The sequence below is a fragment of the Brevundimonas sp. genome, assembly GCF_030682035.1.
GTDB lineage: Bacteria > Pseudomonadota > Alphaproteobacteria > Caulobacterales > Caulobacteraceae > Brevundimonas.
This window is the reverse complement of sequence record NZ_JAUXQZ010000037.1, coordinates 112669-169218: the sequence shown is the minus strand read 5'-3', so window position 1 is coordinate 169218 and position 56550 is coordinate 112669. Positions and strand designations below refer to the sequence as shown.

General features: G+C 66.9%; 54 protein-coding genes and 2 tRNA genes (2 of these 56 cut by a window edge). 18 read left to right on the top strand and 38 right to left on the bottom strand.

The genetic code is table 11. From position 1 onward, the window contains the following. The 3 genes in view from Q8K49_RS10905 to Q8K49_RS10895 are tightly spaced (at most 23 nt apart) and all read right to left on the bottom strand, a layout consistent with a single transcriptional unit that may run on beyond the window. Positions 1-391, bottom strand: the 5' portion of a protein-coding gene (locus Q8K49_RS10905; protein WP_370867773.1) for an NADH-quinone oxidoreductase subunit C. Its footprint begins 224 nt before the window's first position; the window shows 391 of its 615 coding nt (coding positions 1-391); the start codon lies at positions 389-391; the stop codon falls past the left edge of the window. A gap of 23 nt (positions 392-414) precedes the next feature. Beyond that, positions 415-1086: an NADH-quinone oxidoreductase subunit B family protein gene (locus Q8K49_RS10900; protein WP_370867771.1), complete on the bottom strand. Its 672-nt coding sequence runs from the start codon at positions 1084-1086 to the stop codon at positions 415-417. Continuing rightward, positions 1056-1433, bottom strand: coding sequence for an NADH-quinone oxidoreductase subunit A (locus Q8K49_RS10895; protein ID WP_305306022.1), 378 nt, complete (start codon positions 1431-1433; stop codon positions 1056-1058). The genes Q8K49_RS10900 and Q8K49_RS10895 overlap by 31 nt, the downstream gene beginning before the upstream one ends. A gap of 263 nt (positions 1434-1696) precedes the next feature. On the opposite strand from Q8K49_RS10895, the gene Q8K49_RS10890 reads away from it, so the two are divergent. Continuing rightward, positions 1697-1773 (top strand) — tRNA-Asp (locus tag Q8K49_RS10890). 63 nt (positions 1774-1836) lie between these two features. Here Q8K49_RS10890 and Q8K49_RS10885 read toward each other — a convergent pair. Then, a complete protein-coding gene (locus Q8K49_RS10885) occupies positions 1837-2655 on the bottom strand; it encodes a polysaccharide deacetylase family protein (protein ID WP_305306020.1) in 819 nt (272 codons plus the stop codon). Positions 2656-2741: 86 nt separating this feature from the next. Further along, the gene (locus Q8K49_RS10880; protein ID WP_305306018.1) at positions 2742-3035 is read right to left on the bottom strand and encodes a hypothetical protein; all 294 of its coding nucleotides are present in this window, start codon (positions 3033-3035) and stop codon (positions 2742-2744) included. A 302-nt stretch (positions 3036-3337) separates the two neighbouring features. Between Q8K49_RS10880 and Q8K49_RS10875 the strand changes: the two genes are divergently transcribed. From Q8K49_RS10875 to Q8K49_RS10860, 4 genes are all read left to right on the top strand, one after another. Further along, complete coding sequence (locus Q8K49_RS10875; RefSeq protein ID WP_305306016.1) at positions 3338-4942, top strand: DEAD/DEAH box helicase; 1605 nt, start codon at positions 3338-3340, stop codon at positions 4940-4942. A 112-nt stretch (positions 4943-5054) separates the two neighbouring features. Beyond that, positions 5055-6110: a GGDEF domain-containing protein gene (locus Q8K49_RS10870; protein WP_305306014.1), complete on the top strand. Its 1056-nt coding sequence runs from the start codon at positions 5055-5057 to the stop codon at positions 6108-6110. Positions 6111-6149: 39 nt separating this feature from the next. Next, entirely contained in the window at positions 6150-6938 is a 789-nt protein-coding gene (locus Q8K49_RS10865) for a 1-acyl-sn-glycerol-3-phosphate acyltransferase (protein WP_305306012.1), read from the top strand. Beyond that, positions 6935-7165 (top strand): hypothetical protein, encoded by a 231-nt coding sequence (locus tag Q8K49_RS10860; protein WP_305306010.1) that lies wholly within the window; start codon positions 6935-6937, stop codon positions 7163-7165. Before Q8K49_RS10865 ends, Q8K49_RS10860 begins: the two co-directional genes overlap by 4 nt. A 28-nt stretch (positions 7166-7193) precedes the next feature. Here Q8K49_RS10860 and Q8K49_RS10855 read toward each other — a convergent pair whose 3' ends face one another. From Q8K49_RS10855 to Q8K49_RS10795, 13 genes are all read right to left on the bottom strand, one after another. Next, positions 7194-7562 carry a TfoX/Sxy family protein gene (locus tag Q8K49_RS10855; RefSeq protein WP_305306008.1) on the bottom strand — a complete coding sequence of 123 codons (369 nt, stop codon included), beginning with the start codon at positions 7560-7562 and terminating at the stop codon, positions 7194-7196. A gap of 3 nt (positions 7563-7565) precedes the next feature. Next, complete coding sequence (locus Q8K49_RS10850) at positions 7566-8372, bottom strand: MetQ/NlpA family ABC transporter substrate-binding protein (RefSeq protein ID WP_305306006.1); 807 nt, start codon at positions 8370-8372, stop codon at positions 7566-7568. A 22-nt stretch (positions 8373-8394) separates the two neighbouring features. Continuing rightward, on the bottom strand, positions 8395-9060 hold the full coding sequence (locus tag Q8K49_RS10845; protein ID WP_305306004.1) for a methionine ABC transporter permease: 666 nt from the start codon (positions 9058-9060) through the stop codon (positions 8395-8397). Beyond that, the gene (locus tag Q8K49_RS10840; protein ID WP_305306002.1) at positions 9060-10049 is read right to left on the bottom strand and encodes a methionine ABC transporter ATP-binding protein; all 990 of its coding nucleotides are present in this window, start codon (positions 10047-10049) and stop codon (positions 9060-9062) included. Before Q8K49_RS10840 ends, Q8K49_RS10845 begins: the two co-directional genes overlap by 1 nt. Beyond that, entirely contained in the window at positions 10049-10441 is a 393-nt protein-coding gene (locus Q8K49_RS10835) for an iron-sulfur cluster assembly accessory protein (protein ID WP_305306000.1), read from the bottom strand. The genes Q8K49_RS10840 and Q8K49_RS10835 overlap by 1 nt, the downstream gene beginning before the upstream one ends. A gap of 11 nt (positions 10442-10452) precedes the next feature. Continuing rightward, positions 10453-10827: an SUF system Fe-S cluster assembly protein gene (locus Q8K49_RS10830; protein WP_305306048.1), complete on the bottom strand. Its 375-nt coding sequence runs from the start codon at positions 10825-10827 to the stop codon at positions 10453-10455. Positions 10828-10844: 17 nt separating this feature from the next. Then, a complete protein-coding gene (locus Q8K49_RS10825; RefSeq protein WP_305305998.1) occupies positions 10845-12050 on the bottom strand; it encodes an aminotransferase class V-fold PLP-dependent enzyme in 1206 nt (401 codons plus the stop codon). 182 nt (positions 12051-12232) lie between these two features. Continuing rightward, on the bottom strand, positions 12233-13255 hold the full coding sequence (gene sufD, locus Q8K49_RS10820; RefSeq protein ID WP_305305996.1) for a Fe-S cluster assembly protein SufD: 1023 nt from the start codon (positions 13253-13255) through the stop codon (positions 12233-12235). A gap of 196 nt (positions 13256-13451) precedes the next feature. Continuing rightward, on the bottom strand, positions 13452-14201 hold the full coding sequence (gene sufC / locus Q8K49_RS10815; protein WP_305305994.1) for a Fe-S cluster assembly ATPase SufC: 750 nt from the start codon (positions 14199-14201) through the stop codon (positions 13452-13454). Next, the gene (locus tag Q8K49_RS10810) at positions 14201-14938 is read right to left on the bottom strand and encodes a GIY-YIG nuclease family protein (RefSeq protein WP_305305992.1); all 738 of its coding nucleotides are present in this window, start codon (positions 14936-14938) and stop codon (positions 14201-14203) included. Before Q8K49_RS10810 ends, sufC begins: the two co-directional genes overlap by 1 nt. Further along, positions 14935-16401 (bottom strand): Fe-S cluster assembly protein SufB, encoded by a 1467-nt coding sequence (gene sufB, locus Q8K49_RS10805; RefSeq protein ID WP_305305990.1) that lies wholly within the window; start codon positions 16399-16401, stop codon positions 14935-14937. The genes Q8K49_RS10810 and sufB overlap by 4 nt, the downstream gene beginning before the upstream one ends. After that, on the bottom strand, positions 16401-17540 hold the full coding sequence (locus tag Q8K49_RS10800) for a cysteine desulfurase family protein (protein ID WP_305305988.1): 1140 nt from the start codon (positions 17538-17540) through the stop codon (positions 16401-16403). The genes sufB and Q8K49_RS10800 overlap by 1 nt, the downstream gene beginning before the upstream one ends. Continuing rightward, positions 17537-18010, bottom strand: a complete 474-nt coding sequence (locus tag Q8K49_RS10795; RefSeq protein ID WP_305305986.1) for an Rrf2 family transcriptional regulator — start codon at positions 18008-18010, stop codon at positions 17537-17539. Before Q8K49_RS10795 ends, Q8K49_RS10800 begins: the two co-directional genes overlap by 4 nt. A gap of 158 nt (positions 18011-18168) precedes the next feature. Between Q8K49_RS10795 and Q8K49_RS10790 the strand changes: the two genes are divergently transcribed. The 3 genes from Q8K49_RS10790 to Q8K49_RS10780 are packed head-to-tail and all read left to right on the top strand — an operon-like array spanning position 18169 to position 19562. Further along, positions 18169-18819 (top strand): alpha/beta hydrolase, encoded by a 651-nt coding sequence (locus tag Q8K49_RS10790; RefSeq protein ID WP_305305984.1) that lies wholly within the window; start codon positions 18169-18171, stop codon positions 18817-18819. Positions 18820-18873: 54 nt separating this feature from the next. Continuing rightward, complete coding sequence (locus tag Q8K49_RS10785; RefSeq protein WP_305305982.1) at positions 18874-19122, top strand: type II toxin-antitoxin system Phd/YefM family antitoxin; 249 nt, start codon at positions 18874-18876, stop codon at positions 19120-19122. Then, the gene (locus Q8K49_RS10780; RefSeq protein ID WP_305305980.1) at positions 19122-19562 is read left to right on the top strand and encodes a type II toxin-antitoxin system VapC family toxin; all 441 of its coding nucleotides are present in this window, start codon (positions 19122-19124) and stop codon (positions 19560-19562) included. The genes Q8K49_RS10785 and Q8K49_RS10780 overlap by 1 nt, the downstream gene beginning before the upstream one ends. Here Q8K49_RS10780 and Q8K49_RS10775 read toward each other — a convergent pair. Both Q8K49_RS10775 and Q8K49_RS10770 read right to left on the bottom strand, forming a co-directional pair. Beyond that, on the bottom strand, positions 19559-20761 hold the full coding sequence (locus Q8K49_RS10775; protein ID WP_305305979.1) for a DUF1343 domain-containing protein: 1203 nt from the start codon (positions 20759-20761) through the stop codon (positions 19559-19561). The two genes, Q8K49_RS10780 and Q8K49_RS10775, sit on opposite strands and share 4 nt — an antisense overlap. Next, on the bottom strand, positions 20758-21288 hold the full coding sequence (locus Q8K49_RS10770; RefSeq protein ID WP_305305977.1) for a DOMON-like domain-containing protein: 531 nt from the start codon (positions 21286-21288) through the stop codon (positions 20758-20760). The genes Q8K49_RS10775 and Q8K49_RS10770 overlap by 4 nt, the downstream gene beginning before the upstream one ends. Before the next feature lie 46 nt (positions 21289-21334). Between Q8K49_RS10770 and tyrS the strand changes: the two genes are divergently transcribed. The 4 genes from tyrS to Q8K49_RS10750 all read left to right on the top strand — a co-directional run bounded on the left by tyrS (position 21335) and on the right by Q8K49_RS10750 (position 24961). Further along, positions 21335-22591 (top strand): tyrosine--tRNA ligase, encoded by a 1257-nt coding sequence (gene tyrS / locus Q8K49_RS10765; RefSeq protein WP_370867770.1) that lies wholly within the window; start codon positions 21335-21337, stop codon positions 22589-22591. An 8-nt stretch (positions 22592-22599) separates the two neighbouring features. Further along, the gene (locus tag Q8K49_RS10760; RefSeq protein ID WP_305305973.1) at positions 22600-23067 is read left to right on the top strand and encodes a peroxiredoxin; all 468 of its coding nucleotides are present in this window, start codon (positions 22600-22602) and stop codon (positions 23065-23067) included. A 204-nt stretch (positions 23068-23271) separates the two neighbouring features. After that, entirely contained in the window at positions 23272-24456 is a 1185-nt protein-coding gene (locus Q8K49_RS10755; RefSeq protein ID WP_305305972.1) for a peptidoglycan DD-metalloendopeptidase family protein, read from the top strand. Next, on the top strand, positions 24407-24961 hold the full coding sequence (locus tag Q8K49_RS10750) for a polymer-forming cytoskeletal protein (RefSeq protein ID WP_305305970.1): 555 nt from the start codon (positions 24407-24409) through the stop codon (positions 24959-24961). The genes Q8K49_RS10755 and Q8K49_RS10750 overlap by 50 nt, the downstream gene beginning before the upstream one ends. A gap of 156 nt (positions 24962-25117) precedes the next feature. Here the strand turns inward: Q8K49_RS10750 and prfB are convergent. The 6 genes from prfB to Q8K49_RS10720 form a co-directional block, all read right to left on the bottom strand. After that, a protein-coding gene (gene prfB, locus Q8K49_RS10745; protein ID WP_305305969.1) for a peptide chain release factor 2 occupies positions 25118-26240 on the bottom strand; the annotation gives its coding sequence in 2 pieces (ribosomal slippage) (positions 25118-26170 and positions 26172-26240; 1122 coding nt in all). A 143-nt stretch (positions 26241-26383) separates the two neighbouring features. Continuing rightward, the gene (locus Q8K49_RS10740; protein ID WP_305306046.1) at positions 26384-28774 is read right to left on the bottom strand and encodes a penicillin-binding protein 1A; all 2391 of its coding nucleotides are present in this window, start codon (positions 28772-28774) and stop codon (positions 26384-26386) included. A 62-nt stretch (positions 28775-28836) separates the two neighbouring features. After that, positions 28837-29592 (bottom strand): DUF3820 family protein, encoded by a 756-nt coding sequence (locus Q8K49_RS10735; RefSeq protein ID WP_305305967.1) that lies wholly within the window; start codon positions 29590-29592, stop codon positions 28837-28839. Between the two features lie 161 nt (positions 29593-29753). After that, a complete protein-coding gene (locus Q8K49_RS10730) occupies positions 29754-30920 on the bottom strand; it encodes a reverse transcriptase family protein (protein ID WP_305305965.1) in 1167 nt (388 codons plus the stop codon). Positions 30921-31096: 176 nt separating this feature from the next. After that, a complete protein-coding gene (locus Q8K49_RS10725; protein ID WP_305305963.1) occupies positions 31097-32353 on the bottom strand; it encodes a hypothetical protein in 1257 nt (418 codons plus the stop codon). A 536-nt stretch (positions 32354-32889) separates the two neighbouring features. Further along, positions 32890-34128, bottom strand: coding sequence for an N-acetylmuramoyl-L-alanine amidase (locus Q8K49_RS10720; protein ID WP_305305961.1), 1239 nt, complete (start codon positions 34126-34128; stop codon positions 32890-32892). A gap of 439 nt (positions 34129-34567) precedes the next feature. On the opposite strand from Q8K49_RS10720, the gene Q8K49_RS10715 reads away from it, so the two are divergent. The 3 genes from Q8K49_RS10715 (at position 34568) to Q8K49_RS10705 (ending at position 39513) form a co-directional block, all read left to right on the top strand. Then, entirely contained in the window at positions 34568-37231 is a 2664-nt protein-coding gene (locus Q8K49_RS10715; RefSeq protein ID WP_305305960.1) for a ribonuclease E/G, read from the top strand. Between the two features lie 61 nt (positions 37232-37292). Beyond that, positions 37293-38702 carry a M48 family metalloprotease gene (locus Q8K49_RS10710; RefSeq protein WP_305305957.1) on the top strand — a complete coding sequence of 470 codons (1410 nt, stop codon included), beginning with the start codon at positions 37293-37295 and terminating at the stop codon, positions 38700-38702. A 19-nt stretch (positions 38703-38721) separates the two neighbouring features. Continuing rightward, a complete protein-coding gene (locus tag Q8K49_RS10705) occupies positions 38722-39513 on the top strand; it encodes a thioredoxin domain-containing protein (protein ID WP_305305955.1) in 792 nt (263 codons plus the stop codon). A gap of 18 nt (positions 39514-39531) precedes the next feature. Here Q8K49_RS10705 and Q8K49_RS10700 read toward each other — a convergent pair whose 3' ends face one another. The 8 genes from Q8K49_RS10700 to glmU all read right to left on the bottom strand — a co-directional run bounded on the left by Q8K49_RS10700 (position 39532) and on the right by glmU (position 49041). Next, complete coding sequence (locus Q8K49_RS10700) at positions 39532-40302, bottom strand: chorismate mutase (protein WP_305305953.1); 771 nt, start codon at positions 40300-40302, stop codon at positions 39532-39534. A 228-nt stretch (positions 40303-40530) separates the two neighbouring features. Then, complete coding sequence (locus tag Q8K49_RS10695) at positions 40531-41127, bottom strand: prephenate dehydratase domain-containing protein (protein WP_305305952.1); 597 nt, start codon at positions 41125-41127, stop codon at positions 40531-40533. Between the two features lies 1 nt (position 41128). Continuing rightward, positions 41129-42502 (bottom strand): class II 3-deoxy-7-phosphoheptulonate synthase, encoded by a 1374-nt coding sequence (locus tag Q8K49_RS10690; RefSeq protein WP_305305950.1) that lies wholly within the window; start codon positions 42500-42502, stop codon positions 41129-41131. A 55-nt stretch (positions 42503-42557) separates the two neighbouring features. Next, the gene (gene gor / locus Q8K49_RS10685; protein ID WP_305305948.1) at positions 42558-43952 is read right to left on the bottom strand and encodes a glutathione-disulfide reductase; all 1395 of its coding nucleotides are present in this window, start codon (positions 43950-43952) and stop codon (positions 42558-42560) included. A 147-nt stretch (positions 43953-44099) separates the two neighbouring features. Further along, positions 44100-45443: a surface lipoprotein assembly modifier gene (locus tag Q8K49_RS10680; protein ID WP_305305947.1), complete on the bottom strand. Its 1344-nt coding sequence runs from the start codon at positions 45441-45443 to the stop codon at positions 44100-44102. Between the two features lie 238 nt (positions 45444-45681). Continuing rightward, the gene (locus Q8K49_RS10675) at positions 45682-46485 is read right to left on the bottom strand and encodes a transferrin-binding protein-like solute binding protein (RefSeq protein WP_305305945.1); all 804 of its coding nucleotides are present in this window, start codon (positions 46483-46485) and stop codon (positions 45682-45684) included. 255 nt (positions 46486-46740) lie between these two features. Beyond that, positions 46741-47472, bottom strand: coding sequence for a ribose-5-phosphate isomerase RpiA (rpiA, locus tag Q8K49_RS10670; protein WP_305305944.1), 732 nt, complete (start codon positions 47470-47472; stop codon positions 46741-46743). Positions 47473-47673: 201 nt separating this feature from the next. Continuing rightward, the gene (glmU, locus tag Q8K49_RS10665; RefSeq protein ID WP_305305942.1) at positions 47674-49041 is read right to left on the bottom strand and encodes a bifunctional UDP-N-acetylglucosamine diphosphorylase/glucosamine-1-phosphate N-acetyltransferase GlmU; all 1368 of its coding nucleotides are present in this window, start codon (positions 49039-49041) and stop codon (positions 47674-47676) included. A gap of 66 nt (positions 49042-49107) precedes the next feature. Between glmU and Q8K49_RS10660 the strand changes: the two genes are divergently transcribed. Both Q8K49_RS10660 and Q8K49_RS10655 read left to right on the top strand, forming a co-directional pair. Next, on the top strand, positions 49108-49824 hold the full coding sequence (locus Q8K49_RS10660) for an HAD-IA family hydrolase (RefSeq protein ID WP_305305940.1): 717 nt from the start codon (positions 49108-49110) through the stop codon (positions 49822-49824). Between the two features lie 52 nt (positions 49825-49876). Next, positions 49877-49951: transfer RNA gene (locus Q8K49_RS10655), tRNA-Val, on the top strand. Positions 49952-50639: 688 nt separating this feature from the next. On the opposite strand, the gene Q8K49_RS10650 is transcribed toward Q8K49_RS10655, so the two are convergent. From Q8K49_RS10650 to Q8K49_RS10635, 4 genes are all read right to left on the bottom strand, one after another. Further along, positions 50640-52448, bottom strand: coding sequence for a diguanylate cyclase (locus Q8K49_RS10650; protein WP_305305938.1), 1809 nt, complete (start codon positions 52446-52448; stop codon positions 50640-50642). 353 nt (positions 52449-52801) lie between these two features. Continuing rightward, the gene (locus Q8K49_RS10645) at positions 52802-54823 is read right to left on the bottom strand and encodes a caspase family protein (protein ID WP_305305936.1); all 2022 of its coding nucleotides are present in this window, start codon (positions 54821-54823) and stop codon (positions 52802-52804) included. Positions 54824-54949: 126 nt separating this feature from the next. Then, complete coding sequence (locus Q8K49_RS10640) at positions 54950-55366, bottom strand: pilus assembly protein TadG-related protein (RefSeq protein WP_305305934.1); 417 nt, start codon at positions 55364-55366, stop codon at positions 54950-54952. A 161-nt stretch (positions 55367-55527) separates the two neighbouring features. Continuing rightward, positions 55528-55878: a hypothetical protein gene (locus Q8K49_RS10635; protein WP_305305932.1), complete on the bottom strand. Its 351-nt coding sequence runs from the start codon at positions 55876-55878 to the stop codon at positions 55528-55530. A 195-nt stretch (positions 55879-56073) separates the two neighbouring features. Here Q8K49_RS10635 and Q8K49_RS10630 point away from each other — a divergent pair, with 195 nt between their 5' ends. Beyond that, positions 56074-56550: the 5' end (the start) of a DEAD/DEAH box helicase gene (locus Q8K49_RS10630; RefSeq protein WP_305305930.1), read on the top strand. The gene runs 1728 nt beyond the window's last position; the window shows 477 of its 2205 coding nt (coding positions 1-477); its start codon is at positions 56074-56076; its stop codon lies off the right edge, out of view.

Here is a 56550-nt window from a genome sequence, read left to right as displayed (position 1 = left end):
CGGTCAGCAACCGGCGCAGGTCCGGATGCCCCTCGAACAGCATGCCGTACATGTCGAACGCCTCGCGCTCGAACCAGTCGGCGCACGGGAAGACGCCCACGGCGCTGGGCACCGGCTGGACCTCGTCGGTGGTCAGTTTGACCCGCACGCGCGTGTTCCGCGTCATGGACAGCAGGTGATAGACGACCTCGAACCGCTCCTCACGGTCCGGAAAGTCGACGCCGCAGAGGTCCAGCAGCTGCTGGAACCCGAACCGGTCCTTCAGCGCCGTCAGCACCTCGAGGATGCTCGCGCGATCCGTAATCAGCGTCAGCTCGCCGAACGCCACCTGGGCCTCGACGCCCAGCGCGCCCACCATCTCGGCGCCCAGCGGCGTCAGCGCGGTTTCCAGCTCCGCGATGCGTGCGAGCGCGTTCATCGGTCGATCGTCCCGGTGCGGCGGATCTTCTTCTGCAGCTGCAACAGGCCGTACAGCAGCGCCTCCGCGGTGGGCGGGCAACCCGGCACATAGACATCCACCGGCACAACGCGATCGCAACCGCGAACGACGCTGTAACTGTAGTGGTAATATCCGCCGCCATTGGCGCAGCTGCCCATGGACAGCACATAGCGCGGGTCCGGCATCTGGTCGTAGACCTTGCGCAGGGCCGGAGCCATCTTGTTGGTCAGGGTGCCGGCCACGATCATCAGATCCGACTGGCGCGGGCTGGCGCGCGGGGCCATGCCGAACCGCTCCATGTCGAAGCGCGGCATCGACGCCTGCATCATCTCGACGGCGCAGCAGGCGAGCCCGAACGTCATCCACATCAGCGAGCCGGTGCGGGCCCAGTTGATGACGTCGTCCAGCGAAGTGGTGATGAAGCCGCGCTCGCCCAGCTCGGCGTTCACGGCTTCGAAGAATTTGTCGTGGATGGCCGGGTCGTAGCCCTCGACCGACGACCGGGCGCCGGTGTTGAACATGGTGGTGCTCATCGGCGTGGCCAGACGCGAGGACGCCGGCCCCACCGGCGATGCGCCCTGGTTGCCGACGCCGATCAGCGGCGTGTTGTTGGTCGTCACTCCCATTCGAGCGCGCCCTTCTTCCATTCGTAGATGAAGCCGACAGTCAGCACCCCGAGGAAGACCATCATCGACCAGAAGGCGAACACCATGCCCGAGCGCGACAGGTCGAACATCGACACCGCCCAGGGGAACAGGAAAGCCACCTCCAGATCGAAGATGATGAACAGGATCGACACCAGATAGAAGCGGACGTCGAACTTCATGCGCGCGTCGTCGAACGCGTTGAAGCCGCACTCATAGGCCGACAGCTTCTCCGAGTCCGGGTTCTTCGGGGCCAGCACCCAGGCCGCCAGCATGAAGCCGACGCCGAGCGCCGCCGCGATCCCGAGAAAGATCACGATCGGCAGATATTCGAGCAGGAATGCGTTCATCCGGAAGGGACCTTGTCCGCCGTCAAAGGGAGGGGCGGATTCGGCGCTTTCTAGCCTTGGAACCGCGCCCGTTCAAACCCATGTGACGAAAGGTTTTTCTTGCGAACGTTTCGCAGCTTTGCGGCCCCTTCGACGCCGGCCTTCACAGGCCTCCGACGCGGCCGAAAAACTGTCCCGGGCCGTCGCTCGTCGCTTGACAGTGCGAGCCCCCCCCGCCTAAACGACGCCCCTCGCCGCGAAGCACTGCTCCGCGTCGGGAATACGCGGGTGTAGCTCAGTTGGTTAGAGTGCCGGCCTGTCACGCCGGAGGTCGCGGGTTCGAGTCCCGTCACTCGCGCCATTCCCTTTGATCTCGAAATCAGGGAATGGCGCGGCCCCCCGCCGGTGCGAACCGGTCTCCCCGTCACCGCAGCGTCAGCACCGCATCCTCGGCCGCCAACGCCTGTTCGCGCCCGTCCGGCCCCGCCGTGATCTGCACGAAGCTGAAGCCGCGCGCGGTCAGTTCGTCCAGCAGGTCGGGCAGGGCCCGGATCATCTGCGGCCGGGTTTCGTGCAGGATCAGCACCCCGCCCCGGTTGCTCTCCATCGCGTTCAGGGTGACCCGCGTGATCGATTCGGAGGAATAGCCGCGCCAGTCGTCGGTGCCGGCCTCGGCCGAGACGACGATGATCCCGCGCTGGTTCAGCCAGTCCGCCATATACGCCCCCTCGCCCAGACCCGGAAAGCGGAACATCGGCTCGATCCGGGCGCGTTCCTCGGGCGTGGCGTCGGCCAGGGCGGCCTCGAGGGCGGCGTAGCTCTTGCGCACTTCGCTGACCTGGGCTTCGCGCGCCCAGTAGCGGAGATAGGTCGGGTGCGACCAGCTGTGGCTGGCGACATTGTGACCCCGGCGCACGACCTCGCGCACCTGTTCGGGATGCGCCCGCACATACTGGCCGACGAAGAAGAAGGTCGCCTTGATGCCGCGCTCATCGAGGATGTCCAGCACCCGGCTGTTGTAGATCGGGCTGGGGCCGTCATCGAAGGTCAGGGCGATCGCCTTGGGCGGCAGCGGCGTCCGGACATGCTGGATCGAGCCATAGCGCCCCGGCGGCATCGCCAGGATCGCCTGACCCGCCTGCACAGTCGCTACCGCGATATGGGGCGCCTCGCTGCCCTCGGCAGGCGCCCGGGGCAGCCAGACGGCGAAGGCGGCCGTCAGGGCGATCAGGAACAGACGCACACACCCTCCCCCGAGGTTTCAGACCCGCACGCTAGCGCCCTGGCGCGACCCGGCGAGCGCGCGCAACCCGCGGGGGATAATGGAAGCTAAGGGTTCCGGCCCGCGACCAGAACGTTCTGAACCCGACGGCCCAAGGGATCGCGCGACTGCCAGGTCTGGCCGATCTGGGCCTCGACCATCTCGGTGCAGAAGCGCGGAACCAGCATATAGGGCCGCATATTGGTCAGACAGACCCGCTCGCCGGTGACCGTCCAGCGCGCCGCCAGGCGACGACCGTCGGAGAACTGGGCCAGATAGGTGCCGTCAGGATTGAACCAGTGCTTGACCCAGCCGCCATCCGGATAGCGCGACACGACTGTATTGCCGAATACGGAATTCATTTCGGCCCAAACGGGGCCCGCAGCCAGACATGCGACAGCCAGTGTCGCGACGGCAAGCGTTCGCAGCATACAAAGCCCCATATCAACCCTTCCCAGCGCAGATTATTAACAATCGGTTAGGGAATGCCAAGCCCCGACGCCGGGCACACGAATAGTTGACTCTGGCGTGGGGGCTTCTATATGCGGCGCACGTTCGGGACAGGACTGGCGATTCGCGCCGCCCGCTCGCCCATAGCAGGGCGGTTCCGCGACATCGCACGACGGCCCGATGCGCGGGACGTCCTTATCCAGTCCAAGGACACATGACCGAATTCTCCCAGCTTGGCCTCTCGGCCACGACTCTCAAGGCCGTCGCCGACACCGGCTACACCACCGCCACCCCGATTCAGGCCTCGGCCATTCCCGTCGCCCTCGCGGGTCGCGACGTGCTCGGCATCGCCCAGACCGGCACCGGCAAGACCGCCGCCTTCACCCTGCCGATGATCGACCGGCTGTCGTCGGGACGCGCCAAGGCCCGCATGCCGCGCGCCCTCGTCCTGGCCCCCACCCGCGAACTGGCCGATCAGGTCGCATCATCGTTCGAGAAATACGCCAAGGGCACCAAGCTGAGCTGGGCCCTGCTGATCGGCGGCGTCTCCATGGGCGACCAGGTGACCCTGCTGAACAAGGGCGTCGATGTCCTGATCGCCACGCCCGGACGCCTGCTGGACCTGTTCGAGCGGGGCAAGGTGATGCTGAACGGCGTCGAGATCATGGTCATCGACGAAGCCGACCGCATGCTCGACATGGGCTTCATCCCCGACATCGAGCGCATCTTCAAACTGACGCCGCCGCGCCGCCAGACGCTGTTTTTCTCGGCCACCATGCCGCCCGAGATCACCCGGCTGACGACCCAGTTCCTCAAGGATCCGACCCGGCTGGAGGCCTCGCGTCCCGCCATGACGGCCGAGACCATCACCCAGTATCTGGTCCGCATTCCCTCCAGCGATCCCAAGGCCAAGCGCGCCGCCCTGCGCGCCCTGATCGGCCGCGCCGACGTGCGCAACGGCATCGTCTTCTGCAACCGCAAAACCGAAGTCGATGTCGTCGCCAAGTCGCTGAAACAGCACGGCTTCGACGCCGCGCCGATCCATGGCGACCTCGACCAGTCGCTGCGCATGAAGACCCTCGCCGCCTTCCGCTCGGGCGAGTTGAAGCTGCTGGTCGCCTCCGACGTCGCGGCGCGCGGCCTCGACATCCCCGACGTCAGCCACGTCTTCAACTACGACGTCTCGCACCACGCCGACGATTATGTGCACCGCATCGGCCGCACCGGTCGCGCAGGCAAGACGGGCCAGACCTTCATGATCGTGACTCCTGCGGACGACCGGTCGCTCGACAAGGTTCTGAAGCTGATCAAGATGGATCCCATTGAGCTGACCCTGGATGGCGTCGACTTCTCGCCCGGCAAGGACCAGCCGCGCCGCGACTCGGGTCGTTCCGAGCGCGCTCCGGTTCGCAGCCGTGGCCGGGGTCCGCGGGAAACGCCGCAGAACGCCGCTGTCGAACCGGTCGCGGCTGTCGAGCCGGCGCCCGCGCCCGAACCGGTCGCGAAAGCCGAGGTCGCCGTCGAGCCGCTCGCCCTTGATGTCGCGGCGTCGGACGCGGCCAAGCCGCGCCGGACCCGCAGCCGCCGCAGCGCCAAGCCCACCTTGGCGACGCCGATCGAGGCGGCACCTCCGGTCCCTGCCCCCGTCGAAACGCCCTCCGCCCCGTCCCAGGACCGCCCGGTGCAGGAGACCCACCTGCGCCAGTCGGACCGTCGCGGCGACAGCGCGAACCCTGAGCCGCAGCGCTCGAACGGCCGCCCGTTCGGCGAAGGCGATATTCCTGCCTTCTTGCGCCGGCCAGCCTCCCTCAAAAGCTGACTGAGCTCAAAAATCGACGGTCAGCGAACCGGATTTAACCCGACGTTACCGAACCACGCATAGCGTCGCGGGCGGTAGGTGGTCGCTCAGGGCGGCCCGTCGAGGAATTCGTATGGCGGCTCAGCTCGAAACCACTCTTCGGGGACCTGAAGCCTACGGCTTGGCGCGCCGGGTCATCGAGGCGATGGAATCAGCCGGCGTCTGGCCGACTCCGCTGAATTTCGAGATCTGGGTCCACTATCTGGGCGACCCGGAAGGGCCGTTGGGCCGGGAAATCAAACGTATCCTGGCGGCGTCCGAGCCGTTTACCGAGGCGACGGCTGACATGCTGGCCGCCGAATACCTGCCGCGCGGGCGTTTGACCGAAGAGATTCGCGACGCCGGTCGCGAGCTGGATCGGGAACTTTCCAGCGTGTCCGAAGCCATCTCTAAGGCCCACGAATCGCAGGCCGCCTACGGCCAGACCCTGGACAAGGCCGCGACAAGCATCGAGGCCGCCGGCGACGGAGCCGGCCTCCAGACCATCGTTTCCGGCCTCACCTCGGCCACCCGCAAGGTCCAGCGGGAGAATGAGACGCTGGAGAAGCGGCTGGATGACTCGACGCGGGAGGTCGCTCGTCTGCGCGAAAACCTCGAACAGGTGCGCCGCGACGCCATGACTGACGCCCTGACCAATCTGGCCAATCGCAAGGCGTTCGACGAACACCTCGAATCTGCCTGCGCCCAGGCCGAGACCGGGGGCGGAGCCCTGACCCTTGCCGTGCTCGATATCGACCACTTCAAGCGGTTCAACGACACCTGGGGGCACCAGACCGGCGACCAGGTCCTTCGCTATGTCGCCAGCGTCATGGGGCGGGTGGCCAAGGCGCCCCGCATCGCCGCCCGCTACGGCGGCGAGGAGTTCGCCATGATCTTCCCGCACGAGAGCAGGGCCCAGGTGGAGACCGCGCTGGAGGCTATCCGCAAGGAGATCGCCTCCCGCTCGCTGCGCCGCCGCTCGACCGACGATGAACTGGGGGCGGTGACCTTGTCCGCCGGCTTTGCCCAGCGCCGGCCGGGCGAAACCGCTTCCGCCCTGCTGGATCGCGCCGACGCAGCGCTCTACGCCTCCAAACACGCCGGCCGGAACCGCGTCACCAGCGCCGACCGTCTCGACCAGGCCGCCTGAAGCCCTTCCGCCCGGGCCGTTTCGCGGCATAGTGGACCGATGCGCAGCTTCGCCTTCAACGTCGCCTATTGGCTCCTGTCGATTGTCTATGCCTCGGCCGCCGCCTTCGCGGCCCTGACCCCCGGTCGCGGCGCGACCAGCTGGATCATCCGCCGCTATGTGAAGCGGATGGTGCAGGCCATGCGGCTGTTGGCCGGCATCAGCCTGCAGGTGCGGGGCCGCGAACGCCTGCCGGCCGGCGCCTTCATCATCGCCTCGAAACACCAGAGCTGGGGCGACGGCTTCGCCACCTACGACCAGTTCGACGACCTGGCCTTCGTCACCGGCGACCATCTGGAGAAATTTCCGCTGCTCGGCACGGTGCTGCGCAAGCTGGGCGCCATCGTCGTCAACAACTGCGGCGGCCGCGAAGCTCGCGATTCGCTGAAACAGAGCGGCGCGACGGCCCACGCCGCGGGCCGCAAGATCCTGATCTATCCCGAGGGCAATCTCGCGAAGGTCGGCGAGAAATTCCGCTACCGCTCGGGCGTCTGGCACATGTACCGCGACTTCGACATGCGGGTCGTACCCTTGGCCACCAACCTCGGCCTGTTCTGGCCGCAGGAGGCATTCCGCAAGAATCCGGGCGTGGCGACGCTGGAATTCCTCGATCCCCTTCCGACGGGGTTGGGCAAGGAGGAGTTTCTGGCCCGGCTGGAAGCCGCCGTCGAAGGCAAAACCGCGGAACTGATCGCCGAGGCGACAGGCCGCCCGGCTGCGCCGGCGGTGCGGATGCTGGCGCCCGATGAAGTGGCGCGGGCGGCGAAACTGGCGGCGGCAACGGCGTGACCAAGACGTTCCGCGACAGGACCTACACCGTTGATCTCGGCTCGGACGTGAACCCGCGCGACGGTATGGTCCTTGAGCTTCGGGACGCGCAGGACGGGATGGTCGCCGAGGTCTATTTCGACGATCCGACGGGCGACTTCACCGTCACCACCGGTTCTACTGGCGTGCCGCTGGAGGTCATCGAGTGGCTGATAGCCGAAGCGAAGACTCAACTGCCTCCCAAGTGATCGGCGGTCCGAGCGAAGGCCGTTTCCGTCAGAGCTTAGCTTTCGACTTGCGCGGCTTCTTCGCCGCGACCTTGCGCAGGGCGGCTTCGACCGATTTTCGGGCCCAGTCCGCGGCTTCGTCCGGATCGTCCAGCGCGCTCTCCGGCAGCGACCAGTAGGCCATCGCCATCACCGCCCCGCCCTTTGTCGGATAGGTGAACTGCCGCGCCCCCGCGTCCGCGAGCAGCGGCGCGTTGCCTTCGTCCGCCTTCAGCCAGATGACGCCGTCATCCAGCAGGGCGAAGATCAGCCCGTTCGCATAGACGGCGGCCCCGCCGAACATCCGCCTTATCTCAAGCGGGCCCAAAGCGGAGAAATGCTCCCGCACCCATTCGCCGAAATCAGGATCATAGGCCATGGGTCAAGCCGCCGGGATCACCGCGCCATCGTATTTCTGCGCGATGAAATCCTTGACCGCCTGGCTGCGCAGCATGGCCGCCAGCGCCACAATGCGCGGATCGGTTCGGTTGTCCGGCCGCGCCACCAGATAGTTCACATAGGGACTGTCGGCCCCTTCCAGGGTCAGGGCGTCGGTGCGCGGCTTCAGGCCGGCGTCGAGGGCGTAGTTGGTGTTGATCACCGCCATGTCGACCTGATCCAGCACTCGCGGCAGGGTCGCGGACTCCAACTCGCGGAAGCGCAGGTTCTTCGGGTTTTCCACAATGTCACGCAGCGTCTGCAGCGGATTGACCGGATCCCTGAGCCGCACCAGCCCGGCCTTCTGTAGCAGGATAAGCGACCGGCCGATCGAGGAGGCGTCATTGGGCACCGCCACCTGCGCCCCGTCAGGCAGTTCAGCCAGCGTACGGAAGCGGCGCGAATAGGCCCCCAGCGGCTCCACATGCACCCCGGCCACTGTGATCAGGTCCGAGCCGCGCGAGGCGTTGAACTCGTCCAGGTAGGGCTTGGTCTGGAAATAGTTGGCGTCCAGCCGACCCTCGGCCAGCTGGGTGTTGGGCTGAACATAGTCATTGAACACCTTGATCTCGATCTGGATTCCTTCCGCCGCCAGTAACGGTTTGATGTGTTCCAGGATTTCGGCGTGCGGCACTGCGGTCGCCCCGACCATCAACGGCCCCGTGGTTCCGGCGGACTTGTCCGCTCCTTGCCCGCAGGCGGCGAGCGCCGTCGCGGCGGCGGCAAGGATCAGGAGCGAGCGGCGGTTCATGGCGGGCCTTTCGAGGGAGCGATCAGCGGTGGGAAACGGCGGCGACCAGCCGGTCGCCGAGCATCTGGAGAAGCTGCACCAGCAGGAGCAGCAGCACGACGGTGACGACCATGACATCGGTTTGAAAGCGCTGATAGCCGAAGCGGATGGCCAGGTCTCCCAAGCCCCCCGCACCGACCACCCCCGCCATGGCGGTATAGCTGACCAGGGCGATGGCGGTGACGGTCGCGCCGGCGAGGATGCCCGGCATGGCCTCGGGCAGCAGGGCGCGGGTCACGATCTGGAAAGTCGAGCCGCCCATGGCCTGGGTCGCCTCGACCACCCCCTTGTCGACCTCACGCAGCGCCGTCTCGACCAGCCGCGCATAGAAGGGCGCCGCGCCGAAGACCAGCGGCGGAATGGCTCCAGCCACGCCCAGCGACGTCCCGACCAGCAGCACCGTCACCGGCAGCATGACGATCAGCAGGATGATGAAGGGCACTGATCGCAGGATGTTGACGATCAGGGACAACACCGCATTCACGACCGGATTGGCCGCCAGTCGCCCCCTGCCGGACAGATACAACAGCACGCCGAGCGGAATGCCGAACGCAACCGTCAGCGCCATCGACCCGCTGAGCATCAACAGGGTGTCCCGCGACGCCCGCGCGATCTCAGGCCAATCCACGTTTGCGAAGAAGGCGTCCATCACGCGGCCTCCACCGTGACACCGCGCGCGGTCAACTGGGCCACGGCCGCTTCGGCGTCCCCGCCTGTGAAGGCCACGACCAGCTGGCCATAGGGCTCGCCGCGGATGCGGCTGATCCGCCCCGACAGGATCGAATAATCCACCCCCACCGAGCGCGCGACGCGGCTCAGTTCGGGCTCATAGGTCGAACCGCCGCGGAACGTCAGCTTCGCAAGCCGCCCGCCGGGCGGAACGGTCGTGGCGTCAAAACCTTCCTCGCCCTCAGCCAGCATGGCGCGGGTCGCGGCATGCAGCGGATGCAGGAAGACATCGGCGGTCGCCCCCTCCTCCACCACTCGCCCGTCCTTGAGCACCGCCACCCGATCGCAGACGCGGCGCACCACCTCCATCTGGTGGGTGATCAGCACGATGGTCAGTTTCAGGTCGCGGTTCAGCTGGTCCAGTAGCGACAGGATCTCATCCGTCGTCTCGGGATCCAGCGCGCTGGTCGCCTCGTCGCACAGCAGGACGCCGGGCTCGCAGGCCAGCGCCCGGGCGATGCCCACCCGCTGCTTCTGCCCGCCCGACAGCTGGGCTGGATGTTTCCGGCCATGCTCCGACAGCCCGAGTTGCTCCAGCAGCTCCGCCACCCGCCGATCGACATCCGCCGTCGGTCGGCCCTCCAGCCGCAGCGGGAAGGCCACGTTCTCGGCCACCGTCTTCGCGTTCAGCAGGTTGAAATGCTGGAAGATCATGCCGATCCGACGGCGCGCGGCGCGCAGCTCGGCCGGCGGCAGGGCCGTCATCTCGCGCCCGTCGACGGTCACCGTCCCCGCGTCAGGCCGTTCCAGCAGATTGATGGTCCGGATGAGGGTCGACTTGCCGGCCCCCGAACGTCCGACCACGCCGAACACCTGGCCCGCCTCGACCGTCAGATCGACTGCGTCCAGCGCCACGCGCTCGCCCGCCGCGCTGTGAAAGCGCCTTGTGACACCCTCCAGCCGGATCATCAGTCGATCTCGAACGCCTTGGCCGGAATGATGGTGACGCTCTCGCCGCAGCCGCAGGCGTCGGTCTGGTTCGGATTCCGGAACACGAATTTCGACGCCAGCTTCGTCGTCTCGTAGTCGATCTCGGACCCGATCAGGAACAGGATCGACTTGGGGTCGACGACAATCGTCGCGCCCTTGTCGGTCACCACCTCGTCCAGCGGCCCGATCTGGTCAGCGAAGGCGAAGGTGTATTCCTGCCCCGCGCAGCCGGCATTCTTCAGGCCGACGCGCAGCGCCTTGTGCCCGCCGGCCTCGGTCAATGCGCGCACCCGTTCAGCCGCCGCGTCGGTCAGGGTGACGATGGCGGGGCGCGGGCGGCGGGTGCGGGGCGTGGTGTGAAGCTCGGTCATGGGACGGTCCATCAGAACATGTTCAGGGCCAGCTTGGCCTCGTCGCTCATCTTCGACGCGTCCCACGGCGGATCGAAGGTCAGTTCCGCCCGGGCTGACTTGACACCCTCGACCTTCCGCACTGCGTCCTCGACCCAGCCGGGCATCTCGCCCGCCACCGGGCAGCCGGGGGCCGTCAGGGTCATCTCGATGGCCACATCGCGGTCGTCCGACAGGTCGACCTTGTAGATCAGCCCCAGCTCATAGATGTCGACCGGGATTTCCGGGTCGAACACCGACTTGAGCGCCACGATGATGTCGTCCGTCATCCGGTCGATCTCGCCCTGGGCCAGGGCGCTCTTCTGCGGCGCGTCCCAGGCTTCGGCGAAGGCCGCGCTGTCAGTCATCGGGGTCGTCGGGTCGCTCATGCGAAGAACTCACGGGCCTTGATCAGGGCGTCGGCGAAGGCGTCGGCGTCCTCGAGGGTGTTATATAGGGCGAAGCTGGCGCGGGCGCTCGACGTCAGGCCAAATCGTTTCGCCAGCGGCTCGGCGCAATGCAGGCCGGCGCGCACGGCGACGCCGTAGCGGTCCATCACCTGGGCGATATCGTGGGCATGGGCGCCCTCGACGGTGAAGGTCAGGATGGCGCCCTTCCCTTCGGCTTCGCCGACGACCTTCAGCCAGTTGACGCCCTCCAGCCGCTCGCGGGCATGGGCGTAGACCGCGCACTCATGCGCCGCGACCGCCCCATGGTCGAACCGCGTCAGCCATTTGATCGCCGCGCCCAGGCCGATGGCCTCGAGGATCGGCGGCGTCCCCGCCTCGAACCGGTGCGGCGGCTTGGCATAGGTGACCCTGTCCATCGCGACCGTCTCGATCATCTCGCCGCCGCCCTGATACGGCGGCAGGGCATCCAGCGACTCGGCGGTCCCATAGAGCGCGCCGATCCCGGTCGGGCCGTACAGCTTGTGGCCGGTGAAGACATAGAAGTCGCAGCCGATGGCCTGGACGTCCGGCGCCGCGTGCACCGCACCCTGACAGCCGTCGATCAGCACCCGCGCCCCGACCGCGTGGGCCATCCCGGTGATCGCCTGCACCGGATTGATGGTCCCCAGCACGTTCGACATGTGGGTGACCGCGACGACCTTTGTTCTCGGCCCCAGCAGGTCGGTATAGGCCGCCATATCCAGCGAGCCGTCGTCCAGCACCGGAATCCACCTCAGCACCGCCCCGCACCGCTCGCGCAGCATATGCCAGGGCACGATGTTGGAGTGGTGCTCCATCTGGCTGACGATGATCTCGTCGCCCGGCCGGATCGACTGGCCGATCCCGGCCGCGACCAGGTTGATGGCCTCGGTCCCCCCCTTGGTCCAGACGATGTTGGTCGCCGCCTCGGCGTTCAGGAACCGCGCCACGCCCTCGCGCGCCGCCTCGAAGGCCTCGGTCGTCTCATTGGCCAAGGTGTGAAGGCCGCGATGGACGTTGGCATAGCTGCCTTCCATCGCCGCCGTCATGGCGTCGATAACAGCCCGCGGCTTCTGCGCCGATGCGGCGGAGTCCAGATAGACCAGCGGCCTGCCGTTCACCGACCGCGACAGGATCGGGAACTGGGCCCGGGCGGCGTACACATCAAAGCCCTCCCCCTCGACGGGGGAGGGTTGGGTGGGGGTGTTCGCACCGACGGCGGCGGGTCCGGAACCTGGGGCGCAATCGACGACGCCTCCCGCGCCCGCTGCGGAGAAACTGGCGCACGCACCCCCATCCCCGGCCCTTCCCCCGTCGAGGGGGAAGGGTGAAGAAGGAGCCACCGTCACAGCCTCGCCTCCAACCACGCGCGAACCACCTCTCTCGCGCCCTCGTGCCCAATCCGGTCGACGACCTCGATCAGAAAGGCCTGGGTCAGCAACGCCCGGGCCTCGTCGGCCGGCAACCCCCGCTGCTGCATATAGAACAGCGCCGCCTCGTCCAGATTGCCGACCGTATTGCCGTGCGCGCACTGCACGTCGTCAGCGTAAATTTCCAGCTCCGGCTTGGCGTCCACCTCGGCCCGCTCGCCGAGGATCAGGGCGTGGTGACCCATGCGCGCATCCGTCCCGTCGGCCCCGCGCTCGACGACGATCTTGCCCTGGAAGACGCCGCGCGCGGTGTCGCGGACGACGCCCTTGGTCAGTTGCGAGGTGACGCCGTTGAGGCCGTTGTGGTGAACGACGCTGGTCAGGTCGGAATGCCGCGCGCCGTCCAGCAGATACAGGCCGTCGATCCGCACCTCGGCGCCTTGCCCCGGATGGGCCAGCCGCGTCTCATGCCGTTGCAGTTTCGCCCCCGTGGTCAGCACCGTCTGGGCGAAAGACGCGCCCTCGCCCATGCTCACCTCGGCGGTCGAGATGGACAGGGCGTCCGCCGCGTCGTCCTCGATCACCACCCGGATCAGCCGCGCCCCGGCGCCGAGGCTGATCTCCAGCGCGACATTGGACACATAGCCCGCCGCCCGGCCCTCATAGGTTTCCAGCAGCAGCAGCGACGCCCCCGCCTTGACCTCGACCGCCACGCTGGCCTGATGCCCCGCACCGTCCGCCGTCGAGACGAACCGCAGCCGCGCGATATGGTCGCCCGGCCCCTCGGCGACCAATCCGGGGAAGCCGTCACAGCGGCCGTTGACCACCGCCAGCTCGTTCCCGCCCAGCACCGCAAACGGCCCGCCCGGCGCGACCTCGCCCGCCGGCGACGCCGGCGGCGTCTCGCGCAGGAAGCGGCGCAGATCGGTGTATTTCCACGCCTCGACCCGGCGAGTCGGGAAGGAGGACGGGTCGCGGAGGTCGATCCGGGCGCTCATGCCGGCCGTCCCGCGACTCCCTTCCCCCTCGACGGGGGAAGGGTTGGGGATGGGGGTGGAGGCAGGCTTTCGGCGGACCTGACGCGAGAGGCGCGGACCGGGCCCTTCGCGCCCATCCGGGTCTCAGCGGCGCGAGCACCCCCACCCAACCCTCTCCCCTCGAGGGGGAGGGCTTTGTTGATTGCCATCACCCTTCTCACGCAGCCTCCGGCAGGTATTTGTCATACCCTTCCGCCTCCAGCTGATGCGCCAGTTCCGGCCCGCCGGACGCCACGATCCGGCCGCCGGCCAGCACATGCACCCGGTCAGGTTTGATGTAGTCCAGCAGGCGCTGGTAGTGGGTGATCACCAGCATGGCGCGGTCGGGCGAGCGCAGGGCGTTGACCCCCTCGGACACGATGCGCAGGGCGTCGATGTCGAGGCCGGAATCCGTCTCGTCGAGGATCAGCAGCGACGGCTCCAGCAGGGCCATCTGCAGGATCTCCATCCGCTTCTTCTCGCCGCCCGAGAAGCCGACGTTCAGCGGCCGCTTGAGCATGTCGAAGTCCATCTTGAGCGCGGCTGAGGCCGCCCGGACCAGCTTCAGGAAGGCCGGCGCCGAGACCTCCTCCTCGCCTCGCGCGCGCTTCTGGGCGTTCAACGCCGTGCGCACGAAGGTCAGGGCCGGGACGCCGGGAATCTCGATCGGATACTGGAACGACAGGAAGACGCCCTTCGCCGCCCGCTCGGCGGGCTCCAGACCCAGCAGGTCCTCGCCCTTCCACGACACGCCGCCTTGCGTCGCCTCATAGCCGGGCCGCCCGGCCACGGCGTAGCCCAGCGTCGACTTGCCGGCCCCGTTCGGCCCCATGATGGCGTGCACCTCGCCCGCCGGAACGTCGAGCGTCAGGCCGTTGAGGATCGGCGTGTCGCCGACGGCGACGTGGAGGTTGGAGATGGAGAGCATTACTGGAATTTTCTTCGCTTGAAGGCTGCGACATCGCTGATGGTGAGCTTGAACCACTCACCCCGAAGTCGCAGGTCTTTGAACCGGTTGTGCCAATAGGCTTCGATGCCGACTGGATCGTCCGTGGTTATGAAGTGAATGATCTCGCCATCTTCGGGCAGCAGAGTTTTGATTTCTCGCGCTCTACGAAGCCCGTCATTACTGCGACCGATCTTATAGTGCGGGCCGAACTTGATGAGGTAGACGCTACCGTCTCCTGCCGACGGGACCTTGGCCTTCGCCACGGCGACCGGGCGGTCCGCCAGCATGGCCAAGACGTCTGCAAATTCAGCTCGATCACGTGCGTATTCGGCTAACCTGTCGAGCATGCCAGCACGTCCGGTAAACCGATTGTCCAACGTACTGTGAGACGGGAAGCCGTCGGTCTTTCCCGCATGGAATCGCAGTTCATTGCTCGAAAGGACACGGCCTGCCTGTTGAAATGCAACTGCCAGCGCGTTCAGAACATGATCGTCATCCAACCGCGACTGGAGTCCATTCGGCGCCAACCCTGCCTCGGTTAGGGCATCGCCCCATTTGGCCCAGAGGACACCAACTATCCTGCTTTTGGTAATGCCGGTTTCGCGCGCGAAAGACTGAATCCCCGGCGTCTCGCCATCACGAGCAGCGATCCGCTTGATCTCTTCGAGGACCAACCCTCGCAAAGCGTCACGCGTGATGGTTTGCGTATCGCTCACCCCACGCTCCCTTCCAGACTGATCGCCACCAGCTTCTGCGCCTCCACGGCGAACTCCATCGGCAGGGTCTGCATCACGTCGCGCACAAAGCCGTTGACCAGCAGAGCCACCGCCTCCTCCTGCGACAGGCCGCGCTGCTGGGCGTAGAACAGCTGGTCGTCCGACAGGCGCGTCGTCGTCGCCTCATGCTCCAGCTGGGCCGAACCGTTGCGGGCCTCGATATAGGGCACGGTGTGCGAGCCGCAGTCCTTGCCGATCAACAGGCTGTCGCACTGGGTGAAGTTGCGCACCCCGGTCGCCTTGGGATGCACCGAGACCAGCCCGCGATAGGTCGAGTCCGACTTTCCGGCCGACACCGCCTTGGCGATGATCCGGCTCTTCGAATTCTTGCCCAGATGGATCATCTTGGTGCCGGTGTCGGCCTGCTGATGTCCGTTGGTGATGGCGATGGAATAGAATTCGCCCGAGCTGTCCTCGCCCTTGAGGATGCAGGACGGATATTTCCACGTCACGGCCGAGCCGGTCTCGACCTGGGTCCAGCTGACCTTCGACCGGTCGCCCCGGCAGTCGGCGCGCTTGGTGACGAAATTATAGATCCCGCCCTTGCCCTCGGCGTCGCCGGGGTACCAGTTCTGCACCGTCGAATATTTGATCTCGGCGTCGTCCAGCGCCACCAGTTCGACCACCGCCGCATGCAGCTGGTTCTCGTCGCGCATCGGGGCGGTGCAGCCCTCCAGATAGGAGCAGTAGCTGCCCTTGTCGGCGATGATCAGGGTGCGTTCGAACTGGCCGGTCTGGCTCGCATTGATGCGGAAATAGGTCGACAGCTCCATCGGGCAGCGCACGCCCGGCGGGATGTAGACGAACGATCCGTCCGAAAAGACCGCGCTGTTCAGCGCCGCGAAATAATTGTCCGAGACCGGCACCACCGAGCCCAGATATTTGCGCACCAGCTCGGGATGTTCGCGCAAGGCCTCGGAAATCGGCATGAAGATCACCCCGGCCTTGGCCAGTTCCGCCTTGAATGTGGTGACCACGGACACGCTGTCGAACACCGCGTCGACGGCGTAGCGCGGGGCGCCCTCGACCCCCGCCAGCACCTCCTGCTCCTTCAGCGGGATGCCCAGCTTGGCGTAGATGGCCAGAATTTCCGGATCGACCTCGTCCAGCGACTTCAGCCCCGCCTTCTCCTTTGGGGCGGCGTAGTAGAACAGGCTCTGGTAGTCGATCGGCGTGTATTTCACCGACGACCAGGTCGGCTCCTCCATCGCCAGCCAGCGCTCATAGGCGGCCAGACGCCAGTCCAGCATCCACTCGGGTTCGCCCTTCTTCTGCGAGATGAAGCGCACGATGTCGGCATTCAGCCCGCGCGGCGCGTATTCCGTCTCGATGTCCGAGGTGAAGCCGTGTTCGTACTTCTCCAGGGCGGCGACGGCGTCGATGGTTTTCTGGACGGCAGCCATCAGGCGTTTTCCCTGACCCGCCCGGCCGCCCGCGCGCGATGCTTTTCGTAGGAAGCGACCCAGGCGTCGGCGAACCGGACCCAATCCGCCTCGACCGTGCCCCAGCCGCCCGAGACGCGCACGCCGCCCGGGGCCAGATGATCCAGTCCCATGGCGCTGATCGCCTTGGACGGCTTGGTCTTGCCCGAAGAACAGGCGCTGCCGGCCGAGACCATGACGCCCTGCAGGTCCATGGTGATCAGCTGCTGCGGGCTGTCCCAGCCCTCGACGGCCATGAAGAGGGTGTTGGGCAGGCGTTCGACCGCGCCGCCGATGATGGTCGCGCCCGCCGCCGTGACCTGCGCCTCGGCCGCATCGCGCCATGCCTTGTGCGCCATTGCTGTCGGCAGGTCCCGCATGGCGCAGTCCGCCGCCACGCCAAAGCCGGCGATGCCGGGCACATTCTCCGTGCCGGCGCGCAGCCCCCGCTCCTGCCCCGCCCCGTGCAGGGTGCGGATGATCGGAACACCCTCTTTCGAGATCAGCGCCCCCACGCCCTGCGGCCCGCCCAACTTGTGCGCCGACAGGGTCAGTGTGTCCGCGTCCAGCGTCCGCATGTCGACCGTGATCTTGCCCGCCGACTGGATGGCGTCGACGTGCAGCCAGCCGCCCGCCGCCCGCGTCAGCGCCGCCGCCTCGGCGATCGGCTGGATCACGCCGCTCTCATTGTTGGCGTGATGGATGGCGACCACCGCCCGGCCCGGACGCGTCAGCGCCCCGGCCAGCCAGCCCAGATCGACCACTCCGTCCGCATCGACCGGCAGGATTTCGACCGGCAGGCCGCTCACCGCCGCCGCCTCGGCCACGCACGGATGCTCGGTCGCGCCGACGATCAGCCGCTCGCAGCCCGCGGCGATGGCGCTCAGGATCGCCTGGGCGTTGGACTCTGTGCCGCCGCTGGAGAAGACCACCGCCGTCGGATCGGCCCCGACCAGATCGGCCACCTGCGCGCGCGCCGTCTCGATCCGCGCCCGCGACCGCCGCCCCGCCGCATGCACTGCCGACGGATTGCCGTTGTCGGCCAAGGCCTTCGCCATCACGTCCTGAACCTCGGGCCGGACCAGGCCGGAAGCATTGTAGTCCAGATAGACCCCGCTCACGCCGCAACCCCCACTTCTTCGTCCGTCGCCCGCCGCCGCGCCCCGGTGCGGTTCATCACCACATCCTCCAGCGACACCCCGGCCAGATAGCGGTGGATCTCGTCCCCCAGATCCTCCCACAGATTGTGGGTGATGCAGCGTTCGCCGGCCATCATGCATCCCTTGGGCGAGGAATGGCCGATACAGCGGGTGGCGCGGATGGGCTCGTCGACGGCCAGGACGATCTCGGCCACCACCGTCTCATGCGCGCCCTTGGCCAGCCGGTAGCCGCCGCCAGGACCGCGCACGCTCTGCACCAGGCCGCCCTTGCGCAGCCGGGCGAACAGTTGCTCCAGATAGCTCAGCGAAATCTCCTGACGCGTCGCAATTTCGGCCAGCGACACAGCCCGGACCACGCCGTCGGTCTGTCCGTTCTTGGCCAGATCGGCCATCGCCATCACGGCGTATCGTCCCTTGGTCGACAGACGCATCGCCCACCTTCAAAAATCGCGCGCTTTTCGAGGGTCCTGTGCTAGAACCCGCGCCTTCGCAAAGGCGTCGACGCGCAGGCTGGACTTAGAAAGTCCTACCGCTGTGGTCAAGTATTACGCAGGTGCGAAATGACAGCTGAACACGGAATTCGCCGCATATGCCTGAAGTCATCCTGCCCGGCGCCTCCGGCCGCATCGAAGGCCGCTATTCCCCGGGCAAGCGCCCGAACGCCCCGATCGCCCTGATCCTGCATCCGCACCCCAAGGCAAACGGGCATATGAACAACCCGGTCGCCGTGACCCTGTACCAGCTGTTCCAGAAGCGCGGCTTCGCGACGCTGCGCTACAACAGCCGCGGCGTCGGCAAGTCGCAGGGCGAGTTCGACAGCGGCATCGGCGAACTGGCCGACGCGGCCACCGCCCTGGACTGGCTGCAGACGCAAAACCCCGGCGCCTCCCAGACCTGGGTCGGCGGCTATCAGTTCGGCGCCTATATCGGCATGCAGCTGCTGATGCGCCGCCCCGAGACCGACGGCTTCATCTCGGTCTCGCCGCCCTCGAACATGTACGACTTCAGCTTCCTGGCTCCCTGCCCGGCCTCGGGCCTGTTCCTGCACGGCACCAATGACACCGTCGTGCCGCCGGTCGAGGTCGAGCGCGTGGTCAACAAGCTGCGCACCCAAAAAGGGATTGTCATCGACTATGAGCTGGAAGAGGGCGCGACCCATTTCTGGCAGGACCACATCGGCGCGGTCGAGAGCCGCGTCGGGGCGTATCTGGACAAGCGGCTGGCTGAGAAACCAGCGTAGCGGCCCCTTCGCGCCCGTGCTACAACTGACCAACTAACTGGTCAGGAGCGCATTGTGGAACGGATCAATCTCGCTGACGCCAAGGCTCATCTGAGTGCGCTCGTGGACCGGGCGAGTGCCGGCGAAGACATCACTATTCTGAAACGGGGCAAGCCCGTAGCTCGGATCGTGCCACCCTTCGAGAAAAAGCCGCGTCGGACCATCACCGTGGAAGAGCTCCGCGCAGCGACCGACGGAATGACCTACCAGGACGTAAGCGCCGGAGACTTCGTCCGCGCCATGCGCGATACTGATCGCTACTGATGGACTATCTCGACTCGTCTTTGCTTGTCGCCGCCGTAAGCAAGGAGATTGCGTCACCGGACGTCCAGCTTTGGTTCGCCACTCAACCGGCCGGACGATTGTGCACCAGCACTTGGGCGATCACCGAAGTCTCGTCGGCATTGGCGATGAAACGTCGCGCGGGCAGGATTAACGAGGATGAGCGCCAGATATCCCTAGAGACAATCGACAAGCTCATCGACGAAATCCTGGTCATGCATTCAGTGCAGGAGCATCATTTCGACATGGCGGCCAGAATTGCCGATCGCATCGAAACCAAGCTGAGAGCCGGCGATGCCTTGCATATGGCGGTCGCGCAATCCCTCAATGCTCGAGTTTGCACGCTGGATCGAACGTTTGCGGAAGCCGGGGACATAGTTGGAGTGCGCACCCTCTTTCTGAACCTGAACCCGTCGGTTTAATAGAGCAAAAACCGTCGCCGCGCTTCCACCCACGCCGCCTCGTCCGTCAGAGTCAGCGCATCCAGGTCGGCCGGCGTCGCCGTCGGATCATCGACCCACTCCCGCAACCCCGGCCCGCCGTTGATCACATCGATGGCCAGCCTGTCTAAGACATACTCGTACGGAAAATCCCGCCACAGGGCGTAGTCCGGATACAGCCGCCGGATCGCCTTGAACCCCAGCGCCTGCACCCGCCACGGCCTGAACGCCGCATGGTCGTATGCCGGGTCGTCGACATGGATCTGCACCCCGTTGCACAGCAGGCCCACGTGCTTGTGGAAGGTCGGCTCGAACCAGCAGTCGCGCAGCCGGCATCCCGCCAGCCATTCCGGCGCCAGCGCCCGCATTTCCGAGATCACCGCCCGGGCGTCGATGTCCGGCGCCCCGAACAGCTCCAGCGGCCGCGTCGTGCCCCGCCCCTCCGACAGCGTCGTGCCCTCCAGCATCACTGTACCGGCATAGGCCCGCGCCATCGACAGATTGGCGGCGTTGGGGCTGGGGTTGATCCAGCTGCGCTCGCCGATCGGCCAGCCGTAGCCCGGCGCCCGATCCGGGTCCCAGCCCTCCATCGCGATGACGCGGTATTCCACATCCAGCTTGAAGTGGTCGATGAACCAGTGGCCCATCTCGCCCAGGGTCATGCCGTGCCGCATCGGCATCGGCCCGGCGCCGACGAAACTCTCCCAGCCCGGCAGCAAGGTCGTGCCCTCGACAGGTCGGCCGGCGGGGTTGGGGCGGTCCAGCACCCAGACCGCCTTGCCGTGCTTCGCCGACTCTTCCAGAACATAGAGCAGCGTCGTCACGAAGGTGTAGATGCGGCAACCCAGGTCCTGCATGTCGATCAGCAGAACGTCGAACGTCCCCATCGCCTGACCGCCAGGCCGGCGCACCTCACCGTACAGGCTGAACACCGGAATGCCATGCTGCGGGTCGGTGAAGTCCGGGCTCTCCATCATATTGTCCTGCAGGTCGCCCCGCATCCCGTGCTGCGGCCCGAAGGCCGCTGTGACGTTCAGGTCGGGACAGGCCATCAGGGCATCCAGCGAATGCGTCAGGTCGTCCGTCACCGACGCCGGATGCCCCAGCAGGGCGACCCTGCGCCCCTTCAGCGCCGCCCGGAGTTCGGGCTCGGAGATCAGGCGGTCGATGCCGAATTTCATGGCAGGTCCAGAATGAATGAGTCGGGATGGTGGAAGTCCGGGCGAGCGGACGGATGGGCCAGCGCCCAATAGCTAATATCGCCGTCGGAGGTCTCGATCACGGCTGACAAGCCCAGACGCCGCGCGCCATTCGGCAGCTCGATTCGCGCTTCCAGGGCAACCAGGCCGGAGGCCCCATCCAGTCCCTCCACCGTCGCCACCTCATTCGCCCTCCGCATCCCGGCGCGGGGCCCATCAAAGCGATAAGAAGCCCACTGGCTGGACGGCGAAAGGTTGTATTCGACATAGCCGTCGTCCGTGGCCACGAAGGCCTCGAAACAGGTGTGCCGCCACAGGTCGTCTGCCCGCCCCTGTTCCGCCGGGGCGGGCCAGACGATCCTGTCGACATCGCCCTCGACCACGAAGCGCAACCAGAGCAGCAGGCCGTCGCGCTCGACGTGAACCTCGATGCCGGTCGCCGGCGTGTCGATCGCGTCGGGATGCGGCTGCAAATTCACCGTCGGAGCCGGGGCTGTTCGCGCTTCCATGCCCTCGTGCTACACGCCCCTTCCCTCCCAAGCCAAGCCTGATGCGATGACCGAGCCCGCCTTCCAGTCCGACTTCCTGCAAACGCTTCAGGCGCGCGGCTACATCCATCAGATCACCCACCCGGCCGAGCTCGACGCCGCCTCCGCCGCCGGCGTGGTCACCGGCTACATCGGCTTCGACGCCACGGCGCCGTCCCTGCATGTCGGCAGCCTGATCCAGATCATGATGCTGCGCCGGCTCCAGCAGGCCGGCGGCAAGCCCATCGTCCTGATGGGCGGCGGCACCACCAAGGTCGGCGACCCTACCGGCAAGGACGCCTCGCGGCCCCAGCTGACCGACGAGACCATCCAGTCGAACATCGCCTCGATCCGCACCGTGTTCGAGAAATTCCTCACCTTCGGCGACGGCCCCACCGACGCGATCATGCTGGACAACGACCAGTGGCTGTCGGGCTACGGCTACATCCAGTTCCTGCGCGACTACGGCACGCATTTCACCGTCAACCGGATGCTGGCCTTCGACTCGGTCAAGCTGCGGCTTGAGCGCGAGCAGCCGATGACCTTCATCGAGTTCAACTACATGCTGATGCAGTCGGTGGACTTTCTGGAGCTGAACCGCGCCCGCGACTGCACCCTGCAGATGGGCGGCTCGGACCAGTGGGGCAATATCGTCTCGGGCGTCGATCTGGTCCGCCGCGTGGACCAGAAGGCCGCCTTCGGCCTGACCACGCCGCTGCTGACCACTGCCTCGGGCGGCAAGATGGGCAAGACGGCCCAGGGCGCGGTGTGGCTGAACGCCGAACAGCTGAGCCCGTACGACTACTGGCAGTTCTGGCGCAACGTCGATGACGCCGACGTGGGCAAATTTCTGCGCCTGTTCACCGACCTGCCGCTGGACGAGATCGCCCGGCTTGAAGCGCTGGAAGGCGCCGGCATCAACGACGCAAAGAAGACGCTGGCCGACGCCGCCACCGCCATGCTGCACGGGGCCGACGCCGCCGCGACGGCCCGCGCCGCCGCCGAGGGCGCCTTCGAGCGGGGCACGTTGTCGGCCGACCTGCCCACTGTCGAACTGCCCTCCGCCGAGGTGATCGGCGCCATGATCGCCGCCGTCACGACCAAGGTCGGGCTGACAGCCTCCAACGGCGAGGCCCGCCGCCTCGCCCAGGGCGGCGGCCTGCGTCTGAACGACGAGGCCATCGCCGACGGCGCGCGACTGATCGAGGCGTCGGACGTCAATGCCGACGGCGTGCTGAAACTGGCCGCCGGCAAGAAGAAGATCGTTCTCGTCCGTCCCGTCTGAAGGCCGCCATGACCGAGATCACCGAAGGCTCGAAGGCCCCCGCGTTCGACATGGCCACCGCCGACGGCGGTCGCGTTTCGCTGGACGGGCTGAAGGGCCGGACGGTCGTTCTGTATTTCTATCCCAAGGCCGACACCCCCGGCTGCACCACCGAGGGTCAGGACTTCTCTGCCCTGATCGCCGACTTCGAAACCGCCGGCGCGACCGTCATCGGGGTCTCCCGCGATCCGGTGAAGAAGCTCGACCGCTTCAAGGCCAAATACGATCTCAAAATCATCCTCGCCTCAGACGAGTCGGAGCACGTGACCCAAGCCTTCGGCGTCTGGGTTCAGAAAAAGCTTTACGGCCGCGAATATATGGGCATCGAGCGCGCCACCTTCCTGATCGACGGCGGCGGCGTCGTCCGCCGTGTCTGGCGCAAGGTGTCAGTCAAGGGACATGCGGCCGAAGTGTTGGCGACCGTACAATCGCTCTGATCACGGAACGATCCAGACCCCGCTGGAGATGTAACAGGCGTTACATAGATTCGCGGACTCGCCTGCCAAGCGAATAATGGCGCCCAATACCGGCGTTCTTCGCGTGAAGACCGCCCAGGATGGTTAACAAGTCGTGAACAGACTTGTCCCCAAGCTATACCTTGGCGCATAACCCCTCGTCGAACGTTGTGGGGGCGTTGCGTGATGACCGAACAAGAGCCGACCGTCAGGCGGTCTCTGATCGGAAAATGGTTTCCGACCCGATATCTGTATCTGCGTGACGGCGATGCCGTCCGCGCCTGGGCCCTGACGCCCGGAAAGCAGGCGCTGGGCGCCGTGGCCGCGGTCCTGCTGGGCGGCTGGACCGTCATGGCCTCCGGCAGCTTCGTCTACGACATGGTGGCCCAGAGCCAGGCCGACCGCACCGTGGCCCGCGCCCGCGCCGCCTCGGAACGCATGAACGCCGACCTGCAGGCGCGGCTGGACAGCGCCGTGGTGCGTATGACCGCCACGACCGGTTCGCTCGACGAAATGGCCCAGATGGTCGAGCGCCGCCACGCGGCCCTGACCCAGGTCATGGGCATGTTCCGCGGCGTCGACGGCGCCGAACAGGCGCTGCGGCCCGCCCCCGCCCTCAATCCTGATCGTTCCTCCCCCGTCCAGCGCATGATCGCCGTGCGCATGGATCAGGAACGGCTGATCGCCCGCGCCGAGACCGAGGCCCAGACCCGCGCCGAGCGGTTGCGGCTGGCCTTCCGCCTCGCCGGCCTGAACCCGGCCGCCTATGCGCCGCACGACGCCGCCCTCGGCGGTCCGCTGGTAGAGGCGCGCGATCCTCGGGCCCTCGCCGCCGTGCTGGACGTCGATGAGGCCTTCGCCGTGCGCATCCGCCACGCCGCCGACAACCTGTCCGACATGCGCTCGCTGGCCAACGCCGCCGAAGGCATGCCCTTCCGCCGTCCGACCCAGGCCCGCACCACCTCGGGCTTCGGCGTCCGTTTCGACCCGTTCAATGGTCGCCCGGCCCTGCATCAGGGTCAGGATTTCGCCGCTCCGCTCAACACGCCCATCTACGCCCCCGCTCCCGGAATCGTGTCTTTCGTCGGCGTACGTTCAGGGTATGGCAACACCGTTGAGATAGATCATGGACGCGGTTTCAAGACGCGCTACGCCCACCTGAACGCCACGGCGGTCCTTCCCGGCCAGCGGATCCACCTCGGTCAGCGTGTCGGCGCCATGGGAACCACAGGACGCTCTACCGGCGTGCATCTGCATTACGAAGTGTGGATGGACGGCCGCCCGCAAAACCCCGCCCGCTTCATGAGAGCCGGAGACCAACTTGTTCAACAAGACCAAATCCCCCGCCCCGTCGCCCCAGCCTCGCGCTGACAACGGTTCAGCGATCCCGCCGCTGCCTGACCTGCCCATGCCGGGCGGTTCGCCGGCTGCGCCGGCCCGCGCCCCGTCTCCGGCCGCGCCCAGTGCGCGCGGCCTGTCGACCCTGTCGGCCGACCTCCAGTTCGAGGGCGGCATCACCGGCAGCGGCGATCTCCAGATCGACGGCGCGATCAAGGGCGACGTCCGCGTCGGCCGCCTGATCGTGGGCGAGACCGGCGCGGTCGAGGGCAATGTCTCGGCCGACTATGTCGAGGTTCGCGGCCGCATCGTCGGCGGCATCTCGGGCAAGCAGGTCAAGCTGATCGCCACGGCCTATGTCGACGGCGACATCACCGCCGAACAGATGTCGATCGACATCGGCGCCTATTTCCAGGGCCGCGTCCTGCAAGGCCGCCGCGAGGCGCCGGCTCCGACGCCGGCCCCCGCACCCCGCCCCGCCGCGCCGGCGCTCGAGCCCGCGCCGCAGATCATCGACATGAAGGGCCCGTCGGCCTGAGGGCAGTATCCTCCCTGTCGCGCAGCGATGGGGAGGTGGATCGGCGGCGCAGCCGACGAGACGGAGGGGCTGCCGGCGGCACGCTCGGACAAACCCCTCCACCGCTTCGCGGTCCCCCTCCCCATTCGCAAGAGCGAACGGGGAGGAGACGTTTTTCTACTCGACCGTCGATCCGCGCGTCTCACCGACCCGCGCCGCCAGCGCCGCGCCCATGAACATGTCCAGATCGCCGTCCAGCACCCCTTGCGTGTCCGACGTCTCGACGTTGGTCCGCAGGTCCTTGACCATCTGATACGGCTGCAGGACGTAGGATCGGATCTGGTGGCCCCAGCCGATGTCGGTCTTGGCGTCGGCCACGGCCTGGGCCGCCGCCTCGCGCCGTTGCAGCTCCAGCTCATACAGACGGGCGCGCAGCATCTTCCACGCCTGTTCGCGGTTCTGGTGCTGTGACCGGCCGGCCTGACAGGCCACCACCGTATTGGTCGGAATGTGCGTCAGCCGCACCGCCGAGTCGGTCTTGTTGATGTGCTGCCCGCCCGAGCCCGAGGCGCGGTAGGTGTCGGTGCGGACGTCGGACGGATTGATGTCGATCTCGATGGCGTCGTCCACCACCGGAGAGACCCCGATCGAGGCGAAGGAGGTGTGCCGCTTGGCCGCCGCGTCATACGGGCTGATCCGCACCAGCCGGTGCACGCCCGATTCCGACTTCAGCCAGCCATAGGCGTTCGGCCCGGTGATCAGGATGGTGGCTGACTTGATACCCGCCTGTTCGCCCGATTCCTCGGCCTCGAGTTCGACCTCATAGCCGTGAGCCCGGGCCCAGCGGGAATACATCCGCAACAGCATCCCGGCCCAGTCGCAGGACTCCGTGCCGCCGGCGCCGGAGTTCACTTCCAGATAGGCGTCATTGCCGTCGGCCTCGCCGGACAGCAGGGCCTCCAGCTCGGCGCGACCGGCGCGGTCCTTGATCGCCTTCAGGGAGGCGCGCGCCTCCTCCAGCGTGGCCTCGTCGCCTTCCTCATCGGCCATGTCGGCGAGCATGACGCCCTCTTCCAGACCCGTCTCCATCTCGCGGACGGTGTCGATCTGGGCGGCCAGCCGCGAACGGTCGCGCGAGACGGCCTGGGCCGCTTCGGGGTCGTTCCACAGCGTCGGGTCCTCGACCCGGGCGTTCAGCTCATCGAGTTTTCGAAGCGCGACATCCCAGTCAAAGACGCCTCCTGAGCAGAGCGATGCTCTGCTCGATGTCGGCCTTCATGGCCTCGACATCCGGTCTCATCGCATTCTCCGGCGATACCAAAGTGAGGCGCGGACATAGAGTGGTTAGTGGCGAGTGGCTAGTGGCGAGTGCACCGGGGACCGGCTCGCACCGGCGATAGCTCCGCCCCAATCACTCGCCACTAGCCACTCGCCACCAGCCACTCAGTACAGCCCGCTCAAATCCTCCGCCGGCTCCTTCTTGGGCGGCGGCGGGGTCGCTGGCGGAGCGGGGGCGGTGGACGGCGGCTGGCCGGTCGCCTCCTCCTCTTCGCGGCGGACCACCTCATTGTAGTTCTGCGGGCCGGTGGGGACCTCCCGCGCCGGGCGCTCCTCCTCGCGACGCCGTTCGGTGCCGGGGCGGAAGGCCTCCTCGATGCCGTTGACGGTGCGGAAGATCGCGTTCCGGGGCCGCACGAACGGCCGGGCCGGGCGTTCGCGCAGGGCGACCTGCATGAACTCCGTGAACACCGGCACCGGCCCGGTGGCGCCTGTCTCGCCCGACCCCAGGGGTCGGTTGTCGTCAAAGCCGATGAAGACCCCGACCACGATGTCGGACGAAAAGCCGACGAACCAGGCCGAGCGGTATTCATTGGTTGTGCCGGTCTTGCCGCCGACCCAGCGGCCCAGACCGCGGGCGCTGGCGCCGGTGCCGCGCTGGACCACGCCTTCCAGCATCGAACTCATCTGATAGGCGGTGATCGGATCGATCACCTGCGTCCCGCGGCCCTCGAGCCGGGGCGACTCCTGGCCGCTGAAGGCCCGGCCGCAGTCGCGGCAGCGGCGCCGGTCGGCCCGGAAGATGGTCTCGCCGTCGCGGTTTTGGACCAGTTCGATCAGATAGGGATCGACCCGCCGCCCGCCGTTGATGAAGGCGGCGTAGGCGGCCGTCAGGCGATAGGGCGTGGTCTCCCCGGCCCCCAGCGACACCGACAGGTTCGGCTGCAGATTGTCAGCCACGCCCATCCGCCGGGCCAGGCTGACGACATTGGTCATGCCCACGTCCTGGGCCAGCCGCACGGTCATGACGTTGCGCGATAGCTCCAGCCCGCGCCGCAGGCTCTGCGGCCCATAGTATTCGCGGCTGTAGTTCTCGGGGCTCCAGCGCGTGCCGTTGGGGCCGCCGGCGAAACTGATCGGCGCGTCCAGCACGATCGAGGTGGGGGTATAGTCGCCCTCCAGCGCCGTGGCGTAGACGAAGGGCTTGAAGGCCGAGCCCGGCTGCCGGTTCGCCTGGGTCGCCCGGTTGAAGCTGGACAGGGCATAGGAATAGCCGCCGACCATAGCCAGCACCCGGCCCGACTGGGGCTCGATCGCCACCAGCGCGCCGTTGACGTTGGGCACCTGTTTCAGGGCGTACTGCCCGCTCCGCGCCTCGACGAAGATCAGGTCGCCGCGCCGCAGCTGGCGGTTGGCGTTGGCCCAGGCTGCGTCCTCGGCGATCAGCGAGCCCGAGCGGTCGTCGCGGGCGGTGCGGATGCGGACGTTGTTGCCGGCGACGGATTCGACGGCCGCGGCCTCCCAGGCCCGGCGCTCGGGCGGGCGTTGGCCCCGCACGGCGGTCTCGCGCCAGCCCTCGGCGAAATCGGTCGTGCCCCACGGCCCGCGCCAGCCATGCCGGCGGTCATAGTTCTCAAGCCCGCGCATCAGGGCGTCGCGCGCCGCCGACTGCAGCGTCGGGTCCAGCGTCGTGCGCATATAGTAGCCGCCGCGGTTGACCTCTTCCTGGCCGAAGCGGGCGATGGCCTGACGACGCGCCTCCTCGACGAAGAAGTCGGCGTCGGCGTACTGGGCCCGGCGCGGCGCATCCTGGGCGGACAGCGGCCGGGCCAGCGCCGTGGCCAGCTGCGCGTCATTGATGAAGCCGTTCTGGTTCATCTCTCCCAGCACCCAGTTGCGGCGACCGAGGGCGGCCTGAGGGTGACGTTTGGGGTGATAGTTGTTCGGCCCCTTGGGCAGGGCCGCCAGAAAAGCCGCCTCGTCCGGCGTCAGCTGGCTCAGCGACTTGCCGAAATAGTTGTAGGCCGCTGCGGCCACGCCATAGGAGCGATAGCCGAGGAATATCTCGTTGAGATACAGCTCCATGATCTGCTGTTTGGTCAGGGTCGCTTCCAGCCGGTTGGCCAGGATGGCTTCCTTGACCTTGCGGTTGATGCTGCTCTCATTGTTCAGCAGGACGTTCTTGGCCACCTGCTGGGTGATGGTCGAGCCGCCCTCCAGCCGTCGCCCGGTGGCGGCGTTGAAGATGTTCTTGAACATGGCCCGGCCCAGACCGCCCACATCGATGCCGCCGTGGTGGAAGAAATTGCGATCCTCGGCCGCCAGAAAGGCCTGGATCACCGGCAGCGGGATCTGCTCATACGGCACATAGATGCGTCGCTCGTCCGAGAATTCGCCGATCAGCGTCCCGTCGCCGGCGTATACCCGGGTCGCCGTGGCCGGCCGGTAGTCGGCCAGCTCGGACGCGTCGGGCAGGTCATGGAACAGCCAGGCCGCATAGACGGCCACGACCAGCCCGGCCAGGGCGATCCCGCCCAGCAGGGCCACGCCCGCCATCACGAACCAGCGTTCGGCAATCTTCAACCTGATACTCCGAAGGACGGGCCCGAGCGTCCGGTTTAGCCCGCGTCGGGACCGACCGCCAGAGCCCCGATGACGCCGCCTGCGCGACGGTCCAGCTCCTGTCGCGCGGCGGCCACGACATCGGCGTCCATATCCCCCTGCCCGGATCCTCCCTGGCCGGCCATCCAGCGCAGATAGTCGTCAGGCGGCTCGGCCCACGGCCGCCCGCGATGCTTGCCGAACGGAATCCGGTCCAGCCGCCGCTTTTCATTCGTCCAGGCCAGCATCTGCTCGACCGTGGCGACCTTCAGCATGTCGATCAGCAGATGCGCCGTCACCCAGGCGTCCGGCCCCGCCCGGTGTGCCGGATCGGCCAGCGCCGGGTCCAGCCGCAGCCCCCGCCAGTACCGCAGCACCTGGTTGGAATGCCCCGGCGCCTCCGGCCAGACGGTCTTGGCCGACCGCACGGTGCAGATCCACGGCAGGCCGCCATGCGCCGTATCGGCGATAAACCCCCGCTCGAACCGCGCCGAATGCGCCACCATCACGTCGGCCGGCGTCGGCAGGAACATCTCGCGCAGCCGGTATTCGTGGCAATGCGGATCGTCGTCGCAGAAATGCTCCGGCGTCAGATGATGCACCGCCATGGCGTGAAACGAGATCTCCCCCCGCGGCCGGAACAGCTTCGTCACCGGCGGCGCCGCGGTCCAGCCGCCCGCGCCGTCGGGCAGGACATCGACGATCCCGACCTCGAGGATCTCGGCAGATCGGTCCCCGCCGGAGGTTTCAAGATCGACGACACGCAGGCGCATGGGGCGGAGATAGGGGGTTTGGCGGGGGGGGGTGCGAGCGACGCTACGTCCGGTGCCCCTTTGAGGGATCTGACTGGAAAGCGAAATTCCAGAGAGTCCTCTCTGCGGCAATCCGCCAACCGAGCCGCCGGGCATATGTCAGGCTCTTCGGTAACATCCGTTCACTCGTCCCAAGCCTCCTCGATCTGTCGAGGCTGAACGAGCGGCCAATCAACTGCCTTGAACTCCTCGAGCGCGAGGTGCCCATAGTCCGGTTCGACTTGTTTCGCCCACCCGATCAGCCCACGAACATGATGGTAGAGACTGGAGACGGCCGTCTTTCGAGCGAGCGCATGTTTTGCCGGGCCGAAAGCGGGGTCTGTCAGATAGTGGAGGTGAAGCCGAATATTGTCCTTGTACTCTCGCGAGAGGCGGGGCGATGGCCCGTCAACTAGCATTCCCAACACGATCCGGCGGGTCCCTGGACCGCGGATAACAGTCTTGCGTAGATTCGGTGTGAAACCGGCTTGATTGAGCAAACGGCAGACCTCGACTTTTAGATTGCGCATTTGGGCGATTGATCGCTCTGCATCAGATGAAAAGGCGAGATCGTCCGCGTATCGGGAGTACCGAAATCCGTGCCTCTTGGCACATTGCGCCAGTGACGTATCGGTCCGCATCATGGCGAGGTTGGCAAGCATCGGGCTCGTCGGTGCGCCCTGCGGCAGGAAGCCTTCGTAGTCGCTCGCGTAGAGGGCTATAGGCTCGGTGCGTGGTTTAGGGTTCCTGCTCGGCCCGCGATCCACAGCAATTGTGCAAAGCCTGCCGAATTCGAACGCCAACAGCTTCTGAAATCCGAGCCGGGCGAAAATCGCGGACACGGTGCCCTCGCTTACCGAATGGAAAAAATCCTCGATATCGACCTTCAATAGCCATTTCGTATTTGGATGCTGCTCGGCGGCTTGCACTGGCGAAGACTCTGGATGAAAGGCGAAACTTGCAGTGTGCACCTGAGTATAGCGGAGCACATTATCGACTAGCCAGCGCTGCGCGAGCGCTAGGCTTTCCGGCGGAATTGAGATCATCCGCATCGAGGATCGACCCGGAATGCGCTTCTTCAGATAGACGAACCGATAGCCGGTACCCGAGCGCCGAGCGATCGTGCGGCGCAGGAAGAGATAGGGGAGCCCAGTCAGCACTGAGAAGTGTCGGAGCGTGAGGACCGGCGTGATGCGCGGGTCGGTCGCCCGTATGCGCCCGAAAGCCGTCAAAGCATGGTCAAGGATCGTTTGGTCGATACCTTGGCGACGGCCGGCGGACGCATATCGTTGAGAGTTCGGCGTGGGCATCTACTTCGACCCACCCGGGTGGGTGGGACAGCAAGTCTCGTCCAAGACCCCGCCAGTCGCGAGTTGCTGTCTCGCGCAGCGCGAAGGTCCTGCTCCGATTGGCGGACGCGGGAAATCCCGAGCCCCAGGTCCCCAAGGAACCAGTCGCCGCTTGCGCGGCGCATTTCTAGATCCCCTCACCGAACCCTCAACTGGGTTGGATAGTAGTAGGGCTGCTCGGGCGTGGGAAGGACCACGACACGAGCGCGCCGCAACTGGAGGCGTCTCAGTTCACGTCTCCCAAGCACTGTCAGTGCGTTGCGCGTATTTGTCCAATGAGCGATCTCCGTGAAAACTAGGATTTGTCCGACATCATTCATGGGTAGGCGGGTTCGCGCCGACACATTCGCAGTCGTCCTCGCTCCATCCCGAAGCGCCGTCAGCACAAGCATCGTCTCAACCCAGCGTCGATTGGCAGCGTCCGCCAGAAATCGTTCTGCCACTCGGATTTGCAGGACCTCGCGTGCCTGCGCGGCGAGTTGATCCACATTGGCCGCGGGGAAATGTTGATCGGCGGCCAAGGCGCTGCGGTGGATGAACAGCGGCGTCCACCCTTTGGTCCGGCTGTGCAGAATCGGCGGTGCGTTGTTCGGCATCCCGTGTGAAAAAGCGATGAGTGCACCGGCGTAACCGTAACCGAATGGATTGTGATGCCCGGCGGGGTAGGCCCTGCACAGCGCCTCTGTGGCCCGGCGGTCGGAGCCGGTAAAAGACGTGGTGATCGTTGGACAAGCCTTGATCAAGCGAACATCCGGTTTCGACTTGTGCGAGCGAACGTGCCGAAAGCCATCCTCCGTTCCGGAGTAGGCAACAACGGCAAACTGGACACGACCGTAAGAGTGCCAACTGCGCACTGTGGCTACGCGCCAGAACGCCTCGATCATTTCCCAAACACGTTTACCTGACCCGATGAAGTCGGTGACAACCACGATATGGCTCACGCGTTTCGACCGCAGCTTGTCGGGACCGGGGTGATTGAGCACGCGGCCGCGATTCAGACGCTCGTAGCTGGTGATGAAGTTGGCTATGGCACCTTCGCTGCCGACTTCCGGGTTCTTGGGATCGACATCGATGGGCGGCACGCCATCGCCAGTGGCGCGACCGTGGTCGGCTCCGGGATAGAAGGGCAGAACTTGCTGCTCAACGAAGCCGTACGCTGGATCCTCATGATTGCGCGTTTCAACGGCCCGTTCTGCAAAGAGGGCAATCGGGCGATCCTGATCAGCCTCCTGGCGGCCGGACACGACCTCATCGAGCAAGGTGCGCAGTCCGCGAAAGAGCGCATCCTGACTGACCAACATCACTGAGTCTGCAAGCTGGGCAGCTACCGGGCGCTCTAAGTCCGTGAACTGTTCAAGCCAGCCGCGCGCAAACTCAGACTTGGAAAGGTTCATGCCGCCTGAATACCGCTTAACGAGAACATGCGAAGCAATGAACTGGAGCGGGCGTCGCGCGCAGTGGGGACACACGAGGCAGGACAGACACCCCTTTCCTCCCTCAAAGCAGGCTCCCGCCCGCCTCCGCGAGCGTCACCACGCGTCTCGGCCGGCCGATCGGCGGCTCTGCGAGCGCACGGCCTGTCGCCGTCTCATTCAAGGCGCCGGGGGTTCTCCCCACGACCCAAAACAGTGTCTTCCCGCCCCGTATAATCTCGCCCCTCCTGACCCTGAATCCGCCCCTTTCGCCCCTGCTCCCGAACCCTTTCGGGCGCGTCTCATGGGCCTGCGACCGAATCTGACGTCGGCGTGTGCTCTATGGCGGAAGTCCCACGGGGCCGGTCTTTGACAGTCTGAATCCGCCGCCGACGCCGCTCCAGGTCCGGCCGCTCCACCGTCCGCCGACGGCGTCCGGGCGACGCCGAAACGCCCGCGCATTTTTTCGTGTCTTTTCACTCCTCGCGCACCCGGCGCGAGGCCGTTTCCGCCCGGCCTCAGGGCTGGCCCGACGCCCCTCCGGCCGAGGCCATCTGCAGCCCGCCCGCCGGTTCACGGAAATAGCGGTCGATGCCGTCGGCCACGGCGCGCATCAGGCGGCGGCGGGCGCGGTTGTCGTTCAGCATCCGCTCGTCCTCGGGATTGGTGATGAAGCCCATCTCCAGCAGGACGGCGGGCACGTCGGGCGCCAGCAGCACGGCCAGGCCGGCGTCGCGGTGGCTGCGGCGCAGCATCGGATGGTCGGCGCCCTCCAGCTCGCCCAGCAGGGTGCGGGCCAGCTGGGCCGAGCGGTTCTGGGTAGCGCGCTGGGTCATGTCCAGCAGGATGCGGTCCACCGACGGATCGCGGCCCGGCAGGTTCAGGCTGCGGTGCCAGTTTTCGCCGCGGGTGAACTCGCGCACGGCACGGCCCGCGCCCTGTTCGGACAGGGTGTAGACGGATGCGCCGCGCGTGGCCGGATCGGCGCCGGCGTCGGCATGCAGGCTGATGAACAGGTCGGCCTCGGCCTGCCGGGCGATGGCCACGCGGCGGTACAGGGCGACATAGGCGTCGCTTTCGCGGGTCAGCCGGACACGGTAGCGGCCGGTGCGCTCAAGCTCGCGCTTCAGGTCGAGGGCGGCGGCGAGGGTGACGGCGCTCTCGCGGGATTCGGTTCCGTGGGCGCCCGGGTCGCGGCCGCCGTGGCCGGCGTCGATGAAAATCAGGGGTCGTTCGGTCGGCCGTTCGGCGCTGCGGGACGCAACCGGCGGGGTGCGGGCCGGGCGCGCCGTCGGGGCGCGGCCGGTGGCCTTCAGGTCGATCACATAACGGAAATGGGCGATGCCGTCGCCGGGCGGCAGCAGGAAGCGGCGCTCGATCTCGGCGCTGGTCGCCAGGTCCAGCTCGACCCGCGAGGCGGGGCCCGCACCGGTGACGCGCCAGCCGCGCACCAGACCCGTGCCCGCCCCGTTCAGGCCGCGATTGGCCGGGGAAACACCCGCCAGCGACACCACCACCCGTCCGTCGTCGCCGGCCTGGATCACCTGTCCGCGCGAGGTCCGGTCCAGATCGAGCACGACGCGCGTATGCTGGGCGTCGCCGCCGAACCGGACACGCAGCACCTCGCCCATGGCCCCGGACGCCAGTCCCCGCCCGGCCGTGAGCAGGACGACGCAAATCACGATGAAGGCCATCGCCGTCATCGCCCATTCGCGAACGCGCCACTGCGTCAGGTTGATACGCGACAGTCCGTTCATTTTGACGGAGACCCACCTTCTTGGTTGGGCCCATCATGCCGCAACGTCCTCGCCAACCGGTTAAAGCGCACGCGGCTTTTAATTCACGATTGGCATGCCTATGCTTGCAGGGCTCGCGACCGATCGCGTCCCCTGATCCGTCAGGCTTGGGCGCGCCCTCTTCGCGGCATGACTTTCACTGATCCGAGAGCCGGCCGGGTTTCAACCCGCCTGTTCGACGACCGGGTTCGGGACGCCTTAGACAGCGCGTCCGGGCCCAGGACCATACTGAACCCCATGGGCCTTATCGCCTGCGCTCCCTTCCGGTCTGATCTGACCGACCTCGCCCACGGCATTCGCCGCGGCGACGGGATGGCGCCTGCGTCCGCCCCCAATCCCATTCGGCGAGCCGCCTGCCCCCTTCGCGGGGATGGCCGAGCGCGCCAGAGAGAGACTTTCCATGTCAAAGACCATGTTGATCGACGCCGCGCATCCCGAGGAGACTCGGGTCGCCATCGTCGAGGGCCGTCAGGTCGAGGAATTCGACTTTGAATCCCGCGCGAAGCGCCAGCTTCGCGGCAACATCTATCTCGCCAAGGTCGTTCGCGTAGAACCCAGCCTGCAGGCTGCGTTCGTGGAATACGGCGGCAACCGCCACGGCTTCCTCGCCTTCAGCGAAATCCACCCGGACTATTACCAGATCCCTGTCGCCGACCGTGAAGCCATCATGGCCGAAGCCCATTCGGACGACGACGATCACGACGAACACGCCCGCGAAAACGACGACGAATCCGAAGGCGGCATGGCCGAGGAAGAGCGGCTCAAGCGCCGCCTGATGCGCCGCTACAAGATCCAGGACGTCATCAAGCGGCGTCAGGTCATGCTGGTCCAGGTCGTCAAGGACGAGCGCGGCGGCAAGGGCGCGGCCCTGACCACCTGGCTGTCGCTGGCCGGCCGCTACTGCGTCCTGATGCCCAACACCGGCAAGGGCGGCGGCATCTCGCGCAAGATCACCCAGGCCACCGACCGCAAGCGCCTGAAGGCCGCCGCGGCCGCCCTGCACGTGCCTCAGGGCATGGGGCTGATCATCCGCACCGCCGGCGCCAAACGCACCAAGGCCGAGATCAAGCGCGACTACGAATATCTGCTGCGCCTGTGGGAAACGATCCGCGAAACGACGCTGAAATCGAACGCGCCATCGGTCATCTATGAGGAAGAAAACCTCGTCCGCCGCGCCGTGCGCGACATGTTCGACAAGGATTTCGACGGCATCCAGGTCGAGGGCGTCGAGGGCTTCAAGGAGGCGCGCGACTTCATGCGCGTGCTGATGCCCTCGCAATCGAAGAAGGTGCATCTGTACCAGGGCGCCCGGCCGCTGTTCGCGACCAACGGCATCGAGGAGATGCTGACCCAGATCCACCAGCCGGTCGTGCCTCTGCCCTCGGGCGGCTATCTGGTCATCAACCAGACCGAGGCGCTGGTCGCCATCGACGTCAACTCCGGCCGCGCCACCAAGGAACGCAACGTCGAAGCCACCGCGACCAGGACCAACACCGAAGCCGCCGTCGAGGCTGCCCGGCAGTTGCGCCTGCGCGACCTCGCCGGCCTGATCGTCATCGACTTCATCGACATGGATGAATCGAAGAACAACCGGTCGGTCGAAAAGGTGCTCAAGGACGCCCTGGCCAAGGACCGCGCCCGCATCCAGATGGGCCGTATCTCGGGCTTCGGCCTGATGGAAATCAGCCGGCAGCGCCGCCGTCTCGGCGTGATCGAGGGCGCCACCGAGGCCTGCCCGCACTGCCAGGGCGCCGGACGCGTTCGCTCGGCCGAAAGCGCCGCCCTGATGACCCTGCGGGCCGTCGACATCGAGGCCGGCAAGAACGGCGCGGGATCGGTGAACCTGCGCCTCTGCACCGCAGTCGCTCTCTACATCCTGAACCACAAGCGCGAGTATCTCCAGGGCTTGCTGGCGCGGCGTGGCCTGAACGTCGTCATCCTGATCGACGACACCCTCGGCCAGGGCGATCACGCCGTCGAACGCACCGAAACCAATGAGGACTTCGTTCCGGAAGAGCGGCCCGAGGCCTTCATCGACCTCGACGACGATTTCGACGACAGCGCCTATGCCGATGAAGATGAGGACGGCGAAGAAATCGTCGCCGGTGACGAAGATTCCGACCTCGATGGCGAGGACGCCGATGACGACCAGCCGCGCGAGCGGGCCGAACGCCACGAGGGCGAAGGCGCCGGACGCCGTGGCCGCCGCCGCCGCGGCGGACGCCGTGACCCGGCCGAGACCTCGACTGACGAAGCCGTTCCTGCCGCCTCTGAACTCGCCACCGGCGAGGATGATGACGACAGCGAAAGCGGCCGTCGCCGTCGCCGGGGCCGCCGTGGCGGTCGCCGGGTGCGGGAAGAAGGCGGCGAACGCGATGGCTTCAACTGGGTCCGTGGCCGCACCCCGTCGCTGGAAGATCCCTATGTCTGGTTCGATCCGATCAATCCGGAACGGAGCGAGGCGGCTGCGGACGGAGTTATGGCCGCCACATCGGCGACGGACGTCGATGAAGTCGTCGGCGAACGTCCCGAGGGCGAGATCGGCGGTGAACGCGGCCCGCGCTCGCGTCGCCGTCGGGGTCGCGGTCGTGGCCGGGATCGAGGCAGCGAGCAGGGCCTGACCCACGAGGTCAAGGTCGAGACCCGCGCCACCAACGAAGGCATGCCGCCTGACGGCTCGCCCGACACGCCGATGGCCGTGGTCATCGAGGAGGCTGTTGACGCCGCCCCGGTCGCCCTCACCGAGGAACCCAAGCGTCGCCGCGTGCGCCGCAAGGTCTCGGCCAGCGCGACGGCTGATTCGGTCGGGGACCCCATTTCGCTGGTCGAACCCAACGAGGGCGAGCCTGCGGCCGAGCCGGCCGTCCTGGATGTCACCCCGGCGGAGGCCGCGGCCGAGCCGGAGGCGACGCCGGAGCCCTTCGCGGAGCCCAAGGTCGCCGCCGTGGCTGAGGCCACCCCTGCCCCGCCGCCCGAAATCGACGTCGCCGCCCTGATTGCGGATGACCCGAACCAGATCGTGGCCCCGCCCGAAAAGCCCAAACGCGGATGGTGGCGCCGCTGAATGGCCGTGATTAGATAGTGAGGATCGCGCCGGGGGGTGTTTCGGGTAGGAGGAGTTCGGCTTGAACTGGTTGTCCCGCACCGCCTTCCGCGCAACAGGCGTCGTCGTCGCCATGGGCCTTGTGCTGGCGGCGGCCTCGCCCGCCTCGGCCCAGAGCGCGATCCGGGACACCGAAATCGAGGGCATCATCCACGAATGGTCGGACCCGGTGTTCACCGCCATGGGTCTGGAGCCGTCCGAGGTCGAGATACTGCTGATCAACGACAACGACCTGAACGCCTTCGCCACGCGCGGTCGCATCCTGGGCCTCAATACCGGCCTGATCCTGAAGACCCGCACCGCCAACGAACTGCTCGGCGTGGTGGCGCACGAGGCGGGTCACATCAAGAACCGCCACACCCTGCGCGACGGAGCCCAGGGCGCCGGCATGCAGCCCATGCTCATGACCATGGCCCTCGGCGCCCTGGCCATCGCGGCCGGTGCGCCCCAGGCCGGCGCCGTGCTGCTGGGCAACAGCCAGTATTTCGGCACCCTCAGCGCCCTGCGTTACATGACCCATCAGGAAGGCGAAGCCGACAACACCGGCGCCCGCGCCCTGCAGAACGCCGGCGAATCCGGCCGCGGCCTGGTCAGCTTCTTCGAGAATTTCCGCTCACAGGAAGTCTTCTCCGACGCCCGCCGCTTCCCCTATTTCCGCAGCCACCCGCTGTCGTCGGACCGCATCGAGAACCTGCGCCGCTTCGTCGCCGAACAGTCCAATTACGATCATTCAGACAGTCCCGAACGGGTCGCCCAGCACGCCCTGGTCCTGGCCAAAATCCACGCCTTCATGGACACGCCGAACCAGACCCTGCGGGACTATCCCGAAAGCGACATCTCCCTGCCCGGCCGCTATGCCCGCTCCATCGCCTGGTATCGCGACGGCCAGACCGAAAAAGCCCTGACCGCCGTTGACGCCCTTCTGACCGAACAGCCTGAAAACCCATACTTCTGGGAGCTGAAAGGCCAAATCCTGTTCGAAGAGGGGCGGCCCGCTGAGGCCATTGGCGCCCACCAACGCTCGGTGGAGCTCAGGCCAGACGCCCCCCTGCTGCGCATCAACCTGGCCCACGCCATGATTGAGACCCACGACCCTGCCATGCTGGATCAGGCCATCGTCGAGCTGAAGCGGGCCACGGCGCTGGAAGGTGACAACACAATGGGCTGGCGGTTGCTGAGCCAAGCCTATGCCAGTCAAGGCAAGGAGGGCGAGGCGCGTCTGGCCTCGGCCGAAATGTATTTCGCGGCCGGCGCCGAGGTGCAGGCCACCCAGTTCGCCTTGCGCGCCCGCGATATGCTCGAGCCCGGCACGGCCGAATGGACCCGCGCCATGGACATCGTCTTCGCCTCGGGCGCGACCCAGCAAGACATCGACGACGTCGACCGCCGCAACAACCGCCGCGACCGGGGCGGCGTCATTCCCGCCGGCTGAGCCTTCATCGAGAAACTGCATGACCGAAACGCCCGATACACTCCGCGGCGGCTTCCTGACGGGGCCGCGCTTCGGCATGACAGCCTTGGTCGTCTCCATCATGGCCCTCGTGCTGGCTGTCGCCCCCTATGCCACCGGCCGCGACTTCGATGGCCGGGTCCGTTCCTATTTGCTCGAGAACCCGGAAATCCTGCAGGAGGTCAGCCTCAAGCTTGAGCAGAAGGTGCAACAGGGCCAGGTCGTCCAGGCCCGGGTGCATGCGCAGGAAATGACCGCGCGGATCGTGGCGAATCCCTCCCTGCTGAGAATCGACGCGCGGGACCCCTCCTTCGGCCCGGTGGACGCGCGGGTGACGGTGGTCGAGTTCTTCGACTTCCGCTGCCCGGGCTGCAAGTCAACCGCACCCGAGGTTCTGCGTTTGATGCAGGTCCACCCCGATGTCCGCTTCGTCTTCAAGGACTGGCCGATCCTGGACCGCGGGACGGACGACACCTCGCACTACGCGGCCCGCGCAGCCCAGGCCGCCCACCTCCAGGGAAAATACCTGCCGGTGTTCCGGGCCCTGATGGCCGAGCCGGCGCTGACCAAGGCCGCCGTCGACCGCATCCTCGCCGCCAACGGCGTGGCCCTGCCGACGGCCCGGACGGCTATGGCCGGCCCAGAGATCGCTCGACACCTGGCCGACATCCAGATGTCGGCGGCCAACCTCGGTCTTCAGGGCACACCGACCTTCTTCATCAACGGTCGAGCGATGGCCAGCATCCAGCCCGCCGACATCGACCGCGCCATCCGGGTCGCCAAGGCGGGCTGACCCCGACGTCCGCGGCGATCAGCCGATCGCACCGACGCAGCCTTCGTCGCCGCCCACCGGCAGTTTCGTGTCGGTCATCGACAGCGTCCATCCGTGGTGGATCGCCAGCCCCCGCCGCCGGATGCCTCCGCCGTCCCCGGCGTCTCCACCCGCATCAACAATGACCTGCCGGCCGGTGGCCAGAGCCGCTGGATCGATCCGGCCGACGGCCAGCGCGGTGGGCGTGTCGCCGCCGAAACCGTCGAACACGCTGAGCATCGACCATTCGCGGCGCAAACCCGTCCACCAGGCGTTATCGGCGTTGACCGCCAGCACGGCGACGCCGTGACCTTCGGCGGCCCAGGCCAAGGCGGCCTGCGGATCGCGGACGGCGCGCATTTCGGCCGCCGCGCCGAAGCGCAGCCGCGCGCCGTCGAACGCCCGCGTCGGTTCCACCGGCGACCAGACCTGGACCTTGATCCGGCCCTGGCGGGCCAGACCCCAGCCGACGATCTGCCGCCACAGAGATTCGACCGCCTCATGGTTGTCGGGCTGGGCGCGGTCGAGCATGCGCGACAGGACGACCTGTTCGCGGTCGGGACGCAGCTTTATGTGGGGTCCAGCGGGCGCGTCTTTGGCCTGGCCCACGCGCGCGGCGATGGCCAGGCGGCGTTCGAACAGGGTCAGCAGGTCATCGTCGATCTGGTCGATCTCATGACGCAGGGCGGACAGAGCCATGTGCTCGGACGAGATGTCGGTTGCGGCGGGCCAGACTTGCTGGAGAGTGGTCTTGGTGCAGGAAGGGGACACGGAAATGGCTTTCGATTTCGATGGACGGCAAAGGGATTTTGCGAGCCGCCGCCCCGTCTCGGGGCGGTCGCCGGCGAGGCCGTCAGGACGATGCCCCTGACGCCTCAGCCGGCGTATCGAAAGCCGTAGAAATACAGGTCCGCGGCCGCGAAAACGCGGGCGAATGCAGTCGCAGCGGTGGCTTGCGAACGGACCATGCGACCCAAAGGGCGCACGGATCGTGCGGCGTCAACCCGTACTGGCGCTCAACAGGACAAAACGCGTGCGGTTGTCTTCGGAATCCTGGATGTCGTTGCGTAAAATCGACAGAAGGTAGACTTCGGCCGCGCGGGCCGGGGCCACGGCGGCGCGGCTGAGGTCGCCGGCCTCCGCCACCGCCCGCGCGGCGCCGGCGGTGTCAAAGGCCTCGACAGGCGTGATCCCGAGAGCGGCCAGCGAGTCCGGACATTGGCGCAGGGCGACCGGATGGCTCTCCGCGGTCTTCACCGTCCGCAGGTTCGCGCCGTGCGGAGCCATCAGGGCCAAGCGGATGGGCCGCCAGACCTCGGACACCACGGTCAGGTTCGCCGCCTCGACCAGTGTGGCCGCCGGCTCGACCCGGCCGATGGTGGTGTTTTCAACCGGGATCAGAGCGCAGCCGACGTCGCCGGATTTCAGGGCGGCTATGGCGGCTTCGAAGGAGTCATAGGCGACAGCTTCGTCCCATGGCCTGAGATCGGTGACGGCCTCGTGGCTGAAGGCCCCCGGTGCGCCCTGATAGGCGCAACGCCCGCCGCCGTCCTCCAATTCCTGGCCGTCGCCCGGGGGTCTGCCGACGTTCTCCATCTCAGGCCGCTTCCGATTGAGCGCGCCGTCCGGCCTTCAGCCGTTCGGCGACAAGAAAAGCCAGCTCCAACGCCTGGTCGGCGTTGAGACGCGGGTCGCAATGGGTGTGGTAGCGGCTGGACAGGTCGTCCTCCGTCAGGGCCTGCGCGCCTCCCAGACATTCGGTGACGTTCTGGCCCGTCATCTCCAGATGGACGCCGCCGGGGTGTACGCCCTCGGCCTCCGCCACATCAATGAAGCCCCTCACCTCTCCGAGGACGCGTTCGAACGGCCGGGTCTTGTAGCCGTTGCCGGCCTTGAGTGTATTGCCGTGCATCGGGTCGATCGACCAGACCACGCGTTTGCCCTCGGCCTTCACCGCCTTCATCAGGCGCGGCAGGCGGTCGTGCACCTTGTCGACGCCGAAGCGGCCGATCAGGGTCAGCCGGCCCGGCGTATTGTCGGGGTTAAGCACGTCAATCAGGGCCAGCAGATCGTCGGGCTCCATCGCCGGTCCGCATTTCAGGCCGATCGGATTGCGGATGCCCCGCGCGAACTCGACATGGGCGCCGTCCAGCTGGCGCGTCCGCTCGCCGATCCAGACCATGTGGGCCGAGGTGTCGAACCATTCGCCGGTGGCGCCGTCCAGCCGCGTCAGGGCGCTTTCGAGGTTCAGCAGCAGGGCCTCGTGGCTGGTGAAGACCTCGACCCTGCTCAGGTCCGGATGGCTCTCGGGTGTGACGCCGACAGCCTCCATGAAGGCGAGAGCCTCGGTGATCTTGTCGGCCAGGTCGCGGTATTTGGCGCCGTAGGCGCTGTCCGCCGCGAACCCCATGGTCCAGCGGTGGATGTTGTACAGGTCGGCGTAGCCGCCGCCGGCGAAGGCGCGCAGCAGGTTCAGGGTCGAGGCCGACTGGTTGTAGGCGCGCAGCAGCCGCTGCGGGTCAGGCAGCCGCTCCTCCGGCGTGAAGGCCATGCCGTTGATGATGTCGCCGCGATAGCTGGGCAGGGTTACGTCGCCGATGGTCTCCAGCGACGACGAGCGCGGCTTGGCGAACTGGCCGGCGATGCGGCCGACCTTCACCACCGGCTTACGGCCGGCGAAGGTCAGGACCACCGCCATCTGCAGGATCAGACGGAAGGTGTCGCGGATGTTGTCGGTCGAGAACTCCTTGAAGCTCTCGGCGCAGTCGCCGCCCTGCAGCAGGAAGGCGTTTCCGGCTTCGACCTGGGCGAGCTTGGCGGTCAGATTGCGGGCCTCGCCGGCGAAGACCAGCGGCGGAAGGGCGCGTAGCTCGTCCTCGACGCGTCCGAGGGCGGCCATGTCCGGATAGTCCGTCGGCATCTGCACAACGGGCTTTTGTCTCCAGCTATCGGGGGTCCAGCGCATACTCATGCCGGCAAGATAGGCGGATGACCGCCTCGGGACAATGAACGCGGTGTCGCGTCTGTCAGCCCGCCGACATATTTCCGGGCTGTTGCTTGTCCTTCAGGGTCACCAGTTCCTCCGCCATGGTCGGGTGGACGGCGCAGGTGGCGTCCCATTGCGCCTTGGTCAGACCGGCCTTCACGGCGATGGCGGCCAGCTGGATCATCTCGGGCGCCTCGGGGCCGACGATGTGGACCCCGACCACCTTCTGGCTCTGGCCGTCGACCACCAGCTTCATCAGCATCCGCTCGTCCGAGCCGGCGAAGGCGTATTTCATCGGCCGGAACCGGGTCAGATAGACGTCGACCTCGCCGGGGCAGCTGTGCCGCGCCGCACTCTCGGTCAGACCTACCGTGCCGACCGGCGGCTGGCTGAACACCGCACTGGCGACGGCCTCGTAGTCGAACGCCTGCGGCTTGTCGCGATAGACCGTCTCGTGGAAGGCCACAGCCTCGCGGATCGCCACGGGGGTCAGATTCATCCGGTCGGTGACGTCGCCGATGGCCCAGATGTTTTCCGCCGTGGTCTTCGACAGCGCATCGACCTTGATCGCTCCATCGTCATTCAGTTCGACCCCTGCAGTCTCCAGCCCCAGCGCCTTGACGTGCGGCACGCGGCCGGTGGCGAACATGACGACGTCGGCCTCGATCTTCATCCCGTTCCCCAGCACGCTGAGCAGACCGGTGTCCGTCTTCTCGATGGCCTCGTGTTGGCAGCCCAGGATGACCGTTATCCCCCGCTTCTCGATCTCGCCGGCGAGGTGCGCCCTCACGTCGTCGTCGAAACCGCGCAGGATGTTGGGGCCGCGGTAGATCAGGGTGGTCTCGACGCCGAGGCCGGCGAAGATGCCGGCGAACTCCACCGCGATATAGCCGCCGCCGGCGATCAGGATGCGTTTGGGCAGTTCCGGCAGGTGGAAGGCTTCCTCGGAGGTGATGGCGTGCTCGACTCCCGGCAGGCCCTCGGGAACCCAGGGCCGGCCGCCGGTGGCGATCAGGATGCGCTCGGCGGTGAGGGTCTGGTCTTCCGCCCCCTCCTTGTTCAGGACGGCGACGGTGTGGGCGTCCTTCAGCACGGCCCGGCCATGGATCAGATCCACGCCCGCCTTGCCCAGATTGGCGACGTAGATGCCCGACAGGCGGGCGATCTCGACGTCCTTGGTCTGGAGGAAGGTCGGCCAGTCGAAGGAGGCGTCGACGGTCCAGCCATAACCCTCCGCCGTATGGAACTGGTGGGCGAAGTCGCTGGCCATGACCATGAATTTCTTGGGCACGCAGCCGCGTATGACGCAGGTGCCGCCGACCCGGTGCTCCTCGGCGATGGCCACGCGCTTGCCGCCGAGGGCGGTCAGTCGCGCCGCCCGGACCCCGCCCGAACCGGCGCCGATGACGAAGAGGTCGTAGTCGTAGGTGGTCATCCGCGGCTCCGCGAGATCAGACCGGAAACGCAGTCCGAACCGTCAAAAGGGTCTGAAGAGTTCGATCCCGCGGCTTGGCCGTGTGGGGTGGAGCGGAATTAGGCGCCCTGTCTGGCCACGACAACCCGCAATCTCCAACCCCTTGAGTCAGAAGTCCCGCGTGACGCCGAACTCCATGCGCTCGCGCGAATATCTGCCCAGCACGACATTTGACGACGATCGACTCGCGCTCAGCTGTATGAACGGGAAAACGTTGCGAAACGCCCAGTCCCGTTTGGACAGGCGCAGACTTATCCCGATCTCGCGGTCATCACGGCGGACGCCGAAGAACGTTGACGGGCGATCGAAGGTGCGTTTTCGGGCGAAGACCTGGGCGAAAAGCAGGGTCGATACCGGCAGGGCGAACAGGCGGCCCGCAGCGACCTGTTGTTCCTTGAAGTCGGCCTCAGGTCCGTTCAGGTCGCGCACATCCGCTGCGGCGCTGACCCGCCACAGGGAGCTTGGGCCGAGGAAATGCGTTCGACTGACGGCGCCGCCATAGGCGCCGCCGCTCTGCGCGTCGCTCAGCTGGTTGTCGATGGCGTCGTAGTGCAGAGAGCCGTCCCAGCGCGTCTGCGCGTTCGAATAGGCCTGGGCCTCGGCCCGCACGCCGGTCCATCGCTCGAAATCCGCATGGGCGAAATCAATGTCGCGATGGGTGACCGAAAGTGACGCCAGTGCGTCGCGCGCCGTCTCCATCTCGATCCCGGCGTCCAGCGCCCACTGGCTCTGGTCGAAGGCCGCTCCTGACGCTTCCACAACGGTCAGGGCAGCGCCCGTAACGACGGCATAGCGCTCTGTCAGCGGCCACCGCCGCTGGACATTCGCCGACACTGAGGCCGCGACCCCGGAGCGCCGCCGCGCCTCGTCCGAAAGGACGAACGGCAGACCGTAGATCTCCACATTCGTCGCACTGGTGGCATTGTTCAGATTGCTGTCAGGCGCAACCGAAGCGCTGACCGAAACGCTCAGCATCCGGCGTTCTGCAAGCGCATCGAGACGGGCGCGAATGATCCGGCGGCGTGTGTCGTCCAGACTGCCCGCCAGCGCCAGGCGATATGCCAGGGTCGCCGAACGGTCGCGGCCACCGGCGAAATGGATTTCCGCCACCTGGAAGCGCGCCAGGGCGTCCACCGGATCCCGCGCCAGGTGCCCCTCAAGCAGCGCGATGGCTTCCGAGGTGCGGGCCAGCCGGGCGAGGAGTTCGGCTCGCAACCGCACGCCGGCGGCCGTCGCGGCGATGTCCGGCCGCGCATCGATCAGCGCAAGCGCCGCAGGATAGTCTCCGGACCGAATCGCCCCCACCAGGGCCTGGCTGAAGCCCTGGTCGCCGGCGAACGGCGGCGGTTCGGCCTGCTGCTGTATCGGGCCGGCCTGGGCCGGCAAAGCGCGCGCGAAGAAGAGGCCCGCCACGATCAAGCCAAGTGGCCAGGCCGACAGGGAGCGTATCATCACCGCGTCTTCAGACCGCCCGCGCCGATCATGCCCCTGAACTCAGCCCTTCCCGGGTGCGGCATGGCGGAGCCCAGCCGCCGGAGGCGAGGTGCGAAATAGCGATTACCGGGCAAGAAAACATACACTTACGCAACATCGGATACTCCCTTGCGTTTCGGGCCGCTCGGATATTTCGGCAGAGCAAAAAGGGACGGCGGCCATGCTCGCCGCCGCCATCGACGTCAGGAGTCGTCACCTATTCTCTCTTGAGGCCGCCAACCCCGACCAGCCGCCCGCCTCCGGCAGCCGCGCCTAGCGAATAGGACAGACCGGCCTCGACCGGCGCCCCGCCGGGCTCACCGTAGAACCTTCCGTCGACCGATCCGGTCATGGATGGGCTGGAGGCGGTTCCGTTGAAGGCGGCGCCGGCGATGTTGGCGGTAAAGTTGAAATTAAGGCCGGCCGGCGTCGTGGCCGCGGCACCGTTGGAATCAATCATCCTGAGGTTGGTGGTCGAGCCCGTGATCTGTCCCGTGCCGAAATTGGCGTTCATGGTGATGTCGCTGGCGGTCTGGTAGGAGACGCCAGCGGCGGTCAGATACGTTCCCCGCGTTCCGCCCGCGTAACGGGCCGAGCCGGTGGTGGGCATAACGGGCGACGGCGTGGGGTCACCAACCGCGAAATACGTCTGAACGCCGTTCGAGACGCCATTCGAAACCCGCCCGAGCTGAACGTAGTCCAGCCCTCCCTGGAGGACATTGGTGATGTCGAAAAGGGTCAGCGTCGTGCCGTCGCTTCCGGGGATGATATTGCCGAAAATATCAGTGTCGGTGCTGGTGTTCGTGCCGGTGCGGATACGTCCCAGGCCGTCACTGCTTTCGGCAAAATTCACGTAGCGCCTGTTCATCAGGGTGGCGCCGGCCGCGCTCCAGAAAACATAGCTGTCATCGTCAACACGGGAGCGTTCGCCGCGCTCGATCAGGACCGCCTCGTAGCCTATGCCCCCGATCGATCCATTGGTGCTTATGATCGCCATCGGGCCGTTGGCGTCGACCCGCATCGACTGGCACGACAGCGCCCCCGGCGTGGCCGTGCAGTTGGAGGCGTAGGGCGTGGGAGGCGGCGGGGGCGGCGGGGGCGTCACGACGCCGCCGCCTCCGCCTCCGTCGCCGCCTCCAGCACAGGCGGACGCCATAAACGCTGCGGCGGTTACCGCACACGAAATCATACACTTACGCAACATAGCATACCCCTCCACGTTGCAGGTAGCCGGGATTTTCTAGCCTGGCAAGAGCGCCCGATGGAAAATATCGCCCTATGGCGTCAACACTGTTGCCCCGCCGTCCGTGCCGATGATCGCCTCATCCGCCAGATCGAGGAACAGGCCGTGCTCGACCACGCCGGTGATCAGTTTGAGGTCGTCGGCCAGCCGGACCGGGTCGTGGATGGCGGCGCATTTCGCGTCATAGATCAGATTGCCGCCGTCGGTCCGCACCAACCCGGCATATTTGTCGCCTATGCTCGCGACGCGGTCGCTCGCGGCTTGAGGCAGGGCCGTCCGCACCCGCGCCGGCATGGCGATGTCGTGGTCGGCCAGGACGTCGGCGATGCGGTTGGCGGTGGTCTTGTGGCCGAAGGCGACGACCTCAATGGGCAGGGCGAAGGCGCCCAGCAGCGGCACCACCTTGGCGGCATCGGCGATAACGAGGCAGCGGGCCGAGGCCTCCCACACCAGTTTCTCGCGCAGCAGGGCCGCTCCGCCGCCCTTGATCAGGGCCAGGCCCGGCCCGACCTCATCGGCGCCGTCGACGGTCAGGTCGATGCGGGGGGTGTCCTCCAGCGTCGACAGGGTCAGGCCCAGGTTGCGGGCCAGCTCGGCCGTGGCCTCGGAGGTCGGGACGCAGCGCAGGCCGGTCAGGTTGCGGGCGGCGAGCGCCTTGACGAACCAGGCCGCGGTCGAGCCGGTGCCGAGGCCCACGACCATGCCCGCCTCGACGCGGAGGGCGGCGGCTTCGCCGGCTGATCGCTTCTGGAAATCAGCGGACATGGGTGGGCTCGCAAACAAAGCCCTTCCCCTCGACGGGGAAGGGTTGGGATGGGGTGGAAGCCGGCTGTCGAAAGAGAGGCGCCGATGGGTCCGGACGGTTCGACGACGCCTTGCGCACTACAAACGGCGAGATCGAGCGACCACCCCCAACCCCAACCCATCCCCCCTCGAGGGGGAAGAGAGTCGAAAGACGGCCCGCGTTCATGTCTTCGCCGCCTTCTTCGCCCGCATCGTCTCCATGAACCGCGTCGCCCAGCCCGTCCTGGCCGTCTGCTCGCCCCGTCCCAGCGCCAGATCGCCCGGCGCCACATCCCTGGTGATCACCGACCCCGACCCCACCATCGCCCCGGCCCCGATGGTCACCGGCGCCACCAGCGAACTGTTCGAGCCGACGAAGGCCCCCTCACCTATCGTGGTGCGGTGTTTGAAGAAGCCGTCGTAGTTACAGAAGATCGTCCCCGCCCCGATGTTGGCCTTCGCCCCCACCTCGCCATCGCCGAGATAGGACAGGTGGTTGGCCTTGGCGCCCTTGCCCAGGCGGACGTTCTTGACCTCGACGAAATTGCCGACCTTGGCGCCCTCGCCCAGGTCCGCACCCGGGCGCAGTCGCGCATAGGGACCGACCTCGGCGCCGGCGGCGACCGTCGCGCCCTCGATATGGCTGAAGCTGCGGATGCGGGCGCCGCCGGCGATCTTCGCTCCGGGACCGAAGACGACATAGGGTTCGATCATCGTCCCGCCACCCACCTCGGTGTCGAACGAGAAATGCACTGTCTCAGGCGCCGGCATGGTCACCCCGGCAGCCAGGAAGGCCTCGCGCTGGACCGTCTGGAACAGGGTCTCGGCCACGGCCAGTTCGGCCTGGGCGTTGACCCCCATGACCGCGTCCTCGCCGGCGAAGACCGCGCGGGTCGGTTCGCCGCGCCGTCGGGCCAGTTCAACCACGTCGGTCAAATAGTATTCGCCCTCGGCGTTGTCGTTGCGGACCTCGGCCAGCAGTTCGAACAACAGGGCCGAAGGCGCGGCCATGACGCCGGAATTGCAGGCCGTCAGCGCCAGCACCTCCGCCGACGCCTCCTTGGCTTCGGTAATGGCCGCGAGCGTGTCTCCGTCCATCACCAGCCGTCCGTACGCGCCCGGGTCTCGCGCCTCAAAGCCGATGACCGTAACGCCATGCATCGATGCGAACACGGGCTCGATGTCGGCGGCCTTCAACAGCGGCACGTCGCCGTAGGTGATGACCACCTGACCCGTGAACCCCGCCAAGGCCGCCTCGGCGCAGCGCACGGCATGGCCGGTGCCGATGGGCGGGTTCTGCACCGCGATCGCCGCCTCGCCCAGCCGCTTGACCACATGGGCGCGGACCTCGGGTGAATGATCGCCCACCACCACGATGATCCGCTCGCAGCCCAACGCCTCGGCCGCGTCGATGGCGTGGTCCAGCATGGCGCGGCCCCCGACGGGGTGCAGCACCTTGGGCAGCGGCGACTTCATCCGCGTGCCCTGGCCGGCGGCGAGAATGATGGCGGCCCTCCTTTGCGCAGGATGGGGCGTGGGAGTACTGGTCATGAATCGGTCCGGCGGTTAGTCGTCGCCAGCGGTCTAGCCCATCCCGGCGGACTGGGGGAGATGTCGATGCGCACACGCGATCTGGAGGGCTGGACCATCGCCTTCGACCTGGACGGCACGCTGGTGGATTCCGCCCCTGACCTGATCGGCACGTTGAACCGGATGCTGGCCCCGCGCGGTTATCCGCCCGTACCCCTGTCTTCGGCTCGCCATCTGGTCGGGCACGGTGTGCGCCCGCTTCTCCGCCACGGTTTCGCAGAGGCCGGCGCCGTCTGGGACGAGACTGCCGAGCCCGAACTGTTCGACCTGTTCCTCGACGACTATGTCACCCACATCGCCGACGACAGTCGCACCTTCGACGGCGTGGTCGAGACTCTGGATCACCTGTCGGCGCGCGGCGCTCTCCTGTGCGTGGCCACCAACAAGCGCACCGATCTGGCCAGGGCGCTGATCGACGCCCTCGGTCTCACGCGTCATTTCGTGGTGATCGCCGGTCCTGATCGGGTCAGCGCCCGCAAGCCGGACGGCGCCCATGTCCGCGAGGCGGTTCAATTGGCGGGCGGCGATCCGGCCCGGGCCGTGATGGTCGGCGACGCCACCACCGACACCGGCAGCGCCCGCGCCGCGGGCGTGCCCTGCGTGGTGGCCGGCTTCGGCTACAACGACGCCCCCCTCGCTGAACTGGGTGGCGACATCGTGATCGACCGCTTCTCCGACCTGATCGCGGCGGTGGAGACCCTGCATCGGGCGGCGACGGCGGCGGTGGAGGCCGCCGCCATCTGACGGCTTGCCAGTACCGGGCGACCGGGCTATGTCCCCGCCTCCTGAATCGGCCGGATGCGTAGCTCAGCGGGAGAGCACCTCGTTCACACCGAGGGGGTCACAGGTTCAATCCCTGTCGCATCCACCATTTTTTCTGTTGAAAAACATCTGTTTATCAGAACGCTACGATCTCTATACGGATTGTTTTTCTGCCAAGGCGAGTTACTGGGGCAGTCGCCGCTCAACAATGCCGCTCGAAACGAGACAAAGCGCCGTGAAAAGCATTGATCGGAGCGGAGACCGGGCCTGATTCGACCCCGCTCGGCTGCGGCCTTTTGCAGGGCGTTTCATCCAGACCGGTCTCCCAGCCTCAATCCATAGCGACCCGTCATCGAAGGAGCCGCCATGGCGTCGATCCCGGACCATCCCAACGACGCCGGAACGTGGACGCGCCTGGAGGGTCGGGAGGGGTTCGCCCGGTGGCGTCGCGAGCGTCAATCCCCTGGCGTCTGTGACGATATACTATGTCGTCGCGCCTCCGCGGCAGAGCGAGATCCTCTACGACGAGGCCAAGACCCGGGGCCGATTTGACGAACTCGCCGGCGCCTCCGACGTGGATCCTGTCATCCCAGCCAAAGGCGGGAGAGGCCAGGGCGCGGTTTGAAGAAGAGGCGCGGCGTGTCGCTTCGGCGCCGGTCCCGCCAAATGCGGACAAGCGGAAGGACCGCTAGAGCACGACGACTTTCACGTCCTTGATGCGCCAGTCGATCGCTGGATCGGGGGATTGGCGTCGCCGAACGCGCCGGTCCGCTTGTCAGCCCACGATCGTCATTTATTCAGGCGGCGCTTCGAACCTTGCTGGCCGCAGCGACGACCGCGCGGTCTCGGCCCTGGGTCTTGGCGCGGAGCAAGGCGGCGTCGGCGGTCTGGACCAGCCGGTCCGCAGAGCAGTGCGCCGGCGCGGTGGCGATGCCCGCTGAAGCGCGTACGTCACCCAGAGCGGTCCCCTCATGGACCAGCCGCAATCCCGCGATCCGCGTGCGGATCTCCTCTGCCCTGGCGGTTGCGTGCTCCGCATCGACGCCCGGCAGGAGGAGCAGGAACTCTTCGCCGCCATAGCGGAAGACGAGCTCCTTCTCGCGCACGGCGCCGCGCAGCACCGAACCGACCTCGCGCAAGACGGCGTCCCCGGCGTCGTGCCCGAAACTGTCGTTGAAGCGCTTGAAGTGATCGACATCGAGCATCACGCAGCTGATCGGCTGTCCATTGCGCTCGGCCAGGGCGATCGCGTGTTCGAGTGTCGCGTCGAGCTGGCGGCGATTGGAAAGGCCAGTCAGCGCGTCGTCCATCGCCATTGCACGAAGTTGATCGCGCAGACGGAGGTTGGCGAGAGCGAGTCCAATATTCTCCGCCAGTATGGTGAGATAGGTGTCTGGCGTCGCTGCAACATCCTCGAGATCCGGACGGGGCTCGAAATAGAGCAGGCCGAAGATCTCACCATGCGCCGTGAGCGGCAGACAGACCGTGTCGGCAAGCTGGCCCACCGCCAGATCGAGATGACCGCACGGAACATCCACCGACTGACCGGCGGGACGATGGGGCAGGCCGCGACGCAGGGCCCAGCAGGAGGTGGGTGGAAACTCATCCTGGGATTGGCTCGGGCTCAACCAGTCGCAGGACGCGACAATCGCGTTGCGTGACGAATCCAGCAGGTAGAGTCGACCCGCGAGGTCGGACGCGATCTCCGGCACGAAGCGCCGGACGATCTCCTTGAGGTCATGCAGCGTATCGCAGCCCTGCATCCGCTGCGTCATGCGCGAAAGCAGATCCCGCAGTCGGCGGTCGGCGTCGCGCTCCTCCTCGAGCCGCTGTCGGGCGAGTCCGTTCTCGCGGAACACGCGGATCGCCTGCGCCATGTCGCCGATCTCGTCTATGTGGCCGAGATACGGCGGCGGTATCGTATAGTCTTGGGCCGCAAGGCGGTTGACGACGTCGCTCAGTCGTACAACCGGCTTGAGCACGCGCTGTCTGAATATGAAGAAGAGGACGCACAGGAAGAGGACGCCGGTGATGGCGAGCGCGATCTCGGAAATGGTTTTCCAAAGGCTCGCGGCCCGCGTCGCGGCAGCGACCTGTCCCTCTGTCCGTTGATCGAGCTGGTACTGGAAACGCTCGACCATGCCTTTGGCCCGATCCATCTCCCGCTCATATTCCGCGCCGAACAGGATCGCACGCGCCCTCGACTCATCGCCGCGAGCGTGCGCCGCTAGCGCCTCACGCTGCTCGTCGAGCAGTGTGTCGGCCCAACGCATCGCACCCGCCAGCGCGGCGAGCTCGCCAGGACCCGCGCCGGCATCTCCGAGGCGGCGGATCCTCGCTTCCACTGATCCCAGCATGGCTGCGTCCCGCTGGTGGAGAATGCGATAGGTCGGATCGCCAGTCTGGAGATACTGGCGTGCGTGGTCGGTGAGCGCGAAGATTTCGCCCTCGAGCCGCTCCGTCGCCTGATCGAGACGATAGCGCTGTTCGACCGAGGCCCGTTCGCGGTCCTGCGCGTTCGAGGCGAGAATCATCGTGGCGCCCGAGGCGACCGTAAGGACGACCGTCGCCCCATACGCCCAATTTGTGATCGTCGCGAGCCGCATGCCGCAGACGTATCAGACGGACACGTCCCAAAACGTTAACATCGGCCTCTGGCCCAGCGAGGGGAAAGAGGCCTCGCCGATGACTTTTTGTGAGGTCTGAGGCGGCGCCGGAAAATCGGACAGGCGGCCAAGGTGGGTTCGACCTTTTTGAAGGACGGACTTTATGCGCTGCACCCGGTTTCGTGGACACCAAGATAAGGTGTTTTGGAGTGCTGAAAAATTAATACCCGTTATTTCAAATATTTGGCGGGTTTTGCACAGTCCTGAAATGCCCTGAAATTGCCTTCGAGGCCCTTCACACCGAGGGGGTCAAAGGTTCAATCCCTGTCGCATCCACCATTCTTTCCCTGCCGTCAGCGGCCGTTCGCGGCGACCTCGTGCACCGGCAGGCGCACGATCACGTCATCGACCTGCACGCCGCCCCGGTCGACGACCAGGTTCTGGTAGTTGCGCTGGCCGTCCTGGGTCTCGGATTCGACGCTCTCGACCTGCTCCCGGAACTGGCGGCGTAGATAGGTGGCCAGTTCGCCGGCGGTCACCAGCCGGTCGCCGTCTCCGTCGGCCTCACCGCCCATGCCGACGCGCAGGAAGTGGGACAGATACCCCCCGGCCTGGAATTTGTCGGCCACGGCGCTGGTCAGGTCCTCTTCCGAGCTGAACAGCCCCATAACCCCCGGCCGATCCACGACGTTGCGGGCGAAGCCGCCCGAATAGCAGGAATCGAGCACCAGCAGCGACAGCCGGGTACGCAGGGTTCCGAACAGCTCGGCCATGTCGCTGTCGCTGATCTCGCCGTCGCGCAGCACGATGGACTCGGACCTGCCGTCCGGCTCCAGCCCGCTGACCCGCGTATCCGACTGGTCGCCGTGGCCCGAGAAAAAGAACAGGAAGGTGTCCTCCGGACCCGCCTGGGCCGCGACCCGGGCGAAGGCGCGGCGCACCCCGGCGACCGTGGCCTCGGCGTTGGTCAGCACGACGCTGGCGGCATTCAGCGAGCCGTCCGTGCTCAAGGTCTCGGCCAGTTTGCGGGCGTCGTCGTCGGTGAAATCGAGATTGTTCTGGGCCCCGCCGTAGTCCGACACCCCGACCATGACCGCGAACACGCGCGCTCCTCCTTGCACCGAGGCCTGCCGCGGCGAGCCCTGGCTGGGGATGACGCTGAAGCGGTATGAGCCGGTCTCGCCGGGGGCGTAGGAGGTGACCATGACCTCGTATTCCCCATCCTCGGCCAGGACGGTGTCGAGCCGGCTGTCATGAGTGCCGTCGCGGGCGTCGTCATTGTCCTGCTGATCGCCGCCCGGCGTGGTGAGGATGGTGTAGGCGTCAAAGGCCGAGGACGTCAGCTCCACCGCCACCCGCTGCCCGCGACGGCCGGTGAAGCGGAAGTGGTCGACATATTCGCCCGACTCCAGGGTGTCGTCGCCCGCGTCCAGCGAACCGCTGACGGCCTGGCCGATGGTGATCTGGCCGTTGGCCGAGGCGCGCTCCGAGGGACGCACGGCAGGCGGGGCGGGCGTCGCGGCCCCTGTGCCGTCCAGCACCGCCAGACGGTACCCGCCCTGCTCGCCTGAGGCGTAGCTGGTCGCGGTGATGCGGTAGTCCCCGTCAGCCGGCAGGGTGACGACCAGCCGGCTGTCGCGCCCGTCTGTTACCGCCGGATCGTCATCGTTGAAGGCCGAGAATTCATCGGGGCCGCTGATGGCCACATAGGGGTCGAAGGCCGTCGAGGTCAGTCGCAGGTCCAGGGTCTGTCCGCGCCGCCCGCGCAATACATAGCTGTTGATGTATTCGCCGCTGTCCAACTGACGGTCGCCGGCCCCAAGTCGTCCTTCAAGCGTCTGGCCCATGCGAACGGGGCGATCAGACGCCGTCTCCGCGGCGGACGATGCGACGGGTCTCGCCGCCGCTCCACCCAGGGTAAGGGTGTAGGCTCCCGTCTCTCCGGGCTCGTAGCTGGTCGCCGATACCTCGACGAGGCCGTCGGCCGGGGCTGTGAAGCGCACCCGGCTGTCGCGCGAGCCGCGCGCGGCCGGATCGTCGTCGTTGTCCTCGCTCAGTCCGCCTGGACCGCGAACGATCAGATAGGGATCGAAGGCCGAGGACGAGAGATTCAGCTCATAGGTCTGGCCCCGTCGGACAGGGAACGTCCAGCTGTCTGCGTATTCTCCGCTCTGCAGGGTGTCGTCGCCCTGCGCCAGTCGGCCGCCAACGGGGCGTCCGCTGGTCAGGGAGCCTGCGCCCTGCGTCAGAGCCTGTTGCGGGGACGGCCGGGCGCCGGCCGGAGCTTGCGGCGGAGTCAGCGCCTGGGCGCTGGCGGCGCCGGCCAGGGAGATGAGCGTCAGCGCGGTGGTGGCGGCAAGCACGATCTTCAGCATTAGGTCCCCCGAAACCCACTCTGCTCTCAAAACGACGGTCTGTCAGCGGTCGTCGCGCCGATGTCTGAAATCGTCAGGCCGTCGCCTCGTCGGAGGAATTCGAGTTCGACGCCTGACGGAGGACCGTCAGACCGGCGTCGCGCTGGCGTCGCCGACCAAATACCAGCCGCCGGGCGGCAGCATGTTGGCGAGAAAGGACGGGCGGTGTCCGCGCAGCACGACCCGGAGAGCCCGCCCGCCGGCCTGATCGACAATCTCATACTTCGCCTGATAGGCTGGCGCATCCGGCCACTGACGCATCTGGACCGCGACGAAGGCGGCGGCGCGCATTCGGGCGGCGGCGGCGTCTGTGGTGGGGTCCAGGGCCTCGGCGCCTGCCACGGCGGCGCCGTCGGCGATGGTTTGAAGCCGGTCCTGCGAGCGCGTGACAGTCAGAAGGTCGATTCCGCCGACCGCCAGCAGGAAGACAGCCGGGCCGACGAAGGCGAATTTCAGCGCGACCGATCCTTCCGACGCGCGCACGAACCGTTCAATCCCCCTCATGGCGCTGCCATCAGGACGGGGGAGGCCCGGTTCGGGGTGAATACAGAGCGGTTCACAACATTTTCCAGTGGGGCCGAACACGGCCCGCAGGTGCGTTGAACGAAACCCAAGTCTACAGCAGGAGCCTTAATCGACCGTTTCAGCGATCGCGGTTCGCCATCCTATAGCTCCTCGACCACCACGCCTTTGTCAGACAGATATTTCGTGCCGATATAGGCCGTCGCCAGCCACAGGGCCGACCACAGGGTCCAGGCCACCGTGGCGGACTCCAGGCTGATATCTACGTCCTGAGCTGTCCTGAACTGGCTGATCGCGCCGACCGCGGCGGCGGCGGCGGCGGACGCCAGCACCACGATCCGCGACCACGGCTGCGCCACAAGCAGGGCGATCCCGCCGATCGTCAGCAGGACGGCCGAAATCACCCACGGCAACTCCTGCCGGTTCAGGCCGAAGGCGGCGTTGAACAGGGCGTAGATCAGAAGCGTTGAGCCAGCGGCGCGAAGCACGAACATGGTGGAAGCCTGTTTGAACCCGGCCAGTATCCCCCCGCAGGCTCTCTAATTGGTAAAGCCGGCATCCGTCCCTTGAGGAGCGCAGCCTCAATTTCGCGGCTTTCACCATTCCGCCGTTATTTCCCATCATACGCCGCCGTCCGCCGCCTTCCGCGCCGACCGTTCGCGCGCTGAATCGTGCTATTGGACCGCCCCATGCCTTTCCCCGCCAGTCATCCCGCGCTTGACCGCGCCCTTTCCGATCGTGGCTATGCCGAACCCACGCCGGTGCAATCCGCCGTGCTGGAGGCCGAACAGGGCCGCGATCTGCTGGTCTCCGCCCAGACCGGATCGGGCAAGACCGTCGCCTTCGGCCTGGCCCTGGCGCCCACCCTGCTGGGCGAAGCGGAGAAATTCGCCGAGTTCGGCGCACCGGTGGCCCTCGTCATCGCTCCCACGCGCGAACTGGCGCTGCAGGTCTCGACCGAGCTGCAATGGCTGTATGCCCAGACCGGCGCGCGCATCGTGTCGTGCGTCGGCGGCATGGATCCCAAGGTCGAGCGCCAGGCGCTGAATCGCGGCTGCCACATCGTCGTCGGCACCCCGGGCCGGTTGCGCGACCACGTCGAGCGCGGATCGCTGGACCTGTCGACGCTGCAGGCCGTGGTGCTGGATGAAGCCGACGAAATGCTG

Coding starts and splice junctions, on each gene's coding strand:
- Q8K49_RS10900 (WP_370867771.1), bottom strand. CDS start 1,086: ATGGAAGAAGGGCGCGCTCGAATGGGAGTGACGACCAACAACACGCCG.
- Q8K49_RS10895 (WP_305306022.1), bottom strand. CDS start 1,433: ATGAACGCATTCCTGCTCGAATATCTGCCGATCGTGATCTTTCTCGGG.
- Q8K49_RS10880 (WP_305306018.1), bottom strand. CDS start 3,035: ATGAATTCCGTATTCGGCAATACAGTCGTGTCGCGCTATCCGGATGGC.
- Q8K49_RS10875 (WP_305306016.1), top strand. CDS start 3,338: ATGACCGAATTCTCCCAGCTTGGCCTCTCGGCCACGACTCTCAAGGCC.
- Q8K49_RS10870 (WP_305306014.1), top strand. CDS start 5,055: ATGGCGGCTCAGCTCGAAACCACTCTTCGGGGACCTGAAGCCTACGGC.
- Q8K49_RS10865 (WP_305306012.1), top strand. CDS start 6,150: ATGCGCAGCTTCGCCTTCAACGTCGCCTATTGGCTCCTGTCGATTGTC.
- Q8K49_RS10855 (WP_305306008.1), bottom strand. CDS start 7,562: ATGGCCTATGATCCTGATTTCGGCGAATGGGTGCGGGAGCATTTCTCC.
- Q8K49_RS10850 (WP_305306006.1), bottom strand. CDS start 8,372: ATGAACCGCCGCTCGCTCCTGATCCTTGCCGCCGCCGCGACGGCGCTC.
- Q8K49_RS10845 (WP_305306004.1), bottom strand. CDS start 9,060: ATGGACGCCTTCTTCGCAAACGTGGATTGGCCTGAGATCGCGCGGGCG.
- Q8K49_RS10840 (WP_305306002.1), bottom strand. CDS start 10,049: ATGATCCGGCTGGAGGGTGTCACAAGGCGCTTTCACAGCGCGGCGGGC.
- Q8K49_RS10835 (WP_305306000.1), bottom strand. CDS start 10,441: ATGACCGAGCTTCACACCACGCCCCGCACCCGCCGCCCGCGCCCCGCC.
- Q8K49_RS10830 (WP_305306048.1), bottom strand. CDS start 10,827: ATGACTGACAGCGCGGCCTTCGCCGAAGCCTGGGACGCGCCGCAGAAG.
- sufD (WP_305305996.1), bottom strand. CDS start 13,255: ATGAGCGCCCGGATCGACCTCCGCGACCCGTCCTCCTTCCCGACTCGC.
- sufC (WP_305305994.1), bottom strand. CDS start 14,201: ATGCTCTCCATCTCCAACCTCCACGTCGCCGTCGGCGACACGCCGATC.
- sufB (WP_305305990.1), bottom strand. CDS start 16,401: ATGGCTGCCGTCCAGAAAACCATCGACGCCGTCGCCGCCCTGGAGAAG.
- Q8K49_RS10795 (WP_305305986.1), bottom strand. CDS start 18,010: ATGCGTCTGTCGACCAAGGGACGATACGCCGTGATGGCGATGGCCGAT.
- Q8K49_RS10790 (WP_305305984.1), top strand. CDS start 18,169: ATGCCTGAAGTCATCCTGCCCGGCGCCTCCGGCCGCATCGAAGGCCGC.
- Q8K49_RS10780 (WP_305305980.1), top strand. CDS start 19,122: ATGGACTATCTCGACTCGTCTTTGCTTGTCGCCGCCGTAAGCAAGGAG.
- Q8K49_RS10775 (WP_305305979.1), bottom strand. CDS start 20,761: ATGAAATTCGGCATCGACCGCCTGATCTCCGAGCCCGAACTCCGGGCG.
- Q8K49_RS10770 (WP_305305977.1), bottom strand. CDS start 21,288: ATGGAAGCGCGAACAGCCCCGGCTCCGACGGTGAATTTGCAGCCGCAT.
- tyrS (WP_370867770.1), top strand. CDS start 21,335: ATGACCGAGCCCGCCTTCCAGTCCGACTTCCTGCAAACGCTTCAGGCG.
- Q8K49_RS10760 (WP_305305973.1), top strand. CDS start 22,600: ATGACCGAGATCACCGAAGGCTCGAAGGCCCCCGCGTTCGACATGGCC.
- Q8K49_RS10755 (WP_305305972.1), top strand. CDS start 23,272: ATGACCGAACAAGAGCCGACCGTCAGGCGGTCTCTGATCGGAAAATGG.
- Q8K49_RS10740 (WP_305306046.1), bottom strand. CDS start 28,774: ATGGCGGGCGTGGCCCTGCTGGGCGGGATCGCCCTGGCCGGGCTGGTC.
- Q8K49_RS10735 (WP_305305967.1), bottom strand. CDS start 29,592: ATGCGCCTGCGTGTCGTCGATCTTGAAACCTCCGGCGGGGACCGATCT.
- Q8K49_RS10730 (WP_305305965.1), bottom strand. CDS start 30,920: ATGCCCACGCCGAACTCTCAACGATATGCGTCCGCCGGCCGTCGCCAA.
- Q8K49_RS10725 (WP_305305963.1), bottom strand. CDS start 32,353: ATGAACCTTTCCAAGTCTGAGTTTGCGCGCGGCTGGCTTGAACAGTTC.
- Q8K49_RS10720 (WP_305305961.1), bottom strand. CDS start 34,128: ATGAACGGACTGTCGCGTATCAACCTGACGCAGTGGCGCGTTCGCGAA.
- Q8K49_RS10715 (WP_305305960.1), top strand. CDS start 34,568: ATGTCAAAGACCATGTTGATCGACGCCGCGCATCCCGAGGAGACTCGG.
- Q8K49_RS10705 (WP_305305955.1), top strand. CDS start 38,722: ATGACCGAAACGCCCGATACACTCCGCGGCGGCTTCCTGACGGGGCCG.
- Q8K49_RS10695 (WP_305305952.1), bottom strand. CDS start 41,127: ATGGAGAACGTCGGCAGACCCCCGGGCGACGGCCAGGAATTGGAGGAC.
- Q8K49_RS10690 (WP_305305950.1), bottom strand. CDS start 42,502: ATGAGTATGCGCTGGACCCCCGATAGCTGGAGACAAAAGCCCGTTGTG.
- gor (WP_305305948.1), bottom strand. CDS start 43,952: ATGACCACCTACGACTACGACCTCTTCGTCATCGGCGCCGGTTCGGGC.
- Q8K49_RS10680 (WP_305305947.1), bottom strand. CDS start 45,443: ATGATACGCTCCCTGTCGGCCTGGCCACTTGGCTTGATCGTGGCGGGC.
- Q8K49_RS10675 (WP_305305945.1), bottom strand. CDS start 46,485: ATGCGGGTCGACGCCAACGGCCCGATGGCGATCATAAGCACCAATGGA.
- rpiA (WP_305305944.1), bottom strand. CDS start 47,472: ATGTCCGCTGATTTCCAGAAGCGATCAGCCGGCGAAGCCGCCGCCCTC.
- glmU (WP_305305942.1), bottom strand. CDS start 49,041: ATGACCAGTACTCCCACGCCCCATCCTGCGCAAAGGAGGGCCGCCATC.
- Q8K49_RS10660 (WP_305305940.1), top strand. CDS start 49,108: ATGCGCACACGCGATCTGGAGGGCTGGACCATCGCCTTCGACCTGGAC.
- Q8K49_RS10650 (WP_305305938.1), bottom strand. CDS start 52,448: ATGCGGCTCGCGACGATCACAAATTGGGCGTATGGGGCGACGGTCGTC.
- Q8K49_RS10645 (WP_305305936.1), bottom strand. CDS start 54,823: ATGCTGAAGATCGTGCTTGCCGCCACCACCGCGCTGACGCTCATCTCC.
- Q8K49_RS10640 (WP_305305934.1), bottom strand. CDS start 55,366: ATGAGGGGGATTGAACGGTTCGTGCGCGCGTCGGAAGGATCGGTCGCG.
- Q8K49_RS10635 (WP_305305932.1), bottom strand. CDS start 55,878: ATGTTCGTGCTTCGCGCCGCTGGCTCAACGCTTCTGATCTACGCCCTG.